Annotated in this window: 42 protein-coding genes (1 of these 42 running past the window's edge); 25 read left to right on the top strand and 17 right to left on the bottom strand. The window is 66.9% G+C overall.

Features of this window, described 5'->3' with window-relative positions:
* The 3 genes in view from KJ554_10095 to KJ554_10085 are tightly spaced (each overlapping or abutting the next) and all read right to left on the bottom strand, a layout consistent with a single transcriptional unit that may run on beyond the window.
* Positions 1-937: the 5' portion of an adenylate/guanylate cyclase domain-containing protein gene (locus KJ554_10095; GenBank protein MBU0742688.1), read on the bottom strand. 1,052 nt of this gene lie to the left of the window's left edge; only the first 937 of its 1,989 coding nucleotides appear in the window; the start codon lies at positions 935-937; its stop codon lies off the left edge, out of view.
* Positions 938-1,837 carry a M48 family metallopeptidase gene (locus KJ554_10090; protein ID MBU0742687.1) on the bottom strand — a complete coding sequence of 300 codons (900 nt, stop codon included), beginning with the start codon at positions 1,835-1,837 and terminating at the stop codon, positions 938-940.
* Entirely contained in the window at positions 1,837-2,322 is a 486-nt protein-coding gene (locus KJ554_10085) for an SH3 domain-containing protein (protein ID MBU0742686.1), read from the bottom strand. The genes KJ554_10090 and KJ554_10085 overlap by 1 nt, the downstream gene beginning before the upstream one ends.
* Positions 2,323-2,503: 181 nt before the next feature.
* On the opposite strand from KJ554_10085, the gene KJ554_10080 reads away from it, so the two are divergent.
* From KJ554_10080 to KJ554_10070, 3 genes are all read left to right on the top strand, one after another.
* Positions 2,504-3,520, top strand: coding sequence for a hypothetical protein (locus KJ554_10080; GenBank protein ID MBU0742685.1), 1,017 nt, complete (start codon positions 2,504-2,506; stop codon positions 3,518-3,520).
* Positions 3,521-3,539: 19 nt separating this feature from the next.
* The gene (locus KJ554_10075) at positions 3,540-4,934 is read left to right on the top strand and encodes a glycoside hydrolase family 88 protein (GenBank protein MBU0742684.1); all 1,395 of its coding nucleotides are present in this window, start codon (positions 3,540-3,542) and stop codon (positions 4,932-4,934) included.
* A 224-nt stretch (positions 4,935-5,158) separates the two neighbouring features.
* Positions 5,159-5,953, top strand: coding sequence for a hypothetical protein (locus tag KJ554_10070; GenBank protein ID MBU0742683.1), 795 nt, complete (start codon positions 5,159-5,161; stop codon positions 5,951-5,953).
* 101 nt (positions 5,954-6,054) lie between these two features.
* Here KJ554_10070 and KJ554_10065 read toward each other — a convergent pair whose 3' ends face one another.
* On the bottom strand, positions 6,055-7,731 hold the full coding sequence (locus KJ554_10065) for a hypothetical protein (GenBank protein MBU0742682.1): 1,677 nt from the start codon (positions 7,729-7,731) through the stop codon (positions 6,055-6,057).
* Positions 7,732-7,926: 195 nt separating this feature from the next.
* Here KJ554_10065 and KJ554_10060 point away from each other — a divergent pair, with 195 nt between their 5' ends.
* Both KJ554_10060 and KJ554_10055 read left to right on the top strand, forming a co-directional pair.
* A complete protein-coding gene (locus KJ554_10060; GenBank protein ID MBU0742681.1) occupies positions 7,927-9,024 on the top strand; it encodes a hypothetical protein in 1,098 nt (365 codons plus the stop codon).
* Entirely contained in the window at positions 8,952-9,137 is a 186-nt protein-coding gene (locus KJ554_10055) for a hypothetical protein (GenBank protein MBU0742680.1), read from the top strand. The genes KJ554_10060 and KJ554_10055 overlap by 73 nt, the downstream gene beginning before the upstream one ends.
* On the opposite strand, the gene KJ554_10050 is transcribed toward KJ554_10055, so the two are convergent.
* A complete protein-coding gene (locus KJ554_10050) occupies positions 9,119-9,673 on the bottom strand; it encodes a PaaI family thioesterase (GenBank protein MBU0742679.1) in 555 nt (184 codons plus the stop codon). The two genes, KJ554_10055 and KJ554_10050, sit on opposite strands and share 19 nt — an antisense overlap.
* A 402-nt stretch (positions 9,674-10,075) precedes the next feature.
* Between KJ554_10050 and KJ554_10045 the strand changes: the two genes are divergently transcribed.
* From KJ554_10045 to KJ554_10035, 3 genes are all read left to right on the top strand, one after another.
* Positions 10,076-10,894, top strand: a complete 819-nt coding sequence (locus tag KJ554_10045) for a hypothetical protein (GenBank protein ID MBU0742678.1) — start codon at positions 10,076-10,078, stop codon at positions 10,892-10,894.
* On the top strand, positions 10,881-11,486 hold the full coding sequence (locus KJ554_10040; GenBank protein MBU0742677.1) for a redoxin domain-containing protein: 606 nt from the start codon (positions 10,881-10,883) through the stop codon (positions 11,484-11,486). Before KJ554_10045 ends, KJ554_10040 begins: the two co-directional genes overlap by 14 nt.
* Positions 11,487-11,896: 410 nt before the next feature.
* Positions 11,897-12,685 (top strand): DUF2807 domain-containing protein, encoded by a 789-nt coding sequence (locus KJ554_10035; GenBank protein ID MBU0742676.1) that lies wholly within the window; start codon positions 11,897-11,899, stop codon positions 12,683-12,685.
* A 30-nt stretch (positions 12,686-12,715) separates the two neighbouring features.
* Here the strand turns inward: KJ554_10035 and KJ554_10030 are convergent, their stop codons facing one another.
* A complete protein-coding gene (locus KJ554_10030; protein MBU0742675.1) occupies positions 12,716-13,633 on the bottom strand; it encodes a hypothetical protein in 918 nt (305 codons plus the stop codon).
* 1 nt (position 13,634) lies between these two features.
* Positions 13,635-14,063, bottom strand: a complete 429-nt coding sequence (locus KJ554_10025) for a GntR family transcriptional regulator (GenBank protein MBU0742674.1) — start codon at positions 14,061-14,063, stop codon at positions 13,635-13,637.
* A 251-nt stretch (positions 14,064-14,314) separates the two neighbouring features.
* On the opposite strand from KJ554_10025, the gene msrA reads away from it, so the two are divergent.
* On the top strand, positions 14,315-14,917 hold the full coding sequence (msrA, locus tag KJ554_10020; GenBank protein MBU0742673.1) for a peptide-methionine (S)-S-oxide reductase MsrA: 603 nt from the start codon (positions 14,315-14,317) through the stop codon (positions 14,915-14,917).
* On the opposite strand, the gene KJ554_10015 is transcribed toward msrA, so the two are convergent.
* Positions 14,914-15,252 (bottom strand): hypothetical protein, encoded by a 339-nt coding sequence (locus tag KJ554_10015; protein MBU0742672.1) that lies wholly within the window; start codon positions 15,250-15,252, stop codon positions 14,914-14,916. The genes msrA and KJ554_10015 overlap by 4 nt on opposite strands.
* A 272-nt stretch (positions 15,253-15,524) precedes the next feature.
* Here KJ554_10015 and KJ554_10010 point away from each other — a divergent pair, with 272 nt between their 5' ends.
* A complete protein-coding gene (locus KJ554_10010) occupies positions 15,525-15,821 on the top strand; it encodes a hypothetical protein (protein MBU0742671.1) in 297 nt (98 codons plus the stop codon).
* A gap of 99 nt (positions 15,822-15,920) precedes the next feature.
* Complete coding sequence (locus tag KJ554_10005; protein MBU0742670.1) at positions 15,921-16,589, top strand: hypothetical protein; 669 nt, start codon at positions 15,921-15,923, stop codon at positions 16,587-16,589.
* A gap of 9 nt (positions 16,590-16,598) precedes the next feature.
* Here the strand turns inward: KJ554_10005 and KJ554_10000 are convergent, their stop codons facing one another.
* Positions 16,599-17,495 (bottom strand): DUF1684 domain-containing protein, encoded by an 897-nt coding sequence (locus KJ554_10000; GenBank protein ID MBU0742669.1) that lies wholly within the window; start codon positions 17,493-17,495, stop codon positions 16,599-16,601.
* A 14-nt stretch (positions 17,496-17,509) separates the two neighbouring features.
* Positions 17,510-18,226 (bottom strand): hypothetical protein, encoded by a 717-nt coding sequence (locus tag KJ554_09995; GenBank protein MBU0742668.1) that lies wholly within the window; start codon positions 18,224-18,226, stop codon positions 17,510-17,512.
* Positions 18,227-18,449: 223 nt separating this feature from the next.
* Here KJ554_09995 and KJ554_09990 point away from each other — a divergent pair, with 223 nt between their 5' ends.
* Entirely contained in the window at positions 18,450-20,726 is a 2,277-nt protein-coding gene (locus KJ554_09990; protein ID MBU0742667.1) for a carbohydrate binding family 9 domain-containing protein, read from the top strand.
* A 135-nt stretch (positions 20,727-20,861) separates the two neighbouring features.
* Positions 20,862-24,110: a hypothetical protein gene (locus KJ554_09985; protein ID MBU0742666.1), complete on the top strand. Its 3,249-nt coding sequence runs from the start codon at positions 20,862-20,864 to the stop codon at positions 24,108-24,110.
* Positions 24,111-24,121: 11 nt separating this feature from the next.
* Here KJ554_09985 and KJ554_09980 read toward each other — a convergent pair whose 3' ends face one another.
* The gene (locus KJ554_09980) at positions 24,122-24,850 is read right to left on the bottom strand and encodes a metallophosphatase family protein (protein MBU0742665.1); all 729 of its coding nucleotides are present in this window, start codon (positions 24,848-24,850) and stop codon (positions 24,122-24,124) included.
* Positions 24,851-25,086: 236 nt separating this feature from the next.
* On the opposite strand from KJ554_09980, the gene KJ554_09975 reads away from it, so the two are divergent.
* Positions 25,087-25,455 carry an acyl-CoA thioesterase gene (locus KJ554_09975; protein MBU0742664.1) on the top strand — a complete coding sequence of 123 codons (369 nt, stop codon included), beginning with the start codon at positions 25,087-25,089 and terminating at the stop codon, positions 25,453-25,455.
* 74 nt (positions 25,456-25,529) lie between these two features.
* On the opposite strand, the gene KJ554_09970 is transcribed toward KJ554_09975, so the two are convergent.
* Positions 25,530-29,906, bottom strand: coding sequence for a hypothetical protein (locus tag KJ554_09970; protein MBU0742663.1), 4,377 nt, complete (start codon positions 29,904-29,906; stop codon positions 25,530-25,532).
* Positions 29,907-29,919: 13 nt separating this feature from the next.
* Positions 29,920-30,450, bottom strand: coding sequence for a hypothetical protein (locus tag KJ554_09965; GenBank protein ID MBU0742662.1), 531 nt, complete (start codon positions 30,448-30,450; stop codon positions 29,920-29,922).
* A 247-nt stretch (positions 30,451-30,697) separates the two neighbouring features.
* Between KJ554_09965 and KJ554_09960 the strand changes: the two genes are divergently transcribed.
* The 3 genes from KJ554_09960 (at position 30,698) to KJ554_09950 (ending at position 35,261) form a co-directional block, all read left to right on the top strand.
* Positions 30,698-32,311 (top strand): sodium:solute symporter, encoded by a 1,614-nt coding sequence (locus KJ554_09960; GenBank protein MBU0742661.1) that lies wholly within the window; start codon positions 30,698-30,700, stop codon positions 32,309-32,311.
* 167 nt (positions 32,312-32,478) lie between these two features.
* Positions 32,479-34,758, top strand: a complete 2,280-nt coding sequence (locus KJ554_09955) for an amino acid permease (GenBank protein ID MBU0742660.1) — start codon at positions 32,479-32,481, stop codon at positions 34,756-34,758.
* Positions 34,755-35,261: an SRPBCC family protein gene (locus KJ554_09950; GenBank protein ID MBU0742659.1), complete on the top strand. Its 507-nt coding sequence runs from the start codon at positions 34,755-34,757 to the stop codon at positions 35,259-35,261. Before KJ554_09955 ends, KJ554_09950 begins: the two co-directional genes overlap by 4 nt.
* Positions 35,262-35,322: 61 nt before the next feature.
* Here KJ554_09950 and KJ554_09945 read toward each other — a convergent pair whose 3' ends face one another.
* Positions 35,323-37,464, bottom strand: coding sequence for a DUF5110 domain-containing protein (locus KJ554_09945; protein ID MBU0742658.1), 2,142 nt, complete (start codon positions 37,462-37,464; stop codon positions 35,323-35,325).
* Positions 37,465-37,748: 284 nt separating this feature from the next.
* Between KJ554_09945 and KJ554_09940 the strand changes: the two genes are divergently transcribed.
* The 5 genes from KJ554_09940 (at position 37,749) to KJ554_09920 (ending at position 49,949) form a co-directional block, all read left to right on the top strand.
* Positions 37,749-42,572, top strand: coding sequence for a CRTAC1 family protein (locus KJ554_09940; GenBank protein ID MBU0742657.1), 4,824 nt, complete (start codon positions 37,749-37,751; stop codon positions 42,570-42,572).
* Complete coding sequence (locus KJ554_09935; GenBank protein MBU0742656.1) at positions 42,547-43,434, top strand: hypothetical protein; 888 nt, start codon at positions 42,547-42,549, stop codon at positions 43,432-43,434. The genes KJ554_09940 and KJ554_09935 overlap by 26 nt, the downstream gene beginning before the upstream one ends.
* Before the next feature lie 52 nt (positions 43,435-43,486).
* Complete coding sequence (locus tag KJ554_09930) at positions 43,487-44,620, top strand: right-handed parallel beta-helix repeat-containing protein (protein MBU0742655.1); 1,134 nt, start codon at positions 43,487-43,489, stop codon at positions 44,618-44,620.
* 310 nt (positions 44,621-44,930) lie between these two features.
* Positions 44,931-48,161, top strand: coding sequence for a hypothetical protein (locus KJ554_09925; GenBank protein ID MBU0742654.1), 3,231 nt, complete (start codon positions 44,931-44,933; stop codon positions 48,159-48,161).
* Positions 48,162-48,251: 90 nt separating this feature from the next.
* A complete protein-coding gene (locus KJ554_09920; protein MBU0742653.1) occupies positions 48,252-49,949 on the top strand; it encodes a hypothetical protein in 1,698 nt (565 codons plus the stop codon).
* A gap of 329 nt (positions 49,950-50,278) precedes the next feature.
* Here KJ554_09920 and KJ554_09915 read toward each other — a convergent pair whose 3' ends face one another.
* Entirely contained in the window at positions 50,279-51,037 is a 759-nt protein-coding gene (locus KJ554_09915) for an RNA polymerase subunit sigma (GenBank protein MBU0742652.1), read from the bottom strand.
* A gap of 419 nt (positions 51,038-51,456) precedes the next feature.
* Between KJ554_09915 and KJ554_09910 the strand changes: the two genes are divergently transcribed.
* Positions 51,457-52,389: a class I SAM-dependent methyltransferase gene (locus KJ554_09910; GenBank protein ID MBU0742651.1), complete on the top strand. Its 933-nt coding sequence runs from the start codon at positions 51,457-51,459 to the stop codon at positions 52,387-52,389.
* 53 nt (positions 52,390-52,442) lie between these two features.
* On the opposite strand, the gene KJ554_09905 is transcribed toward KJ554_09910, so the two are convergent.
* Together KJ554_09905 and KJ554_09900 are read right to left on the bottom strand one after the other, a co-directional pair.
* Positions 52,443-54,368: a choice-of-anchor J domain-containing protein gene (locus KJ554_09905; GenBank protein ID MBU0742650.1), complete on the bottom strand. Its 1,926-nt coding sequence runs from the start codon at positions 54,366-54,368 to the stop codon at positions 52,443-52,445.
* Between the two features lie 251 nt (positions 54,369-54,619).
* The gene (locus KJ554_09900) at positions 54,620-55,231 is read right to left on the bottom strand and encodes a hypothetical protein (GenBank protein ID MBU0742649.1); all 612 of its coding nucleotides are present in this window, start codon (positions 55,229-55,231) and stop codon (positions 54,620-54,622) included.
* A gap of 152 nt (positions 55,232-55,383) precedes the next feature.
* Here KJ554_09900 and xth point away from each other — a divergent pair, with 152 nt between their 5' ends.
* Together xth and KJ554_09890 are read left to right on the top strand one after the other, a co-directional pair.
* The gene (gene xth, locus KJ554_09895; protein ID MBU0742648.1) at positions 55,384-56,169 is read left to right on the top strand and encodes an exodeoxyribonuclease III; all 786 of its coding nucleotides are present in this window, start codon (positions 55,384-55,386) and stop codon (positions 56,167-56,169) included.
* An 87-nt stretch (positions 56,170-56,256) separates the two neighbouring features.
* Entirely contained in the window at positions 56,257-57,348 is a 1,092-nt protein-coding gene (locus tag KJ554_09890; GenBank protein ID MBU0742647.1) for a response regulator, read from the top strand.
* Positions 57,349-57,671: the final 323 nt, after the last annotated feature.

Genomic DNA, 57,671 nt, shown 5'->3' with positions numbered 1-57,671 from the left:
GGATCGCCAGCCAGTGGGGCGCATCACGCATGAACCCGTCCGACAGCAGGTTGTCCAGGGCCGTGGCGTGGACCAGCACGCCGGGGCTGACGCGGCTCACCGGCGTGGGCCGCAGGTCCAGCAGGCCCGGCGCGCTGAAGCCGAACAAGACGTACCTGTCGCGCAGCGACGCCGGGTCGATGGTCGGTTCGCCGCCTTCGAGTAGTCTGAGTTCCGACTGGATGATCGCCGCGGCGCTGTAGGTGGTGAAGGCGCTCGTGCCGCCGCGGTAGCGCAACAGGGCGGTGCCGGCGGAGTTCAGGTGCGCGCGGGCGGGCAGGTCGTCCAGCGCGGCGTCCTCGGCGCCCACGAGCCAGGCGCCCACGCCGAGCGAGGGCACGTCGTCCTCGGTGCCGAGGATCCGCTCGACCAGGCCGGCGCGCCGGAAGATGCCGTCGGCGTCGGGCTGATCGCTGACGTTGGCCAAGAGGGTGGCGGCTTTGGCCACTTCGGGGATGGGTTCCGTCGAGCCGGAGGCGCCGTCGTGGTTGGGGCTGATTTCCAAAAACCGCGCGCCGACGAACTTGCCGTTGCGGGCGATGGCCTCGCCCAGCGCCTCGTCGTCGTACACGCCGTAGACCGACGGTTCGGTGTACAGCACATCGAAGGCCGCCACGCGGGCGCCGCCGCGGGCGCAGAAGTCGAGGATCGGACCGTAGACCTCGCGGGGCCAAGGCCAGGCCAGGCTCATGGTCTCGCTGCCCCAGTCCAGGCTGTGCTGGTCGAGCAGGACCAGCACCACCTGGCCGGTCGCGGGGCCGGGTCCGGCGAACAGGCGGACGCGCCAGTCCCAAGTCGTCCGCTCCCAGCTCTCGAGGGCGCCCGTGGACCAGAGCAGCAGCGCCAGCACCGCCGCCGCCGCTCCGATCGCCAGGCCGTGCCTGCGCGCCGACGTCACCTAGAGACCGCCCACCGCGTCCGCGAAACGGGCCGCGCGCTTGGCTGGCGCCGCGCCGGCGGCTCCGGCGGGGACCGTTCCGCGCACCTTGCCGAGGCGGTCCTTGGGCGAGGGGTGCGTGCGCTCGAACCCGTGTCCCTTGGGGTCCCAGCGCCTGTCCATCTCCTCCAGCATGCCGACCAGGGCGTGCGGGTCGTACCCGATGCGGTCCAGCACCGTGACCGCCGACGCGTCGGCCTGGTGTTCCAGGGAGCGGGCGTAGCCGCTGTTGACCAGGGTCTGGGTGATGTCGTCGATGCCGCCGGCGAACTGCTCGGTCAGCTCCTTGATGTCCTCGCTGCCCAGGCTGCGCCCGGCTTCCACCGCGAGGGTGGTCAGGGCGCCGGTCAGACGGCTCTTCTTGATCGCCCGCAGGCCGTCCTTGTTCTGGACGTGGCCGATCTCGTGAGCCAGAACCGCGGCCAGGGCGTCCTCGTCCCTGCAGCACGCCACGAGTCCGCGCGAGACCAGGATCAGGCCGCCCGGCGCCGCGAAGGCGTTGATCTCGTCGCTGTCCAGCAGCAGGAAGTGGTAGCCGCCGAAGGTCTCGGGCCGGTCCGACACCATGGCGACGGTCTGGCCGATCCGGTTGAGGTATGCGTTGGCCCTTGAGTCGTCGAGCGGCGGGTGGTCCTGCAGGATCGTCGCCGCCACGGCGCGCCCGATGTAGTACTCCTGTTCGGGCGTGATGTCCTCGAAGGTCAGGGCCAGCGCGTCGGTGGCGCGGTTGAGCGATTCGCCCTGCTCCTCGGTGATGGCGCCCGTGCCCTGGGCGACCTGGGTGCCCATCTTGGCCACGGTCGCGCAGCCCGCGATCGCGAGCAGCAGCAGGGACAGGATGATCGGTGTGAGCTTCTTCATCACTCACCTCCCTTGGGCTCGACGCCGCCGTCCTTGAGGAAGTCGACCGCTTCCTCGGCCGAGACGGCCATCATCTCCATGCGGTCCACCCAGGCGTAGTCCACGTCCGGGTTCTTGGACTTGAACTCGGCCTCGACCTCGTCGTTGAAGCCCTTGCCCGCCAGGGCCAGCTCCTCGCCCGACGCGCCGGTCGCCGCGTCCATGTCGCCGGCCTTCAGGACGACCTTCTTCTCGGTGAGCGCCGAGGTGTGGATCCAGCCCGACTTGCCGCCGCCGTCGCGGACCTTGGTCCAGCCGCCCTGCGACGAGAGCACGGTCATGCGGTCGCCGTACGACACGTCCGCCACGACCTTGCCCAGGAACGAGGGGCGATCGCGCAACTGCCCCTCGCGCACCTGTACGCTCAGCATCTGCGCCGCCGCCCAGGCCGCCACCGCCGCCAGCAGCAGCAGGAGCAGGGGCAGCCAACGTCGCATCTTCTTCATGCGTCGACTCCCTGTGTTGGAGATGATCAACTCGTATGGCGCGGGAATGTTATCATCCGGCGCCGCCTCCAGGCCATGCTTTTCCGCCGGCGCGCGTCGACGACATAACATTTTGAGGGTCGATTGGCGCGTGTTACCCTGCAGGGCGGTTGGAGACTCTTCACCATCGGGAGGGCTGATCATGCTCAGGATAAGCAAGCTCGTGATCGGGTCGGGGATTCTGTCGATGCTGATGATCGCCGCGCCGGCCGTGATGGCGCAGGAGGGGGAATACGGCCACGATCACGGCGATGCTTTCGACACCACCACGGCGCCGCTGACCGTGCCCTCGGCCGTCGACTTCGCGCCGGTTCCCGGCGATGGCGACGATGAGACCGGCGAGGACGGCGAGAAGGACGCCGCCGGCGCCGGCATCAGCACCTACGTCGACGTGACCGAGAACATGAAGGCCGGCGTGCTGACGCCCTTCTACCGCTTCTCGCCCATGTTCGCCATGAAGGCGCACGTGCCGCTGATCTTTGACCGCACACTGAACTACTTCGGCTACGACGCCTCGGCCAGCGGCCTCGGCGACATCACCCTCGACGCCGAGTACACGAAACCCCTCGCCGCGCCCGGCACCCAGCTGCGCTTCGCGGCCAGCGTCAAGCTGCCGACCGGCAACGAGGAGAAGACCGTCGAGGACGACACAGGCTTCGAGTACGCCGTGCCCCTGGGCACCGGCACCACCGACTACATCCTGCGGGGCCAGTACGCCAAGTCCACGCCCAAGCGCGGCCTGCTGTTCGGCCTGATGTACCGCAAGAACTCGCCGGTGGAGTCGGTCTTCGACTACGGCACATACACCGCGACGACCAAGACGACCAATGCCAGCCAGATCGTCGGCTCGGTCTTCGGCCGCCACCGCGCCAGCCGGAGCTGGTGGCTGCACATGGGCGCCACGATCGTCAAGCTCGGCGACGGCAAGTCCGAGACCGAGTTCAGCGACGGCAGCCCCACCGTCGACAACGGCGCCAACATGGCCGGCACGCTGATCGACTTGTTCCCCGGCGTGTCCTACGCCCTGGGCAAGTTCAATCCCTTCGTCGGCGTGCGCATCCCCGTCGCCACCAGCTACGACAACGAGTTCCGCGACGACAAGCGCGACACGTCGATCATCTTCCAGTTCAGCTACCGGCCCGAGAGCATGGCCAGGTAGCGCGGCCTGGACGGTCGCCATGCGCTTCTGGTATCTCTGTTCGATGGCGGCGACGCTGGGCATGATGCTCGCGTCGCCGTCTTCGGCCCAGGACCCGCCCTCCCGCGCCGAGATCCTCGCCACCCTGCGCCTGGTCCAAGGTCACTGGGTCGCGGGGCATCCCGATCCGGGCAACCGCGGCTGGGCCCGGTCGGCCTATTTCGCCGGTCATATGGCGCTGCACGCGATCGCCCCGCGCCAGGCCGACCTGGACTACGCCTTTCTCTGGGCGGACAGCAACGCCTGGGCCCTCTTCGGCGGTCCGACCACGCGCAACGCCGACCATCAGTGCTGCGGGCAGACGTACGCGGAGCTCGACGTGTTCGTCCCCGATCCCGCGCATCTCGCCGACATCACCACCAGCGTGCTGGGCATGGTCGAGAGCCCCGAGTGCGACGACTGGTGGTGGTGCGACGCCCTGTTCATGGCCATGCCCGTCTTCATGCGCCTCGGCCTCCTGCACGGGGACGACCGCTGTTTCCTCAAGCTGCACGACCTGTACGCCCACACCAGGACCGCGCGCGGCCTCTACGACCCGGCCCGCCACCTGTGGTATCGCGACGAGAGCTACCTGCCGCCCTACGCCACGCCCGCCGGCGCGCCCTGCTTCTGGTCGCGGGGCAACGGCTGGGTCTTCACCGGGCTCGCGCGCACGCTGGCGGACCTGCCGCCCGGCGATCCCCACCGGGCGGAATACGTCGCGACCTTCCGGGACATGGCCGCGGCCCTGGCCGCGGTCCAGCGCGCCGACGGTTTCTGGAACGTGAGCCTCGCCGACACGACCGATTTCCCGGGACCGGAGACCAGCGGCACCGCGTTCTTCACCTTCGGCCTGGCGTGGGGCATCCGCAGCGGCCTGCTGGACGAGCAGACATACCTGCCCGTGGCGGCCCGGGCCTGGCAGGGCCTGTCGACCGTCGCCGTCCACCCCGACGGCTTCCTGGGATACGTGCAGGACGTGGGAGGGGAGCCGGCGTCGTCCCAGCCGGTGACCTGCGACTGCACCGCGGACTTCGGCGTCGGCGCTTTCCTGCTGGCCGGCAGCGAGCTGTTCCGGCTGGCCGACGGCGCCTCGGCTGCGGATGAGGACCCCTTCGTGGGGCCGTTCCTGGCGCAGAACGCGCCGAACCCCTTCAATCCAGTCACCATGATCCGTTTCGATCTGCCGGCCGCCGCCGCGGTGAACCTGTCGGTCTACGATCTCTGCGGCCGCCGCATCGCGACGCTTGTCGACGGGGAGCTGCCGCCCGGTGCGCACGCCTGCGTCTGGCGCGGCGTCGACGGCGAGGGCAGGCCGGCGGCGTCCGGGATCTATGTCGGCCGGCTCGTGGCGGACGGCGTCCGGGTCTCGCGCCGGATGACGCTCGCCCGCTGAGCTGCGCGGACCAACCCGCACATACCGGCAATCTGCAGGCGGGAGACCACGGTCGGAGCCACCGCGAGCGCCGGCCCGGCGGACAAATGTAAAAAACCATCAATTAAGCACACGAGATACCTGCACATATCGTAAGATAGCATTTTCCCGCTAAACATCCCCCTCATCGACCGGTCACCGGATCCGCCGGCAGGCCTTGGAGCACCTGAAGAAGGGGAGACAGCATGTTCAGCACCCGGAATATCACCCTGATCGTCGTCGCGCTCATCGCGCTCTTCGCACTCGCCGCGCAGGCCCAGCAGCATGGGGAGTACGGCGACGCGCCCGAGGGCGTCCTGGCCTATCCCGCCAGCGGTATCATCGGCAGCTTTCCGACCTGCGTCACCGTGGGGCCCGCCGCGTGGATCTACCACGCACCAAACCCGCTGATGTTCTTCGGTCCCATGAAGGATTTCGAACCCGATGGCAACGCCGGCACCTGCCCCATGTTCGCGCCCTACGATATGGACGAGTGCTTCATGGATCCCGACGCGGGCATGATCATCCCCGGCGCCTTCACCATCGTCGGCGGGGTCGTGGTGCCCTGCGGGCCGCCCGTGGCGCCCCTGGGCCTGTTCTGCACGCCGGGCGTGTGGGGCGGCAACATGGACATCATGTTGACCAACGGCGGCCACGACGCCTTCGTGAACGTGCTGATGGACTGGAACCAGGACGGCATCTGGGCGCCCTCGGCCCAGACCTTCTGCTCGGCCCCCGAGCACATCCTGGTGGACTTCCCGATCCCGCCGGGTTACGTAGGCCCCCTGTCGGGCCTCGCGCCCCCTCCGTTCTTGATCGGCGGCGATCCGGGCTACGTCTGGAGCCGCTTCAGCATCACCGAGAGGCCCGTCGGCACGCCCAACTGGAACGGCGCGGGACAATTCGAGGACGGCGAGTCGGAGGACTACCTGGTGCTGGTCGACGGTCCGGTCACCGACGAAGACGAGAGCTGGAGCGCCATCAAGCAGATGTATCGTTGAGCGCTTGCGCTGATGCGAGCTCTGTCCGGGGCCCGGTCGCACCGGGCCCTCGCTTTATCATCGGTGTTCGATCTTCCGCTTCCACGCCGGATGCGCTGCCCCTATTGATCGGCCGGCTGGAATTTCAGGATCATGCCGTTCGTCCAGTCGGTGGCATAGACGTTGCCGTAGCCGTCCACGGTCATCCCGCCGATGCCGCGGGGATCCTCGTAGCCCGGCCCGCTGGTGGGCCAGGCGGCCAGCAGCCAGCCGTCCCGGTCGAACTTCTTGAACAGGAACGGGTGTGTGGAACTCACTGTGTAGATGTCGCCCTCCGCGTCGACGGTCATGGCTCCTCGGGCCTCGCACATTCCATCGCCGTATCGCACCGAGGAACCGAGGTATTCGTGCTCGGGATCCAGCCGCGCCACCGCACGCCCGTCGAACCGGGAGGACAGGAAGATCTCTCCCCCCTGATCGAACCCCATCAGATGGAAGTAGGTGAGGTCGCACCCCTCTCCGAAGGAGTTGATCGTATCGACGTGAACGCCGGCCTGGGTATAACGTAAGAGGTTGTCGATCCCGGCGGGAACGTGATCGACGACGTAGATGGAATGTTCGGGACTGACCGCGACGCTCAAGGGATCATCCACTTCCCAGATGTCCATTAGAGTTCCACCCGGGCTCATCTTCTGCACACGAGAATAATCGTAGTCGCAGACATAGACGTTGCCGACGGCATCGCAGGCGACGCCGGCGAGGCCCCAGGAAAACGCGCCGTCCAAAAGCCAGGGATGAGGGCTGTCGTTCTCGTCGGCGCCGGTATGGTAGCCGACGTAGGTGTGCACGATGCCGGGCCCGTCGGGGTCGGGCTTGGCCCCGAGTCCCGACCAACCCAGGTACTGACCGGTGTCGGTCCAGTGCATGATGCACCCCATGCCGGCCACCCAGAGCTGGTTCTCGTGCCAGGCGATGCCGTAGATCAACTCCTGGAAAATGGAGGGAACCTCCACGATCCAGACCAGCTCGTAGGCCGGCTCCGGTGGTTCCTCCGGACACCCCCAGTTCGTGGCCACCGTCACCTCGGCCTCACCGAAGACGCTCGGGTTCTCCACGCTCGTGGCCCGCACGTGGAAGACGCCGCCGCCGGCCGGCGCGTTGTAGATTCCGTAGCCGCGCACCTGGCCGCCGGTGATTCCTTCCACGACGCTCCACGTTACCGTCTCGTCCTCCAACCCCTCGATCGTGACGTCGAAGGTCAAGGTGCCGAAGACCGGCATTGTGATCTCGCTGGGCGCGAGGGTGATCTGCGCTTCCCCGGACCCGCCCGGGCTGCCCGGTCCGTACATGCTGAAGCCCGTCAATTCGGCGCTGACGGTGTTCGCCCCGGTGTCCACCACGCTTCCCGGGACCGTCTGCCAGGCTGCGCCCACCGCCTTGCAGAGCCTCAGATCCTCTTCGACGACGCCGACCGGCACCTGATCGTCTTCGTAGCGGATCGTCAAGGTCACCGGCTGCTGGAACTGCGCGCCGTCCGGCGACAGGTCGTAGGCCCGCGCGAGGATCATGCCCGCGTCGGCAGGCGGCGAGGAGGCGGGCTCGACGCCGACATCGATCTCGTCGTCCACAGCTCCGGCGGGGAAGGCCAGCGTCACGCGACCGGCGTCGGCGCTCACCGTGCCGCCGTCGGGACCAATGCTCGTGCCCGCCGGGGGATGCGTCGGATCGCCGTCGCCGCCGCAGCCGGTAAGCAGCAGGATCGAAAGCAGAATCACTGTGCAAACAACGGGATATCTCATGGGACACCTCCATGGCACATCGCCGAGGGGGCGATAGGGGAACCGACAGCGCCATCTCGATCTCCTGGGATTCTAGATCAGTCATGTTACGCAGTTATTACGCGGGAACGCCGTCCCGCCATGCCGCGCGAACAAATCGCGTCCAATCGACGTATGCAGGTCTGCGCGTTCCGTCGCCAGCCAAGGGAGGACCCCATGTCGAGCCGCCTCGTCCCGCTCGTCGTGCTGCTCCTGGCTGTCGTCTCCGCGACCAAGGCCGAACCGGTCCGCGCCCCGCACACCAAGCCCGCCGAGCCTCCGCGTACCGTCGAGCTCCGCGAGACCTGGCGCTTCGGCGGCGCCGACTGCGAGACGCTCCTCGGCACCATCACCGAGGCCGACGCGGACCGCGACGGCAACGTCTACCTGCTCGACACCCAGCTCTGCCATGTGCACGTGATCTCGCCTACGGGCGAGCTGCTGCGCACCATCGGCGGCCCCGGCGAGGGACCGGGAGAATCGCAGCAGCCGCGCGACGTGGTGATCCTGCCGGACGACACCGTGGGCCTGCTGGAACTCTTTCCCGCCGAGCTCGTGCGCCTGACCCTGGACGGCGAGCCCCGTCCCACCCTGACCATCGGCGGCGCCGATCCGGTCGAGGGAGGCTTCACCTCGGCGTCGAACTGCAGCCACCGGGGCGGCAACTTCGTGGTGACCGGACAGCGCCTCGGCCCGGTCGAGGGGGGACAGCACCGCCACATGTACCTGGCGGGCCTCGACCAGCACGGCAAGATCGTGCGCACCTACAGCGAGGCGACCATGACCCTCGACTTCGGCGACCTGGTCTTCGTGGAGCGCGAGATGAATCCGGGGTGCCAGCTCGCCAGCGCGCTGGGGCCCGACGGACGCGTCTACGTGACCGCCGCCTGGGACCGCTACGCCGTGGAGGTCCACGCTCCCGGCGGCGAACTCGAGCGGGTCGTGGAACGCGCGTTCGCCAACCGTCCGCGCACCGCGGACGAGCTGCGCCGCATCAACGCCCTCTTCGACGCCTCCGCGCGCAACATCCCCTTTCCGGTGGGGCGCGAGATCGAGCCCGGCCCCGCGGTCATCGCCGGCCTGTCCGTCGACGCCGCCGGACGCCTGTGGGTGTGCTGCACAGCCGCAGCACCGAGGATCGCGCCCCCGGCGTCATGCAGCGCTACGACGTCTTCGGACCGCGGGGGGACTTCCTGGAGAGCGTGGCGCTGGCCTGCGAGGGAGATCCCGAGCGGGACGGGTTGGTCTTCCTGGACGACGGACGCATCCTGCTGATCAAGGGCTACGCCGAGGCGGAGGCGGCCCGTTCCGACCTGGGCAACATCCCCCTCGGCGAGGAGGGGGAGGCCGCGCCCATGGAGATCGTCTGCTACGAACCCTTGCCCTGATCCGGTTCGCCGGCTTCGCGCCGCTCCCGGTCCAGCATCTCCATGGTCAGCGTCGCGAGATCCGCCAGCTGGCGCTCGTCGAGCTCGATCAGCAGCGCCCGTCCCGTGCAGTAGACGATCCCGCCCGCGGGATCGCGCAGCACGGAACTCGCGTGGATCTTGCGGTCGTCGACTTCGACCACCTCGGCCTCCACCACGCACGCCGTCTCCAGGGGCAACATGCGCTTGAAGGTGACGTTCAGCTCGGCGGCGAGGACGGGATGTCCGGAGAGCCAGGCGGCCGCCCCCATGGCCTCGTCGAGCAGGGCCGCCATGCTGCCGCCGTGGGCGTGACCGGGCGGACCCTGGGCATCCGGACCGCAGCGGGCCTTCAGCATGAGGGCGCCGTCGGCGTCGCGGCGGTAGAAACGCACGCTGAGGCGACGTCCAGTCGTATCGCCGGTCACGAATCTGGACGAGGTGGACGGGAAGGGCAGTTCCACCCGTGTCCAGCCGGGCTCGGTGATGTCCAGCCAGCGCGTGGCGTCATTCGTCATGGGTAACTCCTGATCTGCGGTCCTGTCTCGTATCGTAGCGTTTCGTAGGATTCGTGTCGCCGGAAGGGTGGCGCGCGCGTCCGCGTGGGTCACCGCCGCCGCCCGTCGCCTTCGTATTCGATATATACCCTGGAAACCGCTCGAATGACAGCCGGTTGCGGAGATTGTGAAATAGTTTTCCAACTTCAATTGGCAAGAGAGATTATCAGACAATAATACTCTAGAATATTCCGGCAAGTCGTATTCACTGGTTCCTACGCGCGCTGGTCCTGTCCAGGGCCATTGCTCTGCGCGCCCGCAAGCTGCGGTTAATGGAGATCAACGTCTTCGCCCTGCTCGTGATAGTGATGCTGGTCGTCGATCGCCTGGCGTGATTCCCCGGCGTGGAGTAGCCTGTCCATCATGCGAACACTCGTCCTGGCAAGTATTCTGGTCCTGTTCCTCGCCTCCGCCGGCTGCGAGCAGGGCGAACCGGTCCCCTCGGACGACCGACCCGTGGTGGTCTCGCTGCTGCGCGAGCCCGCGGATACTTCCGTCGAACGCACGCTGACGGTGGCCTGGCGCTTCCGCATCGCCGACGGCTGGCACCTCTACTGGGACGGCCTGAACGACAGCGGCGCGCCGCCGTCGATCGAGCTGGACCTGCCCGACGGCTGGTCGGCGGGAACGCTGCGGTGGCCCGCCCCGCAACGGCTGGTCTCGCCGGGCGGGATCCTGGATCACGTCTACTTCGGCGAGCTGATCCTGCTGCAGGACCTGTACCCGGCCGGCGACGATGACGCCGGATTCGGCGCGCGGATCGCGTGGCTCGCCTGCCGGGAGGCCTGCGTCGTGGGCGACACCACGCTCACCGCGGCGGATGCCGCCGAACCGCCCGACGCGCGGCGCGTCTTCGCGACGGCGCGGTCGCGGCTGCCCCGGACGATGCCCGCCGGCCATTGCACCGCCGACTGGCAGGGCGCGACGCTCATCGTGTCCCTGCCCCGGGTCGAGCGGCTGGAGTTCCTGCCCGCCGCCGACTGCGGCCGGCTGGCGGCCCCCCTGGACGATACGGCGCGCGAGGGCGACGAGCTCGTGCTGCGCTTCGAGATCGAGGACGGGACGGCCGGCCCGGCGCGCGGCCTGGTGCGCGGGACGTTCGGCGAACATGCGGTAACCTTCCCTATCGACATGCCGGCGACGGCCGTCGCCGCCGCACTCCCGGAGGATGATGATGCGTAACGCGTTGTTGATCATGGTGTTGTCAGTTTCCGTCGGCGCGTCCGCCGCCCCGGCCGCCGTCACCCCGGGCGAGCAGGCCCCCGACTTCACCCTCACCGACACCGAGGGCGTTGCGCACGCCCTTGCGACCTACCTCGAGCTGGGCCGGACGGTCGTGCTGGAGTGGTTCAACGCCGACTGCCCCTTCATCAGGAAGCATCACCTGGCCCACAAGACCATGAACGAGACCTTCGCCGCGGCCGACTCGAACGTGGTCTGGCTCTGCGTCTGCTCGAGCGCGCCCGGCAAGCAGGGGGCCGGTCTCGAACGCAACCGCGAGGCGCGCATCGAATACGGCATGCCCTACCCGATCCTGATGGATCCCGCGGGCGAGGTGGGACGTCTCTACGGCGCCAAGACCACGCCCCACATGTTCGTGATCGACGGCGCCGGCACCGTCGTCTACACGGGCGCCATCGACGATGACCGCTCTCCCGCCAAGCTCGGCGGGACGAATCACGTGGCGGCCGCGCTGCAGGCCCTGGCGGCGGGGGAAGAGGCGCCTGTGGCGGAGACCAGGCCCTACGGCTGCAGCGTCAAGTACGTCGACTGATCTTCCTAACCGGCGTGGCGGCCGGCAGTTGCCCGCCGCCGCACAAGCGGCTGCGGCGAATCATGTTGACGCTCGATGTCGAAGCTGATACGGTGATTCCGCTCGTCGGCGGGGGGTACCACGCAACCTGCCTGCAACCCGCCCGACGACGTCGGCCCGCCCGAATCCCATCCAGCAGACACACCAGTCACGGGTCGCGGAGTCTCTGCGAGCGCGAGCGCCGATCTCGCGCGGGATCGCGTCATACGGCTCCCGGTCCGGACCGGACCCTCGTCTGCCCTGTGCCCGAGTCGCAGGGTCCAGTTCAAGGCCGGGAGCCTGTCCCGTATCCATGCGACATGCAACCCTCCGAGCGCCGCGTGCGTCATCTTTCAGTCATCCGTGAGACCGGACCATTCAGGGAGGGGACCATGGCCAAGAGACATGTCGTCACTTTTATGGTGCTGACGAGCCTGATCCCGTGCGCCGGCTGCCGCCTGGAGGTCAACGGCGGCGTGCGCGGCAACGGCGACGTCGCGACCGAGACGCGCGCGCTGGACCGCATCGACGCCGTCGCTCTCGAGTGCCGGGGCGACCTGGTCATCGCGCTGGGCGACCGGGAGGAGCTGATCGTCGAGGCCGAGAGCAACTTGATCGAGCTGATCGTGAGCGAGGTCGAGGACGGGAAACTGACCTTGCGCGCCTCGCGGGGCACGAGCCTGCGGCCGACCAGGCCGATCCGCTTCGCCCTGACCGTCCGTTCGCTCGACGCGATCCGCAATACGGGCAGCGGCGACATCACCGCGCCGCGCCTCCGCTCCGAGCGGATGGACATCGAGCTCACCGGCTCCGGGGACCTGGCCCTGCAGGGCCTCGCATCCGGCGCGTGTTCGCTGCGGCTCACCGGCTCCGGCGACGCGACGATCGGCGAGCTCAGGGCGGACGAGCTCACCGTGCGGCAGTCCGGCAGCGGCGACGTGGAGATCGACGAGGGCGGCGCGGAGCGGTTCGAGGCGCGCCTGTCCGGCTCGGGGGATTGCAAGGCCGCGGGGTTCAGGGCGCGCCGGGCGTCGGTACACGCCTCCGGCAGCGGCGGCGTCTCCGTGCACGTCGAGGACGTCCTCGAGTGCCGCATCTCCGGCAGCGGCGGCGTACGCTATGGCGGCGATCCGGATGTCGAGGTCACGACGACCGGCTCGGGACGCGCCGAGCGCCGCTAGCGGGCCGGCCGTCCGCATCGTCGTGGCTCGTCACACCCGTTTCCGGATCCCCGGCAGCGTCATCATAACCGCCACGAAGATCACGAGCAGGAGGATCAGCGCCGCGTCGTCCGCCACGACCAGCCAGGGGGGGAACGACTCGCCGCGCCATCTGTGCAGCCATTGCCCCTGCCAGACGGCCATCAGCAGGACGATGCCGGCCCGGGCGAAAACGAATCCCCGCAGATCCTGCCGGCGGTACGCGCGGTTGTGCGCCAGGACGGCGGCCGGGTCGTCCGCCTGGGCCAGCGCTCCCCGGGCGATCGGCCAGCGCCGGGTGGCAAGCCAGCCAGCGAAGAGCCATGACACGGCGATGAATACCAGCTGGAAGGCGGGCAGGGCGATGATCGCGAAGATGCCCGCTTCGCCCGCGCGCGGCCAGCGCCAGACGGTCAGGGCGGACGTGAGCGCGAAGATCAGCAGGGGCAGGATCTCCAGTCGCTGCGGGTAGAAGGAGGAGAGCGTGCGGCGTTCGAGGCTGGCGGTGCTCGTTGTCGTCGGCTCCAGCAGCCGGCGCAGCATGAGTATGCGGCGCGTGTCGCGCACGTACCCGCCCAGCATGACGCCCGTCGAGAGCAGCGAGACGACCATCAGGCCCAGCTTGCGATGACCCGGCTGGCCGAAGGGCGCGACGGTGACGATCGCGAGAGCGGTGACGATCAACAGGGCGCCGAGTATGCGCCGCCCGTTACCCAGACCCCGGTGATAGCGGGCCACCACCGGCGCCACGGATTCCGGGCCCGTGTCCGACCCCAGGAACTGACGGGGCAGGATGCGCGACATGCGGATCATCAGGAACTGGAACGCCACGATCTGCACCACGACGAGCACCGTGAGGCTGGCGAGCCTCATCGCGGTCGTATCTGCTGACGCCAGGAACAGGGATGCGTATTCGCCGAGTGACGTCATTCTATGCACCTCCGGCGTCGTCGATTTCGGGGTGGTCGGCGACGCGGGCCGCCAGGGCGTGCAACAGGAACTCGTCGGACAGGCCCAGCTCGTGTCCGGCAGCGAGGAAGTCGTTCACGGCCTCGTCCAGCCGCGTCCGGTCGCCGGCCCGGGCGTGGTCCCGGCCCGCTTCGGCCACGTAGTGGCCCGTCCGACTGCGGCTGACGAGGATCCCGTCCCGTTCGAGCAGCAGATACGACTTGCTGACCGTGTTCGGATTGATTTCCAGGTCGGTCGCCAGCTGGCGGACCGAGGGCAGGGCCGCGCCGGGCGGGAGCAGGCCGTCGGCGACCTGACGGCGGATGCCGTTGATGATCTGCCGGTAGATGGGTGTCTCGCCCTCCAGATCGACGGCGAGCAGCCCATGTGCGGGTGATCCTGACGAGGCCATGGGTTCTTCCCTCTCTGTATCACTTGTACTAGTACAGTATCAGTTTACGGCCGGCTCGTCAAGAGGTTGCATCGAAATTCACGGCGTGATGCGTCGGGCCGCTCATGTCGGATCCCATCGGCTTGTAATCGATCCCCTCATGGGTGCACGCATCATCTGAGGAGCCGGCCCCGGTTTGCCGAATCGTTTCATTGCGTGTTTCGTGTGATGCCAACGCATCCCCCGGCGGGGATGGAAGGAGTGGAAACGACATGAGGATCATCATCATGACGCTGGCGCTGTCGCTCGCCGGCGCGGGAGGAACGATGGCCGCGACGAACGACACGCAGAAGGCCACCCTGGCCGGCGGCTGCTACTGGTGCCTGGAAGCGGTCTTCGAGGAGCTGGAGGGCGTCGTGAAGGTGGACTCGGGCTTCGCGGGCGGCGGCAAGGGCAACGTCACCTACGAGCAGGTCTGCGCCGGCGGGACCGGCCACGCCGAGGTGGTGCAGATCGCCTACGACCCGGCCCGGCTCTCGTACGAGGAGCTGCTGACGGTCTTCTTCTCGGTCCACGACCCGACCACCCTCAACCGGCAGGGCGCTGACGCCGGCGAGCAGTACCGCTCCGCGATCTTCTTCCACGACGACGCGCAGCGCGCGGCCGCCGCGAGACTGATCGCCGACCTGACCGCGGCGGACGTCTTCGACGATCCCATCGTCACCCAGGTGACGCCTTTCGACGCCTTCATCCGCGCCGACGAGGGTCACCAGGACTACTATCGCAACAACAAGAACCAGCCCTACTGCCGGGTGGTCATCTCGCCCAAGCTGGACAAGTTCCGCGAGAAGTTCCGCGACCGGCTCAAGCGCTAGCGCTTGAAGACCACCTTGTCGTCGGTGAACACCCGGTCCGCCGGGTCCGGGTGTTCGCCGTCCAGGATCTGGATCCAGAGCGTGTTCGCGTCCGGCAACGTGATGAAGAAGGTCCCGATCGGCCATTCGGGGATGTACCCGCACATCGTCCCATCGGACGTGACGTCCGCGAAGAGGCGGTTGTAGACGCCGTCGTCCTGCGGGACGAACAGGTAGACGCCGCTGCCGACGGCCGGCATCGAGGTGCCCACCGAGAAGGCGTGCCGCGACGGCCAGATGTGCGATTCGACCAGCGCCAGGTGCGGATCCTCATGTCGCCGGGCGCGAAGATCCATACGTTGTAGGTCGTCTTGCTCCCCGGCTGCGCGGCGATGTAGTATCCGCCGTGGTCGGACGGGAAGACGTGGCCCGGCGGGTTCAGGTTGCCCAGGGGATCGAAGTTGGCGACCGAATCCGGGTCGATGACGTGGTGCGTGAAGACAGGGCCGTCCGGGCAGGGCGTCTCGTCGGAACTGCAGCCGACGAGGCCGGCTGACGCCAGGGCGAGCAGAACGATGGCGAAGATCGGGATGCGCATGGATGTCCTCCGTTGGGGCGCAGGTATGCCGTGGTCTCTAGCAGGGCGGTGGCGGGTGTCAACGGCGTGCGCGAGCAGCCCGAGGGCGTGCTCTGCACCTTCGACGTCTTCGACCGGGACGGCGTGTTCGTCCAGCAAGTGGAGCTGCAGTGCCCTGGCGACGGGCGCTACGACGCGGCGTTCTTCGGCGGCGCGGACCGCGCGCTGGTGGTGCGGGGATTCGCCGATGCCTTCGCGACGCAGTGGGGCCGCGGCAGCCGGCTCAGCGCGGGGGACGACGGGGAGGCGGCGGTGATGGAAGTGGTGTGCTACGAGATCGTTAACTGATCTCGTCGATGCGACAGTGGACGACTTGTCCCGTGATTCACCGATATGCTATCGTATTGAATGCACGGAGTCGTTTCATCACGCATCGAGGGGGACATCATGCGTACCGTCGTCGCTCTGATCATAATCAGTTTCATCGCGGGATCCGCCGTCGCTCAGCAGCCCGGCTCTCGCGAAGAACTCTACTGTCAACCCGTCGCGGATTATACGAAGGCCTCCGGACCGACCGGTGACACATATTCCGAGAAGGCCGACGACATTCCCGATGCGCTCGCCGGGCAGGTCATCTCGACGGTGACCTTCTACGTCAACGTGTACGATGGCGATTGTGTCTGGGAAGCGCCGGACGGGTTCGCGGTCAACTTCTACTTCAGCCAATGTCCCCCGGGCCAGACTGCGGATCTAACTTACGCCTACGACTGGAGCGAGCTGTCGCCCGAACTGGTCGCCGAGGTATTTCCCTGCTATCTGGTATACCACGTCAGGGCGGTCCTGCCCGAGACGGTGGTCATCACGACCGAAATGTCCCTGGGCTTCTCGCCGATAACCTCGTGGGGACCCGGAGAATGGCCCTCGGCAGGAGTCAGAGCGACGGAGCGAGGGGAATTCTACGGCTGCGGGTCCCAGTGGTACGACGACGCCCTGCACACGCGCTGGGAACAGGGGTCGGAGCCATACTACTACACGGATATCGCCTATTGCCTGGAAGGCTACACTGTGCCCAACGAGACCCTGGACTGGGGTGAGGTGCGCGCGCTGTACCGGTGAACCCACAGGTCAGTGATCACCCCAGGTCTTCTCGCCCGCCCGCACCCCCACCCCCAGCGTGTTCCCCGCAGGCGGCAGCGGGCACGTGGCATAGGGCGTGAACGCGCAGGGCGGAATGACCGCCTTGTTGAAGTCCAGCACGACCGTGCCGTCGGCGGCCGGCGCTTCGGTCGAGAGGAAGCGGCCGCCGCCGTAGGTCTCGGCGCCCGAGGTGGCGTCCGCGAAGACGATGAACAGGTCCTCGTCCGGCTTTCCCACGGGGGTCAGGCTGCAGATCTCACCAGCCAGCTCGAAGATCAGCACGCCGGGGCTCGGCTCCTCCGAGGTCCGGCCCAGCACGTTCGGCATCGTCACGCCGCGGGGCGGATCGTGGGGCGCCAGACGCGCCGTGACGCGCCAGATCTCGTCGACGGGGAAGCGCGCGATGCCCTTGAAGTCGCGCCGGGTAGCGCTCTCGCGATCCTTCACGCGCAGCAGCAGCAGGCCGCCGCGGTCGATGACGTGGAAGGTCAGGGTGCCGACCGCCAGCACGGTGGTGTCGTCCTGCATGTCGGTGCGCATGGCGATCGTCTCGACGTCCTTCTCGTCGTCCCCGGCGACGTGGACCTTGGCGTCCGGTTCGGCTCTGAAAACGATGCCGCCCCCGGCGATCTCCAGCACGCCGGTGCGCGCCGGCGCCTTCCCGTCCAGACGTACGTCGGCGCCTTCGGACGAACCGACCGTGTTGGCGCCTTCGCGCAGCGGATGCAGCCCCGTCAGCGTCAGCCAGCCGTCCTCGCCGCGCAGCCTGTCGACGCGCGCGGCGTGCCAGGCGTCGATCTCCGCCACGTAGGCGGAATCGCCGCCGCAGCCGCCCGGGGCCAGGACGGCGAAGGCGGCCAGGAATGCCCATCGCCCGAATCCCATGTCGACTCCTCCGGTCAGAAGCGCACGGCCACGCCCAGCTCGAACTGCAGCAGGTCCGTCTCGGATGACGAGGGCCGGATGCGGACGCGGTCGTTGACGTCCACGCTGATGGCGCCCTCGGTCAGGTAGCTCGCCCGGGCGCCGTGGCGGTAGACGATCTTCATGTCCAACAGGACATCCTTCGACTCCCGGTCGCGGGGGTCGCCGCGCTTCAGCATGATCTTGAGTCCGCCGCCGCCGCCCCAGATCGTCATGAAGTCGTCCCAGTTCGTCTGGCGCGCGATCTCGTCGTCGTCGTACCAGTCCTCGTCGGTGAGCTTGGTCTCGGTCCAGATGTAGCCGCCGCCGAAGCGCCCCTCCACGTACGGGATCACGCGGCCGTCGCCGCCGTGCAGACGGGCCAGCAGGAAGATCGAAGCGATGTTGTTGTCGGTGTTGTACTCGAAGTCCTCCACCAGCGGCAGCGACATGACCACCGTCTGGTGGCCGTAGATCAGAAAGTCGCCGCCGATGCCCACCGCCAGAGGCCCGTCGCCGCTGTAGGCGTAGTCCAGCGAAAAGCCGAAGCCCAGGTTGTCCACGTGCTCGTCGAAGGCGCCCGCGGGCGCGCCTACCTCCATGTGGACGGCGCCTTCGTGGCCGGCCAGGGCGGGGGCGGCACCCAGCGTCGCTGCCAGTGCGAGGGCCGCCAGGACCGGCGGGCTGCTCGTGTGATCGACGGTTGCTCTCATGTGTCGTCTCGCTTGTCCGGAGGGTGCTGTCCGACCGTATCACGTGCGCCGCCGGAACTCTGCAGGTTTTCGGCGTACGGCGCACGAGGGCCCTGTACGTTCGCCGCTGCGGCCAGGTTGCATCTCGGGGCATCTCACCGCGGCCCGGCCGCAACCCGGCGGCCGGGATTCCGTATTCCTCCCGGTGATCGCCGGCAGCCCCCCACACCGACGAGGAACAGCGATGAGACATCCCCGCCCGCTCGGCCTGCTCTCGGTATCCGTCCTGACCATCGCCGCCGCCTCCGCCGCCGCCGACGGCTGGGTCGCCACCTACCACCCGGAGCTGGAGATCTCCCGCGCCGCCGGCGAGATCGACGTCGACGGCGATCTGAACGACGCCGGCTGGGCCGGCCAACCCCGCGCCCGGCATTTCGCCGAGCACAACCCCGGCGACCAGGTCCAGCCGCCCGTGGCGACCGTGGCCCTGATGACCTACGACGACGAGCACCTCTACGTCGCCTACATCTGCTACGACGACCCCGCCCTGGTGCGCGCCAGCTTCACCGAACGCGACCGCATCTGGAGCGACGACTACGTCATCACGGCCATCGACACCTACGCCGACCAGTCGTGGGCCTACGAGATCGCCTGCAACCCGCTGGGCATCCAGGGCGACCTGCTCTGGTCGGCCAACGGCGGCGAGGACATGGGCTACGACATGGTCTTCCACAGCGCGGGCAAGGTCACCGACGAGGGCTGGCAGGTGGAGCTGGCCATCCCCTGGTCCAGCCTGCGTTTCCCGAACCGGGACGAGCAGGTGTGGCGCGTCGATTTCTGGCGCAACCATCCCCGCGATGTGCGCGGCCAGTATTCCTGGGCCGCCTACGACCGCGACGAGAACTGCTGGCCCTGCAAGTGGGGGACGATCACGGGCATCCGCGGTGTCGCGCCCGGCAGGGGCATCGAGATCATGCCCTCGCAGATCTTCACCCAGTACGGCGGTCGGGGGGAGGACGCCGCCTGGACCAACGAAGACATCCTGGGCGAGTTCTCCATCGGCGCCAGGGCCAACCTCTCGTCCAGCTTCACGGTCGAGGGCACCTACAATCCCGACTTCAGCCAGATCGAGGCCGACGCCGCGCAGATCGACGTGAATACCACCTTCGCCCTGTCCTTTCCCGAGCGACGGCCCTTCTTCCAGGAGGGCAGCGACATGTACACCTCTTTCTTCAACACCGTCTACACGCGGGTGATCAACGCGCCTCGCTACGCCGCCAAGCTGACCGGCCGACCGGGAAGCACCAGCATCGCCTACCTGGTGGCGCGCGACGAGCACACGCCCTTGACGTTGCCCCTGGAGGAGCGCAGCCTCTTCGCTCGGGGCGGCGAGAGCACGTCGAACATCCTGCGCGTGCGGCACGCCCTCGACGGCGGCAACTACGTGGGCCTGACGGCGACCGATCGCCGCATCGACGGCGGCGGCGCCGGCACGGTCGTCGGTCTGGACGGGCGCTGGCGGCTGAGCCAATCCATGCAGCTGGAGTGGCAGGCGCTGGGCACGCGGGTCGAGGAGCCGCGGGATTTGGCCCTGAACGCCCGGTTGCAGGAAGACTACGAAGAGGACCCCGCCGGGATCCTGTTCGACGGCGGCAAGCGCAATGCCGCCTTCGACGGCGAGATATACGACGGGCGAGGCATCTACGGCAGCCTGGAAATCGACAAGAGCGACTGGGGTGTGGGTCTCGACTACTGGGAACGCAGCCCCACCTTCCGCGTCGGCAACGGGTTCGAGCCGCGCAACAATCGCCGCGACGTGTCGGTCGACGCCAGCTACGTGTGGCGTTTCGACGGGCATCCGCTGCTGGAGTGGATCTCGCCGAGCGTCAACACGAGCCGTGTCTGGAATTTCGCCGGCACCCGCAAGGACGAGTGGATATGGGCCGGCCTGTCCACGCGTCTGCGCTGGGCGCAGGCCTGGTTCCAGCTGTCGCACATGGAAAGCAACGAGCTCTTCGACGGCATCGAGTTCCGTGGCATCGAGGCCACGGCCCTGGACGCACAGATCCTGCCCGGCGACAAGGTGCGCGGCGGATTCTCCGTCGCGACCGGGCACCGCATCGCCCGTGGCGCCCAGGTCATGGGCAAGCAGAACAACGCGATGATCTGGATCGATCTGAAGCCCGCCGACCGTTTCCTCTTCGAGACCAGCTGGCACTGGATCGAGAGCGGAAACGCGGCGACCGGCGAGCCGCTCTTCAAGGGCTTCATCCTGCGCAGCCGCTGGGGCCTGCAGTTCACGCGCGAGCTGTCGGCGCGGCTGGTCATCCAGTACGACGATTTCAACGAGCTGTGGGAGGCCGATCCCCTGGTCACCTACCGGATCAACCCGTTCTCGACCTTCTACTGCGGCTCGACCCGCGACTACCTGGTGATCGATCCGGAAAACGACGGCATCGACGCGTGGCGCCTGACCGACCGGCAGTACTTCATGAAGCTGCAGTACCTGTTCCAGCTGTAGCCACGAGCCGGGCCGGGGCTGCGACGGAGACGTCCGTCCCGCAGGGGTGCCGCGTTTCTTTGCTGATCGCCGGGCAGCCGGCATGTTAGGTTGATCCGGCCGCGCCGGCCTCCCAGCTACACCAGGAGTGAACCCATGTCGTGTATCCGCGTCCTGATCGCGTCGGCCATCCTGACGGCCGCCGCCGCCGCCTTCGCCACCGAGGCCCTGTTCTGCCGGTATCCGGCCGTCAACAACGACGGCAGCGTGATCGTCTTCTCCTATCAGGGGGATCTGTGGCGCGTGCCCGCCGCGGGCGGCAACGCCTCGCGCCTCACGGCCCACGAGGCCTACGACGGCTGGCCCGTCTTCGCACCCGACGGCGCGAGCCTCGCCTTCGCCTCGAACAGATACGGCGATTACGATGTCTACGTCATGCCCGCGACGGGCGGGCCGCCGACGCGCCTGACCCACGCCGAGACCACCGACCGACCCTGCGCCTTCGCCCCGGACGGCGACGAGATCTACTTCTCCTCGCGCCGGCTCTTCGACTTCCCCATGTCGCCGCAGATCCAGGTAGTGCCCGTCGCGGGCGGCACGCCGCTGCGGCTGGCGGACTTCTTCGGCGACGAGACGGCCACGGCGGACGGACGCACCTTCGTCATCGCCGCCGGCCGCGTGGCACCGGGCCGTCAGCGCTACCGGGGCAGCTACCAGCGCGAGCTCTACCGCTGGACCCGCGGCGGCGACCCCGTCCGGCTGACGGAGAACCGCGGCTACGACACGCATCCCATGGTGGCGCCCGACGGACGCATCTACTGGCTGGGCGACATGGACGAGACCAGGACCGCCAACGTCTGGACCATGGACGCCGACGGCGGCGGCAAGCGGCAACTGACGCGCTTCGCGGGCGACGGCGTGCGGGCCGCCGCCTTGAGCGCCGACGGCTCCCTCATCGTTCTCGAGCAGGGCCTGCATCTGCATGCCCTCGCCACGACCGGCGGCGATCCCGTCAGGCTGCGCATCGACGTGGCGGCCGACGCGATCGAGAACCCGGTCGTCGTGGAGAACAGATCGGGCGAGGCCGCCGAGCTCGCGGTCTCCGACGACGGCGACGAGTTCGCCATGGTCATCGACGGCGAGATCGTGCTGGTCAACAGGAAGCTGGGCGGGCGCGCGACTGTTCCCGTGCCCGGCCCCTGGCGCGAGGCCGACATCGCGTTGCGGCCCGGCGGCGCCGACACGCTGCTGCTGGTGACCGACCGCGGCGGCGAGGACACCGTCTGCCTGCTGGTCAGCGACGACGACGACCAGAAGCTGCTGCGGTCCGCCCGCCGGCACCGCCTGGTAGAGCTGACCGACGGCAAGCGGCCCTGCGCGCGCCCGGCGTGGTCGCCAGACGGCGAGCGTATCGCGTATGTCGGGGGAAACGGCGACCTGCGCGTGATGGACGCCGACGGAAAGCACGACAAGTCGCTCAGCGCCTCCTGGAACCTCAACGACTTCGCGTGGTCGCCGGACGGCCGCTGGCTGGCCTACGCGCGCTTCGATCCCGACTACAACAGCGACATCTGGATCGTGCCCGGCGAGGGCGGCGAGCCGGTCAACGTCACGCGGCATCCGGAGTACGACGAGGATCCCGTCTGGTCGCCCGACGGCACCATGCTGGCCTGGAATACCACGCGGCACAACCACGCCCCCGACCGCCGCGACACCGACGTCTATTTCCTGTACCTGCGCGAGGAGGACCACGACCGCACGCGGGAGCGGTGGGAGATCCTCCAGAAGACGCGGGACGACGAGCCCGCGAAGGGCGACGATGCCGGCGACGACGAGACGGACGACGAGGCCAAGGCGGAGGAGAAGATCGAGGTGGTCATCGACTTCGACGAGATCCACCTGCGCGGCCGGCGCCTGACGTCGCTGCCCGGCAGCGAATACGTCCAGGCCATCGATCCGCACGGCGACCGCATCTACTTCACGGCGAACGTCGGGGACGAGCGCGATCTATACTCGGTGGACAGGTTCGGCGAGGACCGCAAGGCGGTCACCACGGGCGGTGTCGAGCCGGCGGCTGTCCACCTGGACGCCAAGCTCAAGATCCTCGCCTTCCTCAAGGGCGGAGCTCCAGCGACGATAGGCGCGGACGGCGGCGAGGTCGAGTCCACCGATTTCACGGCCAGACTCACCGTAGACCGGCCTGCGGTACGGCTGCGCACCCTCGACGAGGCCTGGCGCACCCTGCGCGACCGCTTCTACGACCCGGACATGCACGGCGTCGACTGGCCCGCCATGCGCGCGAAGTACGGGGCGTGGGTCGCCCACGCCGCCTGCGACGTTGACTTCGGCGACGTGATGAACCTCATGCTCGGCGAGCTGAACGCCAGCCACATGGGCTACCGTCCCGGCTGGGATTCACCCGGCGACTACGGCGACGACGGCTGGCTCGGCCTGGAATTCGACCGCGCACATACCGGCAGGGGCCTGAAGGTGGCGCGCGTGCTGATCGACGGTCCCTGCGACATGGCGCCGGACCGTGTCCGGGTCGGCGACGTGCTGCTGGGCGTGGACGGCCGCGCCGTGGGCCGCGACGCCAGTCTCGAAGCAGCCCTGGAGACCCGCGCCGACCTGCCCACCTGGCTCTTGCTCGAGCGCGGCGGCGACGAACTGGAGTTCCAGGTGGCGCCCACGGGCTGGCGCAGCATCCAGGTCCTCAACCACCGCGACGCCGAGCGCGCCAAGCGGGCCTACACGGAGGAACGCTCGGACGGCCGGGTCGGCTATGTCCACATCCAGGGCATGGGCTTCGCGGAGGTGGAGCGCTTCCAGCAGAGCCTCTTCGCCGCGGCCGACGGCAAGGAGGCGCTGGTCATCGACGTGCGCGACAACGGCGGCGGCTGGACCACCGACCTGCTGCTCACGATCCTCACCCAGCCCGTGCACGCCTTCACGGTCGGCAGGGACGGCGAGGCGGGCTACCCGCAGGTCGAACGCCAGCCCTTCTACCGCTGGTCACAGCCGGTGGCGGTGATCTGCAACGAGGGCAGCTATTCCAACGCCGAGATCTTCAGCCATGCCATCAAGACGCTGGGTCGCGGCCCGGTGGTCGGCGTCGAGACGGGCGGCAACGTCATCTCCACCGGCGCATTCCGCAACCGCTACCGCGGCTACGTGCGTCTGCCCGGCCGCGGCTGGTACGTGTGGGGGGACGAGACCCATCCCGAACGCAACGGCAAGCCCCAGGAGGCCCGGCACGAGCTGACCGGCTGTCTGCCCGACCACGTGGTCGAGCTGACGCCGGCCGACCGCCTGCACGACCGGGATCCGCAGCTCGACAAGGCCGTGGCGCTGATGCTGGAGGCGGCCGACGCGGAGCTGCGCAAGCCGCGGCGCATGCCCAGGTAGGCGGGCGGGGATCAGCGGCCGCCGCTCAGCCGCGAGGCCAGGTAGCCGGGGAGGCCGGCGTCCCGGATCTTCGCCATGGCGCGTTCGACGTCGTAGACGACGCGGTGCAGGTCGATGAGCCGCGTCCCGGTGTCGTACACGGCGTAGGCGGCTTGCGGGTTCCGGTCCCGCGGTTGGCCCACGCTGCCGGGATTGACCAGATAGCGGGCGGCGGGATCCAGCTCGATCCTGCCCATGTGGTGTCCGACGACCCTGGCGCCTCGCATCCGGTAGGACCACGGCCGGTGGGTATGGCCCAATAGGCAGACGCGATCGTCCACGGACGCGAAGGCCTCGCGGGCGAGGATCACCAGCTCCAGGTAGTGCCAGCGCTCCGGTTCGGCGGGCGACCCGTGGGTCATCAGCAGATCCGGCTCGGGTCTCGCCATGAGCGGCAGCTCGCCCAGCCAGAGACGCTGTTCGGGAACGAGCTGCCGGCGCGTCCAGAGCACCGCATCCTCGGCCCAGGCGTTGAAGTCGCGCGGGCGGTCGTCCGTGGCGGCCATGGCGTCGTGGTTGCCCTGCACGGTCCGCATGCCCGCGTCGCGCACCAGCTCCAGGCAGGCGGCGGGATCCGCGCCGTAGCCGACCACGTCGCCCGTGCAGAGGCAGGCGTCGACCTCCTGGCCGTCGATGTGGGCCATCACGGCGTGCAGCGCTTCGAGATTGGCGTGTATGTCGCCGAGGACGGCGTATCTCATGACGGCTCCGGCATGGGTTTCCGACCTTCGCCCGGGGGCGGCCGCGCCGTCATTCTATCGCAACCGGGGAGAGTGCGCCATGGCGGGAATGGAGCCCGATCCGCGGATCGGGGGCGCGCGACATCGGGCGGGATGATGACCGACTGGATATCAATAACAACAGAATCATCTTTTTATCAATGTGATATTGCACCGCCTCGCCCGTCGTGCCAACCTACGCCCACCAAGGAGCGCATATGGAAGAACAGCACAGGGATCCCGCGATCCGCGTCCTGATGATGCCGCGCGACACCAACGTGCACGACACCATCTTCGGCGGCGTGATCCTCAGCCACATCGACCAGGCCGGCGCCATCGGCGTGCGGCGCCACGGTTGCCGCCGCGTGGTGACGGTCGCCATGGACAAGGTGGAGTTTCACCAGCCGGTCCGCGTGGGCGACGTGGTGAGCTACTTCACCGAGCTGGTGCGCAGGGGCAGGACCTCGATCACCGTGAAGGTCTGTGTGGAGGCCGAGCGGCTCGACAGCGGCGAACGCGTGTCGGTGACCAACGCGACCGTGACCTATGTCAACATCGACGCCGGAGGCCGGCCGCAACCGATCTGAGGCCGGCGTGCGGTGCGACGAGGGCCGGTCCCCGCGGGGACCGGCCCTTTCCGTGTGCAAGGTGCGGCCGCTTCCTATTTCAGCAGCACGATCTTGCGCATCTGGTCTGCGTCGCCTGCCCGCAGGCGGACCAGGTAGACGTCGCTGGCCACGTGCTGGCCGTGGTCGTCGGTGCCGTCCCAGACCGCCGCGTGGGGGCCGGCCGGCAACGAGGCCCGGACCAGGGTGCGCACCAGCGAACCCTGCACGTCGAAGATGCTCAGATCCACCGCCGTCTCGCGGGCCAGCTCGTAGGCGATGGTCGTGCGCGGATTGAAGGGATTGGGTTGCACGGAGGCCAGGCACGTCACGGCGACCGGCGGCAACTCGTCCTCGACGGCCGTCATGCCGTTCCAGATGCGCAGCCGGTACGAGCCCGAGCCGTACAGGTCGTCGGTGTGGGCCTTCCAGACCGCCAGGCAGTGGTAGCCGGCGTCGACGACCTCGAAGGAGATCGACTCGTCGCCGCCCGCGCCCTCGTACCAGGCGGCGCCGTCGGGTATGTTGCCGCTCTTGGCCACGTACTCGCTCGCCGGTCCGTACATGGACATGCCCCAGTCCACCGTGCCGCTCACGTTCTGCACCCGGACGACATAGAATCCCGGGGTCAGGTTGAATTCGTAGAGATCGACGATCTCCAGGGCGCTCATGGTGTACGGCCCGTAATTGGCGCCGTTGGGCGGAGTCCCGAAGTACGTCGACGCGGAGGCCTCGGCCACGTAGTTGCCCGTGCCGCTGTAGCGCAGCACGCCGAAGTCCTTGGGGTCGTAGGCCAGGTTGTTGTAGTTGACCAGCACGAAGTCGGACTGACCGGAGCCCCAGTTGGAGACGGCATGGTTGCCGGCGAATCCGTCCTTCGCCCCCGGCAGGGCGTCGTGCACCCGGACGGCCGTGTCGTCGCCCGTGTTGACGGGCATGACGGCCATGCTCATCCACCAGCTCTCGTAGCCGAGACGCAGACCGTCGCAGTTGTACCAGTAAGGCCCGACGAGCATGTCGTCCCAGCCGCCCATCATTTCCGGCGGCGCGGTGCGTGCGACCTGGGTGCCGCCCGACATCGACAGCGGGCCCCACACGTATTGCTCGCCGTAGTCGTTGTTGTCCTCGTAGATCTCCTCGATCTCCGCGTTGGGATCGTGACGAACCGAGAACGTGTGCCGACCGCCGCGCACGTTCAGCGGATAGTCCCAGTTGAACAGGCTGTTGGCGTAGCCCGGGAATGACCCCCAGCTCAAGCCGGCGGCGACGACGTTGTCGATGAAGAACTGGGCGTAGAGGCTGGTCGAGCTGGTCGGGCTCTCGTTGCGTGTCGCCACGTTCATGTACGTCGAGGCGACGTTGCCGTAGAGGGTGTCGGGCAGGGCCACCGAGCCCGGCGTGCCGTCGTCGGCCGGCCGCGCCACCAGCGGCGAGTGCCAGCCGGCCGCCTCGTAGCAGATGAAGTCCGGCGGCGTGGTCTGGATCTCGATGGTGTAGTCGATCGCGGTCCGCCCGTCCACCGGTTCCCGGTAGACGGCCAGGCAGTTGAAGCCGGTCTCGCCGATGTGCAGGTCCAGGCGCGCGCGGCCGGTCACGGCGTCCGTGACGTCCGCGGCGTCGTAGCTGGAGAGGGAGCCGACCTCGAAGAACTCGTCGAGCCACAGGGCCGTGAGCGGCCCGTCGGCGGGATCGACGTCGACGGTGATGCTCACGTAGCCCGTGTCGTCGACACCGACGTAGAACTCCCACATCTGCAGCATCTTGTTGGCGCCCAGGGTCACCGTCAGGGAGTCGTCGAAGCTCACCGAGCCGCTGGTGACGTGCTCGATGTGGTAGGGACTGTCGCCCTCGAAACGGTTGAGCATGCCGACGTCGTAGTCGTTGGTGCCGACGACGTTCCGGTTGACGAGGCACCCGTCGAGCAGGCCGGTGGACCGGTAGGATGCGGCCAGGTACGAGCCGAAGCCGTTCTCCGGTCCCGTCGAGGGCACGTGGATGCGTACGTCGTAGTTGTCGGTGTCGTCGTCGGCCCACAGGATGACGGCGTTCCACCAGGCGCTGGAGCTGAAGCGGGTGCCGTCGCAGTTGTACCACAACGTGGAGCCGTCGACGACGGTGTCCCAGCCGCCGTCGGCGTCTGGATACGCGTTGATGGTGTAGAAGGAGTTCGGATTCAGCGTCCACGGCGTCCAGACGAACGGGTGCCCCCACAGGTTGTTCGTCTCGTCCGACTCGGAGATCTGCTCGTTGTCGTCGTAGTGGAACGACATGATGTGGCGGCCGCCGCGGTAGTATAGCGGACCCATGTTGGTGCCCACGAAGAGGCCGCCGCCGGAGATCGGTCCCCAACTGACGCCGGCAGTGTAGGCGCCGTCGGTGAGCAGGTCGCCGTGGAAGCCGCTGGACGTAGTCTGGTCGCCGGCGTTCCGGCCGTAGATGCTCCAGTAGGTGGAGGTCGACGCTCCGTACAGCCAGGTCGTCAGGTGCGCGTCGGTGGTGGTGGCCCCGGTTGTGCTGCGCGGCACGATCACGTAGTCCCAGCCGGGGTGCTGGTAATAGGTGATGTCGGCTGGTTCCGCAGCGCGGATGGTGATCGGCCCGTAGCTGGCGTAGCCGCCGCTCCACTTGCCCGAACGGTCCACCGCGCGGATGTTGAAGTAGTAGGTGCCCGGCGATAGGCTCGCCGTCGTGTAGCTGGTGACGTTACCGATGTCCATGTCCGTGCTCGGCATGCCGGGCGCGCCGGAGATGAAGATCCCGTAGCCGTTGACGCCCGAAACGTCGTCGGTGGCCCGCGTCCAGACGAAGTCGATGGTCGGATCGGGCGAGTCGCCGCTGGTGCTGTGGCTGGTCGACGTCAGACCGGTTACGATGCCGGGATTGGCGTAGTCGGGATCGTAGCCGTTGTTGGCGGCCGTCTGCCAGACCCACTCCTTGAGCGACGGATAGCGGGCGTTGAAGCTGTCGAGGAAGTCCATCGGGCCGTCGGGATTGTCGTAATCGGCGGTGGCGAAGATCTCCTCGATCCACAGCGTGGTCATGTCGGACCAGTCGGGGAACTGGGGGTCGTTCTCCGTATTGTCGTCGTAGATGTCGTGCAGCAGCGCGGCCGCGAAGCCCTCGGTGATCGCGGCGTCGTGGAAGCCGTAGCCGCCGCAGGACAGCACGCTCTCGAACTCCATCTGGTACATGGGCTCCAGGCCGTACGCGGCGAGGAAGGTGTGCGTCGCGGCGTCGGAGAAGAAATTGGCCCAGCCCTCCATCCAGGCGATGACGCCGCTCTCCTCGCACCAGATGCAGTGGCCGCAGCTCGGATTGTCGCACCAGCCGTTGCAGTAGTCGAAGGCCTCGATGCCGCTGTAGGTGTCGTCCCAGTAGTGCCCGTACTCGTGGGCGGGCACCTGCTCCTGCCACTGCAGGCCGCTGCTCATGTGGATGCCGGCGGCGTTGTACCAGGCGCCGTCGGCGCCGTCGGGCCAGAGCACGTCGATGCTGTCGGGGTTGTAGCCGGCTTCCCAGTTGCAGAAGTTGAAGACGCGCGTGGTCGTGGTGTGCAGGTGGACGGCGGGGTGGTCGCCCTCGCTGGCCGGCTGCAGCCAGCCCAGGTCCAGGTCGGTGCCGGTGTAGTTGCTGAAGGTGCCGGAGACCCAGGCGTAGAGGTTGCCGTAGGTGGGGTCCTGGACCTCGATCTTGTAGTTGAAGGTGTCATACAGCACGTAGATGTCGGGCGTGTCGCCGGCGCCGGCGTTGTCCCCCTCCACGTAGAAGTCGTAGTAGCCGTAATAGTCGGTCCAACCGCTGCCGAGCAGCTCGTCGTCGCTGCTCGAGTCGTAGTCGTAGACGCGGACCCTCATGGAGTGGGCTCCGACCCAGACGGCGTCTTCCCGCGGGTAGCCGAAGCGGCAGCGGATGCGGATGAGGGCCTTGTCGCCGGACGGGACCGTCTCCGCGTCGGGGCTGACCGTGGCCGGCCCGAGCTCGCCGAGCGGCCGTTTGCCCGTGACGACCTGGGCCTTGGGCGCCGCGACGGTCGGCTCGGGACGCTGCGTGCGCAGGTAGTTGGCCTGCGACAGGTCCAGCGTCACGCGGTAGGGAAAGCCGCCGGCGTCGAAGGAGATCACCAGGGGCTGATCGGGATCGCCGGCCAGTGCCGCGAACTCGATCTCGATGCGCTCGCCCTTGGCGCCGCGCGCGCTCGCGGGGGCGCTCAGGGTGACGGTGGTCCAGGACTTGCCCTCGCAGACGAAGTCCCGCACCGCCACGTCGCCGTCGAAGTCCAGCGCCAGCACGCCCGCGAACACCTCGTCCTTGACGGCGGGCCGGGGGTCGCCCAGCAGGGTGACCTTGACGGGCGGGCCGACGTCGGCCCAGACGATCGTCGCCGCCAGCAGCATGAGGGCGGCCGGCAGCAGCGTGATTATCCGTTTACTCATGGCCTGCCTCCTCTCAATGGTTGACGGGTGCCGGGCGATCCTGCGGCTGACGCGGCGGGCGCGGCGCGGTCATCTCGGCGACGGCCGTCTCGATGCGCTGGGCGACGTCCTCGCGGCCGGCCAGGCGCGCGTGATCGATCTGGATCTGCAGGATCAGCAGCTCGGTATCGCGCGCCAGCGCCTCGATCTCGCGCTGGATCCCCAGGGCGGCCCGCTCGTCCGGCGCCGCCCGGAAGCGGGCCTCCAGCTCGGTGTGCCGTGTCCGCTCGGCGTCCAGGGCGGCGTTGATCTCGGACATCAGGGGGGAGACGGGGCGCGCGGCCGCGGCGGCCTGTGCCTCTTCGCGGGTGAAGATGACGACCTCGCCCTCGGGCAGACCGCCGTCCTCCACCGCCTTCAACTCGGCCCGGTTCAGGTCCAGCGCGGGCGCTGGTGTAGCGATGGGGGTTTCGCCCTCGCGCAGCGGTACGGCGACTTCGGGGTCGGCGGCGGCGGCGAGACCGGCCGCCAGCAGCAGAACGGTCATGGACAGGATGATTCTCATCGCGATACCTCCAGTTAGTGGTGGTGCAGGACAGGGCATGAAGCGCAGACGTCTGGGAGGCTCGGGCGATCTTGCCGAAGCGCCGGAGCGCGGATGTCGTTCGCAGGCGATGGATATTCTCGGTAGAACCCCCATGGCCCGCAGTGTACCACCCACTTGGACGACGTTCAACAGAACAGCTTTGTCCGGTCCGTGACCGCTGCTAGACTGTCCGCTGGACCTTTTCCACCGTAACCGCGAGGTGATCATGAACCGCTTGGCCGCTCTCGACTGGATCGTCGTTGCCCTCTACTTCGCGCTGGTCTTCGGCGTCGCCTGGTGGACAACGCGGCGACGCGGGCTGCGCGAGTCGTCCGCCGGCTACTTCCTGGCCGGCCGCAACACCGGCTGGTTCGTGATCGGCGCGTCGCTGTTCGCGTCGAACATCGGCTCGGAGCATCTGGTTGGCCTGGCCGGCACCGGCGCCGCCAGCGGCGTGGCCGTGGGGCAGTTCGAGGTGCTGGCGTCGCTGATCCTGCTGTTGCTGGGCTGGGTCTTCGTGCCCTTCTACCTGCGCAGCGGCGTGACGACGATGCCCGAATTCCTCGAGAGACGGTATTCCGCTTCGGCGCGCTGGTATCTGGCCGTCATCTCCATCGTCGGCTACGTGCTGACGAAGATCTCGGTGACCGTGGCGGCGGGCGGCATCGTCTTCAAGACGCTCATGGGCCTGGACTTCTGGACCGGCGCCCTGATCGTCGTGGTGGCCACCGGCATCTACACGGTGCTCGGCGGCCTGCGGGCGGTGCTCTACACGGACGTGCTGCAGGCGGGGGTGCTGATCCTGGGCGCGACCGTCGTCACGTTCCTCGGCCTGGACGAGCTCGGCGGCTGGAGCCGCATGACCGGCCTGGCGGGCGACGGCTTCATGGACATGTGGCTGCCGGCTTCCCATCCCGACTTTCCCTGGACCGGCATCCTGCTGGGCGCCCCGATCCTGGGCGTCTGGTACTGGTGCACCGACCAGTTCATCGTGCAGCGCGTGCTGGCGGCCCGCGGCCTGGACGACGCCCGCGGCGGCACGATCTTCGCGGGATTCCTCAAATTGCTGCCGGTCTTCCTCTTCGTGATACCGGGCGTGGTGGCCTACGGCCTGGCGCAGACGGGACGGATCGAGCTGGCCCAGCCGGACCAGGCCCTGCCGACGCTCATCGGCACCCTGCTGCCGGTGGGCCTGCGCGGCCTCGTCGTGGCAGGATTGCTGGCGGCGCTGATGAGCTCCCTGTCTTCGGTCTTCAATTCCTGCTCCACGCTGGTCACCCTGGACATCTACAAGAAGCTGCGCCCCGCGTCGTCGGAGCGGCGCCTGGTGGCGGTGGGGCAGATTTCCACCGCCGGTCTCGTGGTTCTGGCGCTGGCCTGGGTGCCCTTCATGTCGCGGATCTCGGGACAGCTCTACCAGTACCTGCAGAGCGTGCAGGCCTACATCGCGCCGCCCATCGCGGCGGTGTTCCTGATCGGCCTGTTCTGGACGCGGGTCAACGCGCGCGGGGCGCTGCTCGCGCTGTGGACCGGCTTCGTGCTGGGCGCCGCGCGCCTGGTGGCCGAGCTCAACCAGGACGCCCTGGCCGGCGGTCCCTTCGAGCGCTACGCCACCATGAACTTCCTGCATTTCGCGGCGTGGTTGTTCGTGGCCTGTTCCGCCTTGCTGGTGCTCGGCAGTCTGAGCGGCCGGGCGCCCGATACCGAACGACTGGCTGGCCTGACCTACGCCACCGCCGGCGAAGAGCGCCTGCCCTCGCGGCTGCGTAACCGCCACCTGGCGACCAGCCTGCTGCTGCTGGCGGGGGTGGCGGCGGTGTGGCTGATGTTCAGGGGGTGAGTCGGCGAGGCGGCCGGGATCGGCCATAGCGGGCGGCGATTATTGTTGACACCGTGACCGGCCGATGCACCCATCTCTGCCTCGGACGGCGCCCCCGCCGGCCGCCGATGAGATCCAGCGCCTTCGGGCGACACGACACACTCACGCCAACCGGACCGGAGGCGGTCATGGACAGGCGTCTCGGGACATTCCTCGGCGTCTACACGCCGACGACCCTCACCATCCTCGGCGTGATCATGTATCTGCGCTTCGGGTGGCTGGTGGGTCATTTGGGCCTGTTGCAGATGCTGGTGATCGTGCTGCTCGCCCACGTGATCACCGTCACGACCACGCTGTCGTTCTCGTCCGTCGCCACCAACGGCCACGTGGGCGCCGGGGGCGCCTACTACATCATCTCGCGCAGTCTCGGCCTGGAGGTCGGCGGATCGGTGGGGCTGCCGCTGTTCCTGTCGCAGACCTTCTCGGTGACGCTGTATTCCTTCGGCCTCGCGGAATCGTTGCGGTTCATCTGGCCCGGCGTGCCGCTGCAGGAGGCGACGGTGGTCATCGTCGTGCTGGTCGGCGCCATCTCCCTGTTCGGGGCCGGGGCGGCGCTCCGGGCCCAGGTCGTGATGATGGTCGTGGTGGGCGTCTCGCTGCTCGCGCTGGGCGCCGGCGCGCTGCGCATCGGGAAACTGCACGACGTGATGCTGTCGGCCGGCTCGGGCGAACTCGACTTCTGGCGGGGCTTCGCCATCTTCTTCCCGGCGGTCACGGGCGCCATGGCCGGATTGGGGCTGTCCGGCGATCTCAAGGATCCCGTCCGCTCCATACCGCGCGGCGCGATCCTGGCGGTGCTCACGGGTCTGGTCGTGTATCTGCTCGTGCCTTTCGTGCTCTCGGCCTCGGCGCCGCTCGAGGTGCTCCGCAACGATCCCCTGGTGTGGACGAGCGTGGCCCTGGGCGGCGCCTGGCTCGTGCTGCCCGGCCTGTGGAGCGCCATCTTCTCCTCGGCGGTGGGGTCGATCCTGGGCGCACCCCGCACGCTGCAGGCCCTGGCCCGCGACGGCCTGGCGCCCCGTCTCTTCGCCGGCCGCGGCGGCTCGAGATGGGCGCTGCTGCCGGGGCTGCTGCTGTCCCTGGCGATCGCCCTCGGGGCGGTGGCCCTGGGCGATCTCAACGCGGTGGCGACCGTGGTCTCCATGATCTTCCTCGCCGTCTACGGCACCACCAACTTCGCGGCGGCCTTCGAGACCCTCAGCGGCGACCCGTCCTGGCGGCCCCAGCTCCGCACGCACTGGTCGGTCAACCTCCTGGGCGGCTTTGGCTGCCTGGCTACCATGTTCCTGATCGCGCCGGTGGCGGCCCTGGCGGCCCTCGTGATCGTGCTCGGCCTGTGGCTCCTGCTGTCGCGGCGCGAGCGCGCCGCCGGCTGGGGCGACGCCCGGCGCGGCCTCTACGAGAGCCTGATCCGCTGGGCCCTGCTCAGGCTCGACGCCCGGCCCGTCAGCCCCCGCAACTGGCGGCCGCACACCCTGGTCTTCGTGGACGGCATCGAGCGCGAACTCGATCAGGTCCGCTTCGCCGACTGGTTCAGCCAGGGTCGCGGCGTGGTCACGGTCTGCGAACTCATCGAGGGGTCGATCGAAACCTCGGTTTCGCAGGTGCCGGAACGGCTCGCGCGGATGCGCGACGTGCTGCAGCGGGAGAACCTGCACGTGTTCCCCGAGGTGGACATCGTGGGAGATCTGGCGAGCGGCATCGTCGAGGTGTCCCAGGCCAACGGCATGGCGGCCATCTCCAGCAACACCGTGATGCTGGGCTGGCCGTCGGATCCCCAGCTGCGCACGGTCTTCATGGGCGTCCAGCGCGAGCTGCAGGCCCTGGGCATGTCCCTCATCATAGGGCGCATCAAGCCCCGTCACCTATTCCGGCGCACGCAGAGGCACCGCACGATCGACGTGTGGTGGAGCGGACTGCGCCGCAACGGCGACCTCATGCTGCTGCTGACCTACCTCCTGACGCGCAACCCCGAATGGCGCAACGCCCACGTGCGCATCATGAGCGTGGCCACCACCGAAACCATGCGCGAGCAGACGACCCTGTATCTCCAGCGCATGCTCGCCACCATCCGCATCGACGCCGAGTTCGAGATCCTGCTGAAACCGAAGGACGTCCGCGTGCGCGACATCATGCAGTCGCAGAGCGCCGAGTCGGACGTGGTCTTCATGGGACTCGACCCCGCTGTGCCGGGCGAGGAGGCGGCTCAGGCCGACCGCCTGGAACAGCTGGCCGGCGAGCTGCCGGTGGTCTTCTTCGTGAACAACGCCAGCCATTTCACAGGGGAACTGCTCGACTCGGGCGAGGAGATGGACATGGAGGAGATCGCCCGTGGACGGCTGCCCGGGTCGGCCAAGCCTGCGAGCAGCGGCGACGACGTGGCGGACGCCCAGGGGAAGAGACCGTGAAGGTTCGCAACATCCATCAGAGGACGGTCGATGCGCCGGCCGCCGTCGTGGGACGACTCTTCGACGGTCTCGCCTCCGTGAACGACCCCCTCTGGCCCGCGGACCGCTGGCCGCCCATGCGCTTCGACCGCCCCCTGCAGGTGGGCGCCCGCGGCGGCCACGGACTCGTCCGCTACGACGTAGGCGCCTGCGAGCCGGGCCGTTCGATCCGTTTCGATTTCACGGCCCCGCGCGGCTTCGACGGGCACCACCGCCTGGAGGTGGTGGCCAAGGGGGAGGAGCACACCGTGCTGCGCCACGTGGTGGAGATGAATACCCGCGGCCCGGCCGTGCTGAGCTGGCCGCTGGTCTTCGGTCCCCTGCACGACGCCCTGCTGGAGGATGCGCTGGACCGGGCCGAGCGGAGCCTGGGGTTGGAGCCGGCGGGGGCGCGGTGGAGCGCGTGGGTGCGGTTCCTGAGGTGGGTGTTGAAGCCGCGGGGACGGCGTTCCCGGCGAGAATGACGTCCACGTTCCAAGTGATCATGCGTACACGTCGAAAGCGGGAATCGATATCGGTCCGGCCTCAGCGCGAAACGCCGATCGGCCCCGCCTCGCTGCCCGTTCCGATCACCTCGCCGCCGTCGGTCAGCAGCCGCACCGTGACCATCCGTCCCGACCGGGCCCAGTTCCCCTCGACCACGTCGGCGCTCACGACCACCTCGCCTTCGCGGGTCTGCGCCGTGAAGCGGGTCAGTCGGTACGCGCCCTCGCGGTAGCCGAAGCCTTCGCCCGCGTCCTCGTAGAGCAGGCCCTCGGCCTTCCCCTCGTCGTCCAGGCAGACCACGAGCTCGAGCTCGTCCAGCGGGCGCTCGCCCGACCACTGCACGACCGGTCCCAGGGGCAGGATGTGGCCGGCGCCCAGCATCAGCACCGGCAGGTCGAGGTCGGCGCCGTCGCCCTCGACTAGGGAGAAGGCGCGCCAGTCGCCGTCGGGGAGGATCGCACCGCGCGAGGCGCCCGGCGACGTGTTGCACGACACCAGCAGGCCGTCGCCCAGCAGGAACGCGTCGTCGGCGCCGCGCAGGGCCCGGTCGGCGGGGTCGGCGAAGAAGAGCGGCCGCGCCGGCGGCAGGCCGCTCAGCGACGCCTCGCGCATCAGCGTGTAGAGGTGGGGCAGCAGACGGTAGCGGCGTTGCAGGGCGAGGCGGCAGGTCGCTTCCACCTCGGGGCCGAACGCCCACGGCTCCTTGTCCACGTTGCCCTTGCCCGTGTGTCCGCGGGCGAAGGGCAGCAGGGCGCCGAAGCCCATCCAGCGCGCGAACTGCCGGCCGTCGCCGGCGCCGCAGAAGCCGCCGATGTCGGGTCCGGAGAAGGGCTGTCCCGACAGGCCCAGGTTGAGCACCTGGGCGATGGACATGTCGAGGTGCGCCCAGTTGGCCGTGTTGTCGCCGGTCCAGCAGGCGGCCCAGCGCTGGCCGCCGAGGTGGTTGGCGCGCGAGAGCACGAAGGGGCGCCTGTCGGGGCGTGCGCGCAGGCAGCCCGCGAAGGTGGCCCGCGCCATGAGCATGCCGTAGACGTTGTGGTATCGCGCATGGGGACCGGACCCGCCCAGCTCGGGGTCGGCGCGGTGGCGGTTGTCCAGGGGCATGGTCTTGCTGTCGACGTTGAAGACCGCCGGCTCGTTCATGTCGTTCCAGACGCCGTCGATGCCGCTGGCCAGGAAGCCCACGTACAGATCGGCCCACCAGTCGCGCGTGTCGGCGCGCGTGAAGTCGGGGAAGACGCAGGCGCCGGGCCACACCGCGCCCACGTAGTCGCGGCCGGTGAGGGTCTTGACCCACACGTCGCGGGCCTGCCCCGAGTTGTAGACGCGGTAGCCCGGATCGATCTTGATGCCGGGGTCGATGATGGAGATGACGCGGAAGCCGTCGGCGTGCAGGTCGTCGGTCAGGGCGACCGGGTCGGGGAAGTCCAGGGGGTGGAAGGTGAAGCAGCGGAAGTCGTCCATGTAGTCGATGTCCAGCCACACCACGTCGCAGGGGATGTGCCGCTCGCGGAACTCGCGCGCCACCTCGCGCACCCGGTCGTCGGGCGTGTAGGAGTAGCGGCACTGATGGTAGCCGAGCGCCCACAGCGGCGGCAGGGGCATGGTGCCGGTCAGGCGGCCCAGGGCGCGCACCACGTCCTGGGGCGTGCCACCCTCGACGACGACAACCGGGAATTCCGGTCCCTGGGCGACGAAGCGGATGCCGTCGGTCAGGTCGATGCGGCAGCGGTGCGAGGTGTCGGCCAGCACGCCGAAGCTCGTGCCGTCGGCCCTCAGCGCCAGCACCCAGGGGTGGGACTGGTAGAGGTGGGGCGTGTTTGCGTCCCAGCCGTAGGCGTCGAAGTTCCAGGCGACGACGCTGGTGCCGTTGCGCCGCAGCGGGCCGGGGACCTCGCCGGTGCCGTAGAGGTCGGTGCCTTGGGTGACCTGTACGTGGATGGCGGGCCGTCCCATCACGCGGCTGAATTCCGGGATGACGCTCCAGCCGGCGGGGGCGGGGCCGGTTCCGGTCAGGGGTTCAACCAGGCAGAGGGAAGGCAGCGCGGCGTCGCGGGCCGCGGCGGAGGCGTGGAAGCGGACGACGCCGTCGCCAACGGATTCGGCGAGGGGCTGGGCGGCAGTGTGTGTCGCAAGAGTCAATGCACCGGCGATGAGGATTGTCTTGCACGCGCGGATCATCGGGACCTTCCCGGTTGGAGTTGCCGGTATCTTAGCGTAGGTCGGATCGGAGCTCAAGTCGGGGCTTAAGCCTTGTTTGAAATCCGCGATTAGTAACATATTCAAGCAGATTCTAGTTGACGCGTGGTACTATCTTATCGCAAACTCATGGTGCATCAGATTATCGCCCGCCGAGATTGATATCGATTGTTATTGCACCTAAACATGTCGAGGTGCGCCATTATATTTCCACCCCAGGGAGGTACCATGCATTCCTGCAACAAGGCCAAGGGTCGGCCGGATCGTTGACCGAAGTTCTTTCTGTCTCGTCTGAATTTATTGAATCGTTACAGGGGGGGGGCAGTAAGCCGATCGTGTCCGAAAAAAGACCACGCAAGTTCCAGGACTGCATACTCAAGGGCAACGACAGAGGCCATGTTCTTCCAGCCTTTCTTGCCCTTATATCGATCCTACTGAGCCCCATCCCTTCTCATGCTGCCATCACGCTGACACCCGCCGGCCCCGGCGGCGGCGGGTGGCTATACGCCGGGACCTTTGATCCCGTCGATGGCCAGACCATGCTGATCGGCACCGACATGTGCGGCGTATTTCGTACGGATGACGGGGGGCAACACTGGCAGCCCTGGAATGACGGACTGCTCTCCAGCAGCGCCAGCGCCAGAGATCAGATCAGCTACGTTCAGGATCTGATTGGGATCCATCGCAATGATGCGACCGAGTATTATGCAGCGACACTGGGCGGCATCTACCGGGCTCCGGACGGCGGTGGTTGGATACGCGACACAGCGCATGCCTCATTTTACCATTCATACACACATACCGAACCAGATTATACCTTTACACTCGATAATGTTGCGATTCCCTTCTCCTGTTTCGCCCATAACGGCGAGGGGATGCTCTATGCCGGCGCCGGAGCCAATCGCTGTGGTCCGAGGCACATGGATAACTGGTTTGGAGCGGACATCTTTCGATATCCCGGGCTTGGAGATCTCACTGCCAATTCCAACCATCAATACGGCGAGTTCCATGAAGGCGAGAGCAACCCACCATGCCAGTATACGGTTTGGCGCAAAAACCTGGACGACGCACAGGGCTGGGTACCATACGCCATGGACTGCACGCCTGAGAACATGACTTTCGGGGCGGCCCGCGATCTGAGCGTTGCACGGCTCGACGGTACGGACTACGTCGTCGTCAGCACCATCCACGGCATCTTCATGCACGACGGAACCACTTGGCGGTGGCTGCATACGATTCCTCTTCACGACGACCAGGGGGTTGTCAACCCAGAAGGCTACTACCGTGAAAACCTGATGTGCTGGAACGTGTACTTGACGCAGCGGGGAACGCTTTACGCCGGGATGAGCCTGTTTCGCGGCGATGACACGACAATACCCGGCGGCGTGTATCGGATATTCGATGTCACCGAACCCGATCCCGAATGGCATTGGGTTGGCGATGGTGGGCCGATCAACAACGGGGACTCAAGCGCGCCGGTCGATCTACGGAAAACGATGGCCGAAGTTGGTAGAATGACGAGGGACATGCATGATGATCCAGACGATCCCCTCTATACCGGCGCCACCATCTGGCTCATGAACGTGATCGAGGGCACGGGCGAAAACCCAGATATCATTCTGGCCGGTAACCGGAATACCTCATCTGACTCCAAGGCCAGCATGTTGAGGGGAAGCCAACCGTACGTATCGCCCGTCGAGCCTTCTCAGGGGGCGTCCTGGTCGTTGCGGGTGTATAGACGCGCCGGTGTTGATTACATGTATCCCTCATCATATGGCGCCCCCGCGATTCCGCTGGATATGGGATACCAGACTTTCTGGGGCACTCAGGTGATAGATCAACCTACCGTCTTATTGCCGGCGCTCATTGGGTCGGTGCCCCAGTCGGAGATCAAGGTTCTTGTCCAGTATAATGCGATGCTGCATCTGTCCAGCGACGGCGGCCAGACCTGGGATAACGTCTGTGGTCATTGGTCCGGCGATGAATGGATCTCCCACGGTTACGATGAGATGGGGACCAACGATCTCGATTTCCGCAGCGACGGCAGGGTGATCGAGGCCAACCAGGACGACGGGGTCTTCTCGTCTACGCGCAACTCACACGAAGCTTGGAAAATACATCCGATTCCCGATGATCATCACAGCTCTAGTAATGTCGAAGTATGGCCTGACTGGCATGGCGGAGGCGAGCTCCTCCTGGCAGTTGTCGGGGTCAACAAAGCAGACGAAACGATCTACATTAGCAATGCTTTGCTGGGTGATCCTCCTGGAGGATGGATAGATGAGTCGATCGCTGATGTAGTAGGGCACAAAGTTGGTATCTATGACCTCGAAATGACGACGGCCGATATTTGGTTCGCCACTTACAACTACGAGATCGCTGATGTCGGGCACTACGGCGTCGTACGCGGCGAATGGAACTATAGTATGGAGCAATGGGTCATCTCGACGGCAGAGGAAAACCTGGCGTTCACGAAGGATCTGGATCTGGACATCATCACAGAGATGGCAATGGATCTGGAATATGTACCGGCGACCGGGCGTCTTTTCGCTGCGACGGGCTATGGTGCCGAACTCTACAGGCTCGACAGTGTCAACTCGACTAGCTGGGTGCAAGTTACTCCCCAGCCGGCATTCCCTGCAGGAACGTATCATATCCACGAGTTGGCGGCAAGCGTATCCGGCAAGGTCTTGATGTTTGGTGTCAGTCCTCATAGCCCTGCACCTGATGCAGCGGCAACGATCTATCGTACCGAGAACGCGGATGCAGCCGATGTGAACGATATGGTCTGGGCGGTATTTGATATGCCTGTTGAGCTCGCTGATTTCACGAGCAAATCTCCGCAGGTCGAAACGCTGGTCTATTCACCGTATGATGATCATATCGTCTTTCTCGGCATCAATCTCAAGGGCACGGCGTTACCGGAGCTCTCTAATGTCGGCTGCCTGCATGAGTACACGGGCTTGTGGAAGCTCGATATGACGGACCCCGATCATCCCGTATGGACCTATGAATTCGCGAACACTATGGCCGAAGGCATCGTAGTCGAAGACATTGCTTTCAATCCCTATGTGACCGGGCAGCTCGTGATCGGCACCTTTGGACAGGGGCTCTACTACGCACAGGTGCCTCCACCACCGGCGCCGCCACCGGCGGCGAAGTACGTGAACAAGTCGGAGCATGTGACTGGGCTCGACTACCCGGGCGTGCCCTACAGCGCGATTACGCTCGATTACGACAACGACGGTGACGAGGACCTCTTCTTGACCCTTCAGAACGGCCCACCACAACTCTACAGAAACACGGGTGAAGCTTCACATGGCGCGCCAGGATTCGAGAGAGTCACAGACGCATTCAATGCTGATATCAATAATCTGTCAGACGCCCGCGGCAGTGCCGCCGCAGACTTTGACAACGACGGCAACATCGACATATTCGTGGCGCACGAGGATCACCCTATGTTGCTACGCAACAAGGGGGCCGGAGCAGATCCTCCCCTCTTCGAGAACATCGGCCCGCAGCTGAACTGGGAAATGGAAGGCCAGACCGAGTACTGGCTGCATAAGAGCTGGGCGGGGAGCTGGGGCGATTTCAACGCCGACGGGAATGTCGACCTGCTGGTAACCCGCGCCGATGCCGGCGGTGCGAAGCGCCTCCTACCAACGCACTCTCACTATCCGTTCCTGCTCTTGGCCAACGTGTGGGAGCTGGGCGGTGCCGGGTTTACGCCGATATGGTCGATCTTCCAGGGTTCAGAAACGGCGCCGGTCACGGTCTCGTCGGTGAGCTGGGTGGACATCGACCGTGATGGCCTTCTCGATGTTTTCGTTCCCTCGCTCGGCGATCCGTCGGAAACACACCTATATCACCGAACCAATGCTTTGTACCCTGACGAGTTCTCGACGCGATTCCCGGGGATCGAGTTGGGCAGGGTGGATGCAGCCGTGTGGGCAGATGTGAACCGCGACGGCCTGCCGGATCTGGCGGCAGCGGTTCGCCCTGAGGGCGCGACTTCGGAAACAAGGCCGCGCCTGTTCCTGAACAACCCGGTAGAGCCGGGTACGTTCTACGAATCGACAGCGCTTCTGCCACCGACTGGTCCGGTGACCGATCTGAGGCCACTGGATTTCGATCTAGACGGTTGGATCGATCTACTGGTGGTCGCGGATGAAACGACCGATCTGCCGCCCTACGGAGTGCATCTGTTGCGCAATGCAGGCAGCCGTGTCCCCGCGGGTCATGCCCCATATTTCGAGGATGTCACGGATATCACCGGCGTGGGTGATTTAGAGCAAAGTGTATCGGGCTTGGCGGCGACGGACTTCCTCGGCGATGGGGACATGGACCTGTATTTGGGACGACCGCTCGCCGACCAGTCATTCTACTACTCGGCGACAGCCCCGGATGGCGATGAGACGCCGCTGGCCAGCCGGCTGGGCGTGCGCCTCAATGTTCTGTCGGGCGCGAACAACCGCTCGGGGATCGGTGCGGTGGTGACCGTGATAGCGGACGACGATTCCACGACCCTGTTTGTCGACGGGGGCAGCGGGCTTGGCGGGCAGATGAGCAACTCGCTACGTTTCGGATTGGGCGATCACACCGAAGCGGTCACAGTCAGAACTCGCTGGCCGGGCGGGTTCGTCCAGACGAACGAGTTCCAGCCCGGTGAAATTGGTACAGTCGTGGAAATCGTAGATGAGACAGACCCCACGGTGATCGCGGACAGCCTGCACCATCAGGTATTTGTCTTGCCAAACCGCAAGTTGCACTGGGAGATCCAATGGACTACCGCGTGCAGCTTTGTGCCGGACCTGGATCGTGTGTCGATCACGTTCCCGAACTCGACGACGATTACATACGCTCCCGCAGATGCGAACGTAACCGCAACCACGGGGCGCAATTACGACGGCAGTTACTGGCACAGTTTTTCCATCAGCGGTACGGCATGCTTGCCCGGCAACTATGTATACGAAGTTATGAGCGAGACGAATACGCCGGAATACACGCAATACAACACGGCCAGCCGTTCGTTCAGTGCGTCCTTCTGTGCCAAGGGAGGGGAAGATGATGATCACATCATCCAGGAGTAAGATCGTTGCGACAATGATTTGCATTCTGTTGCCGGTGATAGCCCCGGCGAACGCTGATGTGGATGGTGTGCTCGGAATGTCGGTTGTTCAGGGCCAGAGTTACATGGCGGTGTGGGTACCTCTGGATCATGACCAGGCCATAGCCGGTGTGCAGTGGTACCATAACGATATGACGACGCAATTTACGACGCTGCAGGCGACCGCTGGTGGCCAAGAGAATCCCGGTTCTTCGCAATCGGCCATGTTGCTGGCGGAAAACGTGACAGGCGGCTCTTTGCAGTGGTGCGGTCAGACGTTTACCGAAGAGGTGGCGAGTGTTGAGGACGGCCTCTACGTGCTGTTCCAACTGCCCCTGGGCAGCGTGTATGAGCAGGACGGGACCGGCGGCGGCGCCGGGATCGGCTACAAGTACGAACCCGGGGGTCCCGGAGCGTGGTTGAGCCTGGATGGAGAGGCGTGGCTGCCGCTGCATCCGGATTACCGCCTGGCGGTCGAACCGGTGCTGGTCGAGGCGGGAACGACGACGACACGTCTGGAGCGGACCGGGGGAAAGAATCTGGCAGTGGACGAGGAATCAGTGCCCCTGCGCACCGAGCTGCTGGCGCCTACACCGAATCCGTTCAATCCTATGGCGACGCTGCGGTTCTCACTGGAGCGAGCGTGTCGGATCGATCTTTCGGTCTATAACCTGCGGGGCCGTAAAGTGTCGACACTGGCCGAAGGTCCCTACTCGGCTGGCTCGCATGTGGTGGTGTGGAGTGGCCGCGACGACGACGACCGCAGTACGGCGAGCGGGCTGTACTTGGCTCGCCTGAAAGCAGATGGACGGGAATTGACGCAGCGGATGCTGCTGGTGAGGTGAGGACGGACGTGGAGGGAGTGGCGCCGCCCCTACCTCCGATTGGAGAGCTTGCATGAGGATCTCGGTGATCATAGCGGTCAGCTTGTTCCTGGCGGTGTCTGCGTTTGCTGTGACTTGGCGCGTGGAGAAGGACGGCAGCGGAGACTACACGAAGATCCAGGATGCGGTGAACGCATCGGTGAGTGGCGATTCGATCCTGATCGGTCCGGGGCGTTATGACGATCTGGTGCCTTTCGAGACGCCTTATGTATCGTGGCTAGCATGTGTAAATGTGCCCGGCATCGACCTGACGCTCGTCGGTGCGGGACGTGATGAGACGATCATCGGCCCGGCCGTGCCCGGGGACATGTCAGACGACGGCTGGCGGGGGATTGTCAACTGGCCGATGGTGGGTGATCTAGTAGTGGAGGACCTTACCATCGAGAATCTGGTAGATGGTGTACATCTATTTCCGGAAACCTTTCAGATTAGAAATTGCCGGTTGCGAGGATGTGATGGACATGCGGGCCTACTCTTTGGCACGTCGGATTGGGCGTTGATCGAGAGTTGCGAATTCGCCGATAACTGGAACGGAATCAGGCTTTTTCCGCCATGTGCCAATCCAGTGATAAGAGATTGCACCTTTAGTAGCGACACTAATACGGGTGTTTATTCTCAAGGGATGTCTGGTGTAATTGTCCAGGACTGTTCTTTTAGTGACAGCAAGGTCTACTTCGAAGGTGGTTCTGGACGAGTCACCGGTTGTTCGTTCTGGGATAGCTATAGCCGTCTTATACTGCTTAGCTCCGGAAACCATGAGATCTATGACAATATACTTGATGGGACTCGTCATTCGTGGTGTATTCACCTAGAACTGTCAACGACTATGATCGGCAGCGGCAACATACTCAGAGGCGCTTCTCAACAGGCCATAGCCATGCTCAATTCCCAGGTGACGTTCACGGGCAACCACATCTTCTCCGATGGGGATTTTGTGCGCGCATACGGATATTATTCCGGGCTGGTAGAGTTGGACTTCCGTAACAACTATTGGGGTACGTCGGATCCCGAGGAAATCGCGGCTCGGATCCTGGACGGCCACGATGATCCCGCCGAACTCGGGTACGTGATATTCGAGCCATTTTCTGACGTGCCGGTGGGCAATGAGGATATGTCCTGGGGAGAAATCAAGGCTTTGTTCAAATAACGTCGGATCCCGGGGAAATCGCGGCGCGGATCCTGGACGGCCACGATGACCCGGCCGAGTTCGGTTACGTGCTCTTCGAGCCCTTTTCCGATGTGTCGATGAGTAACGAGGACATGTCCTGGGGAGAGATCAAAGACCTGTTCAGGTGACCCCAATCCGAATTCAAACATTCAATATGAAACGAATGCCATTATTGTATACGTTGCGCCCGATCCTCCAATCTGCCCAGGCGATGTCGATCGCATTTTTTTGTGTTATACTTATCGTCAACCGCTGCCATGCCACAAGAACTCATGACACTGGACACAATATGCGATTCTTGACGATCTATGCCTACGCCCTTTCTGCTCTGTTCCTCGTTGTCCCTCCCGCCCCCGCCATCACCATCGGTCCCGGCCCCGCCCTAGGCACCGATCTGGCCGGCTTGACCTACAACGAGGAGTTCCAGGACTGGTCCCACGCCGACCTGCGCGCCCTCGACGCCAGCGACGACGTCCACACCTTCGGCGACGGCCACGACGCCGGCCGCGACCTGCTGGCCTTCTACACCCGCATCGAAGGCGACCAGCTCTGCCTGCGCGTGGATTTCCTGGACCTGAACGCCGGCTGGGAGGGCAACGTCAACCTGTACCTGGCCATCGACTGCGCCCTGGGCGGCGCCGACTGGCTGCCCGACTACCTGGACGTGATGACCGACACGCCCTGGGAGATCTGCCTGGCCCTCTACGCGGCGGGCGACGTGGCCGGATCGACCTACAACCTCTACGACAGCGGTTACGGCACCGGCTGGAACGGGCAGCTCACCGGAAGCTACTGGCACACCGAACTCGACGCCGTGGAATGCGCGATCCCCGTCTCGCTGCTCTACGCGGCGGGCTGGAACGGCGCGTCGGAGATCCTCTACCAGGTGGCGACCGCCAAGGACTTCGCCGAGGGCAACTGCAGCGGCGGCGCGGGCAGCAGCGACCTGGCCGACGCCATCGCCGACGACGACAGGGGGTGTTCCGACGGCGTGCTCAACGGAGCCACCCCCGGCAACGCCGCCGCCGGCCGCGTCCAGTACGCCTCGATCGCCCACGGCAACCAGTCGCTCAACCGCGGCGACGACCTGCGCGTGCACGTCCACGACCCCGAGAGCGACACCGGCATCCCCGGCGGCACGGGCTTCATCCGAACCCTGGACACCCACCGCATCTTCGGGGTGCCCCTGAACATCCACGCCAGCGGCACGCTGCTGTCAGGGCTGGCCTGGGCGCCCTCGCCCAGCGGCGCGTCCGATCCGAGCGACGGTCCGAGCCTGCTCGCCGAGATCGCCCTGTTCGCCGACGCCGACCAGAACGACCGTCCCGGCGCCCTGATCGGCGGCGTATTCGCCGAGCACATCATGCCCTACTTCGAAGGGCCGGCCAACGCGGCCAGCTTCGCGGTCGCCGACAGCCTGCACGCGGCGCTCTTCGGCCTGGTCCCGGCGGATCTCAAGGTGATGCACGTGCCCGAGCGCGTGATCCGCTCCCTGCCCACGGGTCTCTGGCCCCTGGATGGCCTCACCTTCGCCGACATCCCGGCCGCGGGCTACGCCGCCACCTACCTGGACGCCGCCGCCCACCTGCACCACTGGTTCCATCCCGGCGAGACCGAGTGGCCCGACCCGTCCTATCGCCACAAGGCCCACCGCATCAACGGCGTGCTCTGCTGGATGATCAACCACCGCGAGGACAGCACCAAGTTCTGGGTACAGGACGGGGGCCTGCACCTGGACGTGCGCCGCAGCCTCATCGACAAGGCGACCAGCGGCGACCCGCAGCTCGTGCTGGTCTTCGACGACTGGGAGGCGCTCGCGGGCAAGAGCTTCGGTGCGGTCTCGGGGGAGATGGAGCCCAACAACAACCCCAACCAGTACCAGGCCACCGTCCGCTGGCTCGCCAACCACCCCTGGGTCGAGATGGTCACCCTGGCGGACATGACCGACCGCGCCCTGGCCGATCCGTCGACCTGGGTGATCGAGCAGGGCACCCGCACCGACCTCGACGTGATGACCTACCACTGGCTGCAGCATGCCTGCGAGGACAGCTACCACAACTGGTACTACGACAGCGCGGGCGGCGTGACGGGCAACGAGCAGAGCTTCTACGACCTGGTGCCGGTGATCTCGGGCGAGCAGGGCGATTACCACGCCCGCGGCGTCGGCCCCGAGGCCGACGGGCCCGGCCTGCCCGGCGGCGCGTCCCACGGCGATCTCAACTCGCCGGGTACCCTGATGCACGACGCCTGGTCGGCGGTGGCCGCCGCGTCCGCCGGTGGTCCGCGTGCGCTGGCCGAGGCCGCCTTCAGCGCCATGATCTACGAGACCGCCTGGCACGAGGAGGACAACACCGACTACGAGGACGGCGACGGTTTCGGCGCCTGGCTCTACCCCGACGCGAGCTGGGACGGCCTGAGCGGCTGGGCATTGCGCCTGCAGAACCACGCCCGCGACGCGGTCGGTCTGGCGATGGCCGCGGCCTGGGCCGACTCCGTGCGCGACGGCCTGCTGCCCCCGTTCGCCGCCCCCGCCGCCTGGCCGATCGACGCCGATATCGACGGGATCGACGAGTTCGTCCTGCGCAACGGCCGCGTGTGGCTGCTCTGGCAGGACCGGGGCGGCCGCTGCCTGCTCGCTTTCCGGTACGACCGGGACCGCGGCGACGCCGTGCTCCTGCTGGGCAACCCCCTCGCCAATCCCTCGGCCCCGGGCGAGGAGGAGTACGCCGACGGCCGCGCCACGCGCTGCACGGGCTTCAAGGTGATGAACGGCGGTTACGCCGACGATATCTTCACGCCATCGCTGCTGTCGGGCGGGCTGGGCTTCGCGTCGCCCGACGGCCTGATCCAGTTGACCCACACCCTGAACGCCGGCTCCGACACGCTGGCGACCCTGGTGAACGAGAGCGTGAGCGGAGATCTGTACCTGCGGCTGGGCCTCAATCCCGACCTGTGGTCCCTGCTGCTGCGCGGCCCCGGCCAGCTGGTCCGCGCGTATGACGGCGCCGCGCCCGCGTCGTCCAGCTGGTATCGCCTGGGTGCCGGCGCGTCGTCCGTGACGCTGCTCTACGACGACGCGGCGTTCGTGGCTGCGCCCCTGCACGCCGGTTGGGATCGCCGCGACCTGGCCCTGACCGAGGAGACGGAACTGTCCGGCGACGGCGCCTTCGCCTTCCGTACGGTCCTGGGCGCGGGCGACGACGTCACCGCCGCGCCGGAGGCTGCGCCGCCGGCCGCGACGGTCCTCGCCCGTCTGCTGCCGCCGTCGCCGAATCCCTTCAATCCGGCCGTGGAGATCCGCTTTGTTCTCGACCGCCCGATATCGGTCGAACTGGACGTCTACGCGGCCGACGGATGTCATGTCCGGACGCTGCACCGAGGACTGGCGCTCGCGGGCGTGTCGTCCTGCACCTGGCGCGGCCGCGACGACGCCGGACGTGCGGTGCCGGCCGGGCTCTACCTGGTGCGGCTGGACGGTAGCGGGCCCGGGTGCGCGACCAAGATCCTCCTCGTGAAGTAGACCGCCGTCTGCGCCGATGACCTCTTGCGGATCCGCATACGATGGATTTGTATGTTCATTATCTGCACGACTCCAGCCGGGAGGTTGATCATGGGGGAACGGCTCGGTGCCCTGGTGTTCGCTTTCATGCTCGTTGTCATCCCACCATCGACGTCGTCGGCGACCGATGAGACCTGGGTCCAGCGCTTCGACGCCGCCAACCTGAACGACATGCCCACGGCCATGGCCGTCGACGACTCCGGCCACGTGTACGTGACCGGCGCCTCGAACTTCGACATCGGTCTCGGGCTCGATGTCTGTACGATCAAGTATGCCAACGACGGTCCGCAGCGGTGGTGCGCCCGCTACAACGGCCCCGGCGACAACACGGACGAGGGCCACGACATAGCGATCGATCATGCCGGCGACGTGGTCGTGGCCCTCTCCTCCATCGGGTCGCGACCCGGCAGCGATGCGAATCTCTGGGACGCCGCCTTGGCCAAGTACGATCGCTACGGCGTGGAGCAATGGGTGTCCCGTTTCCCCGGGACCGCCACCGATACGATCGACTACCACGTTCTGGGCCTGTTCGTCGGTGTGGACGGGGTGGACAACGTCTACCTGGCGGGCACGCACGAGGACATCGTGAACAGCTACGATTTCCTGCTGCTCAAGTATGATCCGGACGGCGTGCTGCTCTGGGCCCGCACCTTCGACGGGTCGGCCCACGGCGAGGACCGCCCGACGGGATTGGCGGTAGACGACGCGGGCCACGCCTACCTGACCGGTCGCTCGAGATGTCCCGGCACGGGCCTGGACTACTGCACCCTGTGCTACGGTCCGTCCGGCGCACTGCTGTGGTCCGACACCTACAACGGCACGCTCATGCCCGTGGAAGACGACTTCGACTCCGCCACGGACATCGTCCTGGACGGCGCGGGCAACGTCGTCGTCACCGGCGGCTCGTCGAGCGTGGCCACCGCCTACGACATCTGTACCATCAAGTACGACCCGGACGGCGACCGCCTGTGGGTGAGACGCTACGACGGACCCTCGGACGACGAGATCATATCCTACTTCACGGATAGCGGTCTGGCCCTGACCGTGGACGCGTTGGACAACGTCATCGTGACCGGCACTGTGGCGCACGACGAAAACGGCGTGGACTACATGACCCTGAAGTACGATCCCGACGGCGCTTTGCAGTGGACGGACCACCGGGTCAGCCCGGGGAACGACTATGCGCACGCAGTCGCCACCGACCCGCAGCTCAACGTCTACGTCAGCGGACAGCGGACGGATGCGGGCGAGTACATCTTCTGCACGCGCAAGCTCAACACCCACGGCATGTTCGTGTGGGAGGAGACCTACAACGGTCCGGGCCTGGGTACCGACAATCCCGTCGCGGTGCTGGTCCATGAAAACGCCGTGTTCGTGACCGGCGGCTCTGCGCGAACCATGATCGATCTCGACTACTGCACGATACGTTATGACCAGGATCCGCCCACGGCCGTGCTGCGGATAGCGATTCCCGCAGCGCAGCTGCTGCCGCCGTCGCCGAATCCCTTCAATCCGGCCACGGAGATCCGCTTCAGTCTCGACCGCCCGGCCGAGGTCGCGCTGGACGTCTACGCGGCCGACGGGCGCCACGTCCGCAGCTTGTTCAGCGGCGCCGCGCCGGCGGGAGACTCCGCGGTCGTCTGGCGTGGCCGCGACGACGCCGGACGAGTTGTGCCCGCGGGACCGTATCTGCTGAAACTGCGCGTCGGGGGCGCTTTCGCTTCGGCCAAGGTCGTCCTGCTCAAGTGATGTCCTGACTTCCGCGGGTGACGCGCATTGCATCCGGTACCCGACGATCGGCCACTTCTTCGGAGATCTGCGGGATCCGCTGCGCAACCAGGGCCTCAGCGCTGCGGACAGCACGGCCTTCTGGGCCGTGTGGGAAGCGGTCGCGGCCCTCGTGCCGGAGGCGATGGCGAGGTGAAGCATACCCAGGCGCTCGCCCGGCGCGCGCGCCAGTTCCACCACGTACACGGTCAGGCCTCATGTGTCCGCGACGCGCCCCAGCTCGAGGTCATGGCCCGCGGATCAGTCCGTGGATGCTGATCAGCAGGAGATAGAGCGTGTCGTCGCGCGTGTCATACGATGCGGTGCCCCCCGTCCCACAGCTCCCGCGCCAGCGCCGTCATCACCGCGGTGGCCTTGCCCTGCAGGAAGATGCCGGTCGTGCCGTCGGTGAACAGCGACGGCTCCGGATTGATCTCGATGATCGTCGCGCCGGCGTTGCGGGCCACGCCGGGCAGCAGCGACGCCGGCGCCACCTCGCCCGTCGAGCCGATCACCAGCATGACGTCGCAGGCCTCCGCCGCCCGGAACGACTCGCTGCGCGCCGGCTCTGGAATCCCCTCGCCGAAGAAGATGAAATCCGGCTTGAGCAGCCCGGCGCAGTCGTCGCAGCGGGGAGGCAGGTCGTCGAGAGAGACCTCGGCCACGGGCGTCTTGCGGCCGCAACCCAGGCAGACCATCAGGCGCGAGTTGCCGTGGAACTCCCAGACCCGGCGGCTGCCGGCCTCCTGGTGCAGGTTGTCGATGTTCTGGGTGATGACCTCGCGGATCACGCCGGCGCGCTCCAGGTCGGCCAGCGCGACGTGGGCGGCGTTGGGCTCCGCCCGGCCGAAGAAGTCGTAGAAGATCTCCTTGATCACGAGCCACGACGCGCGCGGGTTGGCGAGGAAGAAGCCCAGCTCGATGGTCGCGGGATCGTAGCGGCTCCAGATGCCGTCGGGCCCGCGGAAGGCGGGGATGCCGCTCTCGACCGAGACGCCGGCGCCGGTGAAGGCCACGGCGTGGCGGGATTCGCGCAGTATGCGGGCCGCGACATTCAGGCTGTCCTGCATGCTCGTCCTTTCCGGTGGACCGCCGCCGATGATAACACGCCGCCCGCACCGACGACCATTGCTCCCTGATGCCCCGCGTCTCAGCGGCCGGCGGGCCCCGGACCCGCGAAGGCACGCTGCTTGCAATCGGCGCCTCGGTCCTGCCGGGCGTGACGGTAGGCGCGCGTTGCCGCACCGGCGCGAAAAGCGTCGGGGTGGCGGACATGCCGCAAGAGTCGCCGGTAATCGGCAATCCGGCCCGTTCGCCCTCCGATCTCGAGCCAAGGCGCGCTCGATCCTCCGCTCCGGCGACCGGTCGATTTCCTGACACCCGCGGCCGGGAGGGAGTTGTTGATCGATGATCAGCGACTGTTGCATATGGTGCGGCGCGCCTGCCGCGATTCCTCCGGCATCACCTTCGACATCCTGCGAGGCATGAGATGAGCGTCACGACCGCCAAGACCGACTTGATCGCCAGGACCGTATCCGGCACCGACTTCCTGGACGCCCTGCCGTCCGCGGCCAAGCTCTTCGCCGCCCCGGCCCATGCCGTCTACGAGGCGAACCGGGACGTCTGCTCCTGGCTCTGCGATCCCCTCGCCCGCTGGGCCCGCGGCGCCTACGGGGAGGATGTCTTCGCCGCCGCCGTCCGCGGCTACGACGCGTACTGCCTGCACGTGGCGCAGGCCAAGCTCGCCTACGAGAAGGCGGGACGATACACGCCGGACGAGCTGCCCAGGATCATCGACAAGGTCTACGGGGACGACGACGTGATGACGCCCTATATGTGGGCCGCGGTGCTGATCTACGCCTTCTGGCCTAGCATGACGGCCCACCTGGGGCTCTTCCGCGACCATTTCCTGGACCGCCTGCCGACGGCGCCCAGGATCCTCGAACTGGCCTGCGGCCACGGCGCCATGGGACTGGTCTCGCTGGAGCACCGTCCGGACGCCACGCTCCTGGGTTACGACATCAGCTCGCCGGCGATCCGCATCGCCAACCGCCTCGCGGCGGCCTCGCCCCACGCCGGGCGCGCACGCTTCGTCGCGCGCGACGTGCTCGACCTGGACCTCGCGGAAGGCCGCCACGACGGCGTCATCGCCGCCATGCTGGCCGAGCACATGGCCGACCCGCGACCCCTGTTCACCTCGGTGGCCCGCTACCTGGCACCCGAGGGACTGGCCTTCGTCTCCACCGCCCTGGAATCTCCCCAGCGCGATCATGTCTACGAGTACCACCACGAGAGCGAGCCGCTGCGGATGGCCGAGGAGGCCGGTCTGCGCGTGGTGCGCATGACGTGCGATTCGGCCCCGCGCACGGACGGCGAGCAGTTCTCGGCCCGGGCGCTGGCGATGGTGCTGGCGCATCGTTGAAAGGTCGGGTGGGCCGTCATGGCCGCGCCGCTTCGGTGTTGTTCAGGCGCAGCCTATTTGACCATCACCATCTTGCGGGTCTCGCTCAGGCCGCCCGCGTCGATGCGGTAGAAGTAGGCGCCGGACGATACCGGCCGGCCCGCGGCGTCGCGACCGTCCCAGACCGCGCTCTGGGCGCCGGCCGTCTGCAGGCCGTCGACCAAGGTCGCCACTAGGCTGCCGTCGACGTCGTAGATCGTCAGGCGTACCCGACGGTCGGCGGACAGCTCGTACTTGATAGCGGTCTCGGGGTTGAACGGGTTGGGATGGTTGCCCTTGACCGTCAACAGGGCTGGCGCCGAATCGTCGACCGCCACGAGGGTCTCGGTCAGCAGGCCGGTGGCCGCGTTGTGGACCTTCCACGTGTCGTTGTCCTGCACGTAGACCACCGCGCGCAGCTTCTCGTAGACCCAGGTCTCCGCATTGACGGGGCAGTGGACCGTGTAACGGTGCTTGCCGGGGGTCGTGGGCACCACGAGGCCGTCGGTGTCGGGGTACATGTAGCGGAACGCCTGGTCGTGGTAGAGCTCGCCGTTGGTGCCCGGCTCGTACACGTCGTCCTCGGTGATCGCCACGCGCAGCCTCAGGTTCCACTCGGGGGGCATGTACTCCAGGTTCTCCACCTCGACGGTCACGGTCTCGGTGGCCGGATCCCAGACGTGAACGATGTTCATGGGGCTGTGATAGCCCTTGCGGATATCGAACCGCAAGGCGTAGCCGGATCCGTCGGAACCGGCGTCCAACTTCTGGTCGATGCGCAGGTGCGGCGCGTAGTCGGCGCCGCTGCCGAGGGCCATGAAGTTGTTCTGGGGCTCGTTGGCGTCGTAGATGGCGTCGGTGCCGGGCCACCAGACGTGAACGCGCAGGATGGCCACGTCGTTGCCCTGGGTCGGGATGTAGGCGTCGAGGGCCTGGTTGGCCGCCGCGCAGCCGGGGCAGTCCGACTGGGTCAGCAGGATGCCCAGCGGCACGTGCGGCAAGGTGTACGTGTCGAAGAAGGCGGTGCCCTGGTTGTTGGACGTGTCCATGTCCGTCGCCAGAATGACCTCGGCATCCAGGTCGTAGTAGCTCGCGGCGTCGAGCGTGAAGGTGGGCAGGATCACCGATCGCGAGCCCCCGGGCGCCAGCCCGGTCTCGCTTTTCGTCTCCTGGTAGAACTGGACGCTGTTCTTCCTGATGGTCACCTGCACGTCGAAATCCTCGGTGCTGCGGCCGATGTTCTTGACGATGACCTGTATGGGGAGGGTCGCTCCACCGGCGAACTGCCAGTCGTCGGGAGCTATGTCCTTGAGGGCGAGGTCGTGCAGCCAGGGTTCGTAGACGCGCACGTCGTCCACGAGCCAGATGTCCGCGTCGGAACCGGTGTAGCGCAGCGCCACGTAGACCGTGGGCTCGCCGGCGTAGGCCGAGAGGTCGACGGTGACCGCGGAGCCGGTGAAGCCGGAGATGTTGTGGGTGGCGGGCGTCATGTCGGAGACGACCGAGAAGGTGCCGGTGTCGGTCTGGCTGGTGGTGCTGACCATGACGTAGTGATGGTCGCCATAGTCGGTCCAGTACGCTTCGTCCTCGTAGAAGTCGAGCCTGATGTCGGTCAGGCCGGTGAAGTTCAGCGCGGGGCTGATCAGCCACTCGTTCATGGTCTGGCTGATGGGACAGTAATCCAGTCTGGCGCTATAGCTGCCGGTGCGGGCGCCGGCGTCCGTTTGATACCACTCCTGAGTCGCGTTGCCCAGACTCAGCATGGCCCAGCCAGCGGGCGGCACGGCGGTCTCGAAGCTCTCGTTCATCAGGTCGAGACGGGAAGGTGCGTAGGCCGGGGCGTCCGCCTTGCGGTCGGGGTTGTAGATTCTCCCGTCGTGGGCGAACGCCGCCGAAGACAGCAGGAGCAGCATCGACAGCAGGGCCAGTGTGGCGCGATGGCAGGATCGTTGGTGCATCATTGAGCGAATCTCCCTGGTTGTGGCGGACACTCGGGGAACCGACGGGGTGTGAGGCGCCGGCGAACGGCGCTTCACGGTTCCGCTGAAAGACCGGTAAGTTAGGGGGAGTTTACACTATTTCGCGAAAGTTTACAAGTTGCAGGATTAATTGAGATTCTCTGATGCGGGAAGTGCCGGTCGAACGGCAGGCGGGAGAGACGATCCGAAGTCGTCTCTCCCGCAAGGTGGCGAGGGGCGGTCGGTCGCCGGCGCTAGTGTCCGTATCCCGCCTTGACGGCGCCCCAGCTCGACTGATCCGTGGCGATCGGATCGCAGGGCAGCGCCGGGAAGACGCCGTCCATCTGGCCGAAGCTGTGCAGCTGGCCGAATTTCTCGCTGAGCAGCACGTTCGGCCTGTCGATCGGCCACGGCGGCAGGTTCGACCAGAACACGAACACGCCCACGCCGTTCGGGCCGGGACGTATTTCGCTCATGTCGTTGGGCTCGTACTTGATCAGGGGCACATCGATCCCCAGCGAGGGGTCGCCGCCCATCTCGAGCACCGCGTCGAAGTAGATCGCGGCGTTGACGCCGAAGCAACGGGCTACCCCCGCCGGAGAATTCCAGATCAGGTATGATCTGATGTCCTCGTCGTTGCAGTTGGTCCCGTCGTCGAGCTTCAGGTTGAAGTGGCTCAGCGCAAACGGGGAGTTGTTCTCCCATGTCACGCGCATCTCGTAGCGCCAGTCGCCCGGCGCGTCGGGTCTGGCCGCCGCGGCCATGATGGTGCCGTAGAGCAAGGCGTCGTCGGCTGCGGCGGAGGTGGCGACCAACAGGATGGCGATGAAGACGGATTTAGTTGCGTGCCTTTTGCAAGCTCCCATGGCAACCTTCCCGATTGATCGAGGTCGCTGTAGTTCCTCGGATGGATCGATCGTGACCCGACGATCCTCATGAAGTATCGGAATGCCTCGTGTGGCGTCCTCTACCCGTTCGGGCAGCAAGAAACGAGCCCCAGTCGAAGGCGTGCGCGGCGATGCGATTTCTTTCGTGGAACGTCAACGGGATCCGGGCGGCCCAGACCAGGGGCTTCGACGATTTCCTGGCAGCGGAGAGTCCGGATGTCCTTTGTCTGCAAGAGACTAGGGCGCTGCCCGAGCAGGTCGAACTTTCCGCCGAGGGGTATCACGCCCACTGGAATCCTGCCGCGCGCAAGGGCTACTCCGGCGTCGTCACGCTCACCAGGCGCGAACCCGTAGGCGTGCATTTTGGCATGGGGGCGCCGGAGCACGACGGCGAGGGACGCGTGTTGACCCTCGAGTTCGTCGACCATTACCTCGTCAATGTCTATACGCCCAATTCCCAGCGCGGACTGGCCCGGCTCGCTTACCGCCGGCGGTGGGACGCCGACTTCCTGTCCTTCCTGCGGCGTCTGGAGGAGAGCATGCCCGTGGTGGTCTGCGGGGACTTCAACGTCTCGCACAAGCCCATCGATCTGGCCAACCCCAAGGCCAACGCGCGCAACGCCGGCTTCACGGACGAGGAGCGCGCCGGCTTCGACGCCCTGGTCGCGGCGGGCTTCGTGGACACCTTCCGCGAGTTCGAGAGCGGCGGCGGCCACTACACCTGGTGGACCTACCGACTGGATGCGCGCCGGCGCAACATCGGTTGGCGGCTGGACTACTTCCTCGTCTCCGCGTCCCTGCGCCCGCGCCTGAAGCGCGCCTGGATCCAGCCGGAAGTCCACGGTTCCGACCATTGCCCGGTGGGGATCGAGCTCGCGACCGCCGGCCGGCAGGTATGTCTCAAGACGAATCCATGAATTGCCGAAAACCATGGGGATCCGCGACGCGTCGTCGATACGACGCGTCAATCCGTTGCATCCTTCGCCCGGGGATGATGAATGGGCTTGAAAGCCTTGGTTGTGGAAGGCGACCGGTCCTGCCGGCAGGCCGTGCAGGCCGCGCTGGAGAACCTGTTCGCAATCGACGAGGTCGCAGCGGTGGCCAGCGGCCGGGAGGGCCTCGGCCTGTCCGCCTACGGCAGGTTCGACATCATCGTCCTGGATGCCGAACTGCCCGACATGCTGGGCCGGACCCTGCTGCTGACCCTCAAGCTGGCCCAGCCGGACCTGCAGATCGTCGTGGTCGTGGACGAAGCGGACGTCGCCGGCGAAGCGGCCGACGATCTGCACAGGTGCGGCGCGAGGATCGTGATAGCCAGGCCCGGGCCGCGCGGCGCCGACGACCTGATCGAAACGATACGCAGTCTGCTGTGCAGCCCGCGGAACGACCGCGCCGTACCCGTTCGCCGATCCGCGAAACCCCGCGCGACCCCCAGGCGTCCGCGGCCGGCGCATCGTCCGCAGGACATCACCTTGCCCGCGAAGAGATCGGCGCCCGGTTTCGACTTCTGGGCCACGGCCATCGCGGTGTCCACGGGCGGACCGGTGGCTCTCGATAAGCTGATCCCGAAGCTCCCCGCCACCTACCCCCTGCCCATACTCGTGGTCCAGCACATGCCGCCTCTCTTCACGGAAATCATGGCCAGGGACCTCGATGCGAAATCGGCGGTCAAGGTCGTCGAGGCGAACGACGGCGACAGGCTCGAGGGCGGGACCGTCTACCTGGCGCCCGGCGGCAAGCACATGACGGTCAGGCGCATCGGCGACATGTCGAAGATCGCCTTGAACATGGATCCTCCCCTGAACAACTGCCGTCCCTCGGCGAACGTGCTGTTCCGTTCCCTCAGCGAAATACGGGACGAGGCCGGCATCCTGGCCGTGGTGATGACGGGCATGGGCGATGACGGCTGCGAGGGCGTCAGGCTCCTGAAGGCCGGCAAATGCCATTGTCTGACCCAGTCGGCGGGCAGTTGCGTCGTCTACGGCATGCCCAGGGCCGTCAAGGAAGCCGGCTTGTCGGACGAAAGCGTCACGCTCCACCGTCTCGACCGTCGCCTGGTCGATCTGGCCGGGAGCCCGGTCTCCGCCCGGTGTTGATTCCGCAACTTCACTGAAGATCTTATGATTGAACGGATTGATGCTTTCGCCGGGAGCGCCGGGGACTTGCAGGTTTCGTGTAATAAAACTAAACTATTCTACTCCTATACCCATGAAGCCAGACACGCCGGGCCGCCCTCGGCGCCGGATTCGGATCCGCTCAGAAAGGACCAGATCATGAAGAAACTGATCACCACGGTGATGCTCGTCGCGGCCCGGGCCTGGCTATCACGATCCTCGCGCCGCACCTGTGCAGATCGTCGGCCGCTTCGCCGGCGACGTCCGCTTCGTCCACGACCACGACGATCTGCAGGTCCGGCTGG

This window comes from bacterium, from assembly GCA_018814885.1.
Taxonomy (GTDB): Bacteria; Krumholzibacteriota; Krumholzibacteriia; order LZORAL124-64-63; family LZORAL124-64-63; genus JAHIYU01.
The sequence above is the reverse complement of the archived record's forward strand: the minus strand, read 5'-3'. Positions and strand labels throughout refer to the sequence as shown.

What these genes read in the sequence shown, in the direction of transcription:
- KJ554_10000 (MBU0742669.1), bottom strand. Translation starts at nt 17,495, where the DNA reads ATGGGATTCGGGCGATGGGCATTCCTGGCCGCCTTCGCCGTCCTGGCC.
- xth (MBU0742648.1), top strand. Translation starts at nt 55,384, where the DNA reads ATGCGATTTCTTTCGTGGAACGTCAACGGGATCCGGGCGGCCCAGACC.
- KJ554_09935 (MBU0742656.1), top strand. Translation starts at nt 42,547, where the DNA reads ATGATGATCACATCATCCAGGAGTAAGATCGTTGCGACAATGATTTGC.
- KJ554_10075 (MBU0742684.1), top strand. Translation starts at nt 3,540, where the DNA reads ATGCGCTTCTGGTATCTCTGTTCGATGGCGGCGACGCTGGGCATGATG.
- KJ554_09910 (MBU0742651.1), top strand. Translation starts at nt 51,457, where the DNA reads ATGAGCGTCACGACCGCCAAGACCGACTTGATCGCCAGGACCGTATCC.
- KJ554_09960 (MBU0742661.1), top strand. Translation starts at nt 30,698, where the DNA reads ATGAACCGCTTGGCCGCTCTCGACTGGATCGTCGTTGCCCTCTACTTC.
- KJ554_09905 (MBU0742650.1), bottom strand. Translation starts at nt 54,368, where the DNA reads ATGATGCACCAACGATCCTGCCATCGCGCCACACTGGCCCTGCTGTCG.
- KJ554_09920 (MBU0742653.1), top strand. Translation starts at nt 48,252, where the DNA reads ATGGGGGAACGGCTCGGTGCCCTGGTGTTCGCTTTCATGCTCGTTGTC.
- KJ554_10030 (MBU0742675.1), bottom strand. Translation starts at nt 13,633, where the DNA reads ATGACGTCACTCGGCGAATACGCATCCCTGTTCCTGGCGTCAGCAGAT.
- KJ554_09970 (MBU0742663.1), bottom strand. Translation starts at nt 29,906, where the DNA reads ATGAGTAAACGGATAATCACGCTGCTGCCGGCCGCCCTCATGCTGCTG.
- KJ554_10005 (MBU0742670.1), top strand. Translation starts at nt 15,921, where the DNA reads ATGCGTACCGTCGTCGCTCTGATCATAATCAGTTTCATCGCGGGATCC.
- KJ554_10080 (MBU0742685.1), top strand. Translation starts at nt 2,504, where the DNA reads ATGCTCAGGATAAGCAAGCTCGTGATCGGGTCGGGGATTCTGTCGATG.
- KJ554_09900 (MBU0742649.1), bottom strand. Translation starts at nt 55,231, where the DNA reads ATGGGAGCTTGCAAAAGGCACGCAACTAAATCCGTCTTCATCGCCATC.
- KJ554_09930 (MBU0742655.1), top strand. Translation starts at nt 43,487, where the DNA reads ATGAGGATCTCGGTGATCATAGCGGTCAGCTTGTTCCTGGCGGTGTCT.
- KJ554_10085 (MBU0742686.1), bottom strand. Translation starts at nt 2,322, where the DNA reads ATGAAGAAGATGCGACGTTGGCTGCCCCTGCTCCTGCTGCTGCTGGCG.
- KJ554_09995 (MBU0742668.1), bottom strand. Translation starts at nt 18,226, where the DNA reads ATGAGAGCAACCGTCGATCACACGAGCAGCCCGCCGGTCCTGGCGGCC.
- KJ554_09990 (MBU0742667.1), top strand. Translation starts at nt 18,450, where the DNA reads ATGAGACATCCCCGCCCGCTCGGCCTGCTCTCGGTATCCGTCCTGACC.
- KJ554_10070 (MBU0742683.1), top strand. Translation starts at nt 5,159, where the DNA reads ATGTTCAGCACCCGGAATATCACCCTGATCGTCGTCGCGCTCATCGCG.
- msrA (MBU0742673.1), top strand. Translation starts at nt 14,315, where the DNA reads ATGAGGATCATCATCATGACGCTGGCGCTGTCGCTCGCCGGCGCGGGA.
- KJ554_10045 (MBU0742678.1), top strand. Translation starts at nt 10,076, where the DNA reads ATGCGAACACTCGTCCTGGCAAGTATTCTGGTCCTGTTCCTCGCCTCC.
- KJ554_09925 (MBU0742654.1), top strand. Translation starts at nt 44,931, where the DNA reads ATGCGATTCTTGACGATCTATGCCTACGCCCTTTCTGCTCTGTTCCTC.
- KJ554_10090 (MBU0742687.1), bottom strand. Translation starts at nt 1,837, where the DNA reads ATGAAGAAGCTCACACCGATCATCCTGTCCCTGCTGCTGCTCGCGATC.
- KJ554_10050 (MBU0742679.1), bottom strand. Translation starts at nt 9,673, where the DNA reads ATGACGAATGACGCCACGCGCTGGCTGGACATCACCGAGCCCGGCTGG.
- KJ554_10015 (MBU0742672.1), bottom strand. Translation starts at nt 15,252, where the DNA reads ATGGATCTTCGCGCCCGGCGACATGAGGATCCGCACCTGGCGCTGGTC.
- KJ554_09980 (MBU0742665.1), bottom strand. Translation starts at nt 24,850, where the DNA reads ATGAGATACGCCGTCCTCGGCGACATACACGCCAATCTCGAAGCGCTG.
- KJ554_10060 (MBU0742681.1), top strand. Translation starts at nt 7,927, where the DNA reads ATGTCGAGCCGCCTCGTCCCGCTCGTCGTGCTGCTCCTGGCTGTCGTC.
- KJ554_10035 (MBU0742676.1), top strand. Translation starts at nt 11,897, where the DNA reads ATGGCCAAGAGACATGTCGTCACTTTTATGGTGCTGACGAGCCTGATC.
- KJ554_10065 (MBU0742682.1), bottom strand. Translation starts at nt 7,731, where the DNA reads ATGAGATATCCCGTTGTTTGCACAGTGATTCTGCTTTCGATCCTGCTG.
- KJ554_09955 (MBU0742660.1), top strand. Translation starts at nt 32,479, where the DNA reads ATGGACAGGCGTCTCGGGACATTCCTCGGCGTCTACACGCCGACGACC.
- KJ554_09985 (MBU0742666.1), top strand. Translation starts at nt 20,862, where the DNA reads ATGTCGTGTATCCGCGTCCTGATCGCGTCGGCCATCCTGACGGCCGCC.
- KJ554_10040 (MBU0742677.1), top strand. Translation starts at nt 10,881, where the DNA reads ATGATGATGCGTAACGCGTTGTTGATCATGGTGTTGTCAGTTTCCGTC.
- KJ554_09965 (MBU0742662.1), bottom strand. Translation starts at nt 30,450, where the DNA reads ATGAGAATCATCCTGTCCATGACCGTTCTGCTGCTGGCGGCCGGTCTC.
- KJ554_09915 (MBU0742652.1), bottom strand. Translation starts at nt 51,037, where the DNA reads ATGCAGGACAGCCTGAATGTCGCGGCCCGCATACTGCGCGAATCCCGC.
- KJ554_10025 (MBU0742674.1), bottom strand. Translation starts at nt 14,063, where the DNA reads ATGGCCTCGTCAGGATCACCCGCACATGGGCTGCTCGCCGTCGATCTG.
- KJ554_09975 (MBU0742664.1), top strand. Translation starts at nt 25,087, where the DNA reads ATGGAAGAACAGCACAGGGATCCCGCGATCCGCGTCCTGATGATGCCG.
- KJ554_09945 (MBU0742658.1), bottom strand. Translation starts at nt 37,464, where the DNA reads ATGATCCGCGCGTGCAAGACAATCCTCATCGCCGGTGCATTGACTCTT.